Origin of the sequence: Streptomyces sp. BBFR2, assembly GCF_044497305.1 — a bacterium.
Classification (GTDB): Bacteria; Actinomycetota; Actinomycetes; order Streptomycetales; family Streptomycetaceae; genus Streptomyces.
Window position 1 is genome coordinate 5,882,117 of sequence record NZ_CP172415.1, and the last position, 57,671, is coordinate 5,939,787.

The 57,671-nt window shown below is 74.1% G+C and carries 47 protein-coding genes and 6 tRNA genes (2 of these 53 running past the window's edge); 32 read left to right on the forward strand and 21 right to left on the reverse strand.

Annotation, left to right across the window (positions count from 1 at the left end; translation table 11 throughout):
• The 5 genes from ACGH2B_RS23975 to eccD all read right to left on the reverse strand — a co-directional run.
• Positions 1-29, reverse strand: partial view of a hypothetical protein gene (locus ACGH2B_RS23975; protein ID WP_399093585.1) — the 5' portion only. Its footprint begins 514 nt before the window's first position; 29 of the gene's 543 nt are visible here — the first part of the coding sequence; it begins with the start codon at positions 27-29; its stop codon lies off the left edge, out of view.
• Between the two features lie 157 nt (positions 30-186).
• Positions 187-498: a WXG100 family type VII secretion target gene (locus tag ACGH2B_RS23980; RefSeq protein WP_399093588.1), complete on the reverse strand. Its 312-nt coding sequence runs from the start codon at positions 496-498 to the stop codon at positions 187-189.
• A 99-nt stretch (positions 499-597) separates the two neighbouring features.
• On the reverse strand, positions 598-921 hold the full coding sequence (locus ACGH2B_RS23985; RefSeq protein WP_399093591.1) for a WXG100 family type VII secretion target: 324 nt from the start codon (positions 919-921) through the stop codon (positions 598-600).
• Positions 922-1,026: 105 nt separating this feature from the next.
• Positions 1,027-2,547, reverse strand: a complete 1,521-nt coding sequence (eccB, locus tag ACGH2B_RS23990; RefSeq protein ID WP_399093594.1) for a type VII secretion protein EccB — start codon at positions 2,545-2,547, stop codon at positions 1,027-1,029.
• 150 nt (positions 2,548-2,697) lie between these two features.
• Entirely contained in the window at positions 2,698-4,092 is a 1,395-nt protein-coding gene (eccD, locus tag ACGH2B_RS23995) for a type VII secretion integral membrane protein EccD (protein WP_399093598.1), read from the reverse strand.
• 539 nt (positions 4,093-4,631) lie between these two features.
• Here eccD and eccCa point away from each other — a divergent pair.
• Both eccCa and ACGH2B_RS24005 read left to right on the forward strand, forming a co-directional pair.
• On the forward strand, positions 4,632-8,528 hold the full coding sequence (eccCa, locus tag ACGH2B_RS24000) for a type VII secretion protein EccCa (RefSeq protein WP_399093601.1): 3,897 nt from the start codon (positions 4,632-4,634) through the stop codon (positions 8,526-8,528).
• Between the two features lie 219 nt (positions 8,529-8,747).
• Positions 8,748-9,896 carry a glycosyltransferase gene (locus tag ACGH2B_RS24005; RefSeq protein WP_399093604.1) on the forward strand — a complete coding sequence of 383 codons (1,149 nt, stop codon included), beginning with the start codon at positions 8,748-8,750 and terminating at the stop codon, positions 9,894-9,896.
• 61 nt (positions 9,897-9,957) lie between these two features.
• Here ACGH2B_RS24005 and ACGH2B_RS24010 read toward each other — a convergent pair whose 3' ends face one another.
• Positions 9,958-11,163: a S8 family serine peptidase gene (locus ACGH2B_RS24010; protein WP_399093607.1), complete on the reverse strand. Its 1,206-nt coding sequence runs from the start codon at positions 11,161-11,163 to the stop codon at positions 9,958-9,960.
• Between the two features lie 549 nt (positions 11,164-11,712).
• Positions 11,713-12,477: a class I SAM-dependent methyltransferase gene (locus ACGH2B_RS24015; RefSeq protein ID WP_399093610.1), complete on the reverse strand. Its 765-nt coding sequence runs from the start codon at positions 12,475-12,477 to the stop codon at positions 11,713-11,715.
• A gap of 465 nt (positions 12,478-12,942) precedes the next feature.
• Between ACGH2B_RS24015 and ACGH2B_RS24020 the strand changes: the two genes are divergently transcribed.
• Positions 12,943-13,278 (forward strand): DUF4333 domain-containing protein, encoded by a 336-nt coding sequence (locus ACGH2B_RS24020; protein ID WP_399093613.1) that lies wholly within the window; start codon positions 12,943-12,945, stop codon positions 13,276-13,278.
• A 140-nt stretch (positions 13,279-13,418) separates the two neighbouring features.
• On the opposite strand, the gene ACGH2B_RS24025 is transcribed toward ACGH2B_RS24020, so the two are convergent.
• Positions 13,419-14,042, reverse strand: coding sequence for a hypothetical protein (locus tag ACGH2B_RS24025; protein ID WP_399093616.1), 624 nt, complete (start codon positions 14,040-14,042; stop codon positions 13,419-13,421).
• 161 nt (positions 14,043-14,203) lie between these two features.
• Entirely contained in the window at positions 14,204-14,656 is a 453-nt protein-coding gene (locus ACGH2B_RS24030; protein WP_399093619.1) for an AQJ64_40280 family protein, read from the reverse strand.
• A 99-nt stretch (positions 14,657-14,755) separates the two neighbouring features.
• Between ACGH2B_RS24030 and ACGH2B_RS24035 the strand changes: the two genes are divergently transcribed.
• From ACGH2B_RS24035 to ACGH2B_RS24060, 6 genes are all read left to right on the forward strand, one after another.
• Entirely contained in the window at positions 14,756-14,881 is a 126-nt protein-coding gene (locus ACGH2B_RS24035; RefSeq protein ID WP_399093622.1) for a hypothetical protein, read from the forward strand.
• A gap of 111 nt (positions 14,882-14,992) precedes the next feature.
• Positions 14,993-16,021 carry an N-acetyl-gamma-glutamyl-phosphate reductase gene (gene argC, locus ACGH2B_RS24040; RefSeq protein WP_399093625.1) on the forward strand — a complete coding sequence of 343 codons (1,029 nt, stop codon included), beginning with the start codon at positions 14,993-14,995 and terminating at the stop codon, positions 16,019-16,021.
• 76 nt (positions 16,022-16,097) lie between these two features.
• Positions 16,098-17,276, forward strand: coding sequence for a bifunctional glutamate N-acetyltransferase/amino-acid acetyltransferase ArgJ (gene argJ / locus ACGH2B_RS24045; RefSeq protein ID WP_399093628.1), 1,179 nt, complete (start codon positions 16,098-16,100; stop codon positions 17,274-17,276).
• A 58-nt stretch (positions 17,277-17,334) separates the two neighbouring features.
• Positions 17,335-18,261 carry an acetylglutamate kinase gene (gene argB, locus ACGH2B_RS24050; RefSeq protein ID WP_399093631.1) on the forward strand — a complete coding sequence of 309 codons (927 nt, stop codon included), beginning with the start codon at positions 17,335-17,337 and terminating at the stop codon, positions 18,259-18,261.
• Positions 18,258-19,475 (forward strand): acetylornithine transaminase, encoded by a 1,218-nt coding sequence (locus ACGH2B_RS24055; protein WP_399093634.1) that lies wholly within the window; start codon positions 18,258-18,260, stop codon positions 19,473-19,475. Before argB ends, ACGH2B_RS24055 begins: the two co-directional genes overlap by 4 nt.
• A gap of 7 nt (positions 19,476-19,482) precedes the next feature.
• Positions 19,483-20,028, forward strand: a complete 546-nt coding sequence (locus ACGH2B_RS24060; RefSeq protein WP_399093637.1) for an arginine repressor — start codon at positions 19,483-19,485, stop codon at positions 20,026-20,028.
• A gap of 102 nt (positions 20,029-20,130) precedes the next feature.
• Here the strand turns inward: ACGH2B_RS24060 and ACGH2B_RS24065 are convergent, their stop codons facing one another.
• Positions 20,131-20,457 carry a TraR/DksA family transcriptional regulator gene (locus ACGH2B_RS24065; RefSeq protein ID WP_399093640.1) on the reverse strand — a complete coding sequence of 109 codons (327 nt, stop codon included), beginning with the start codon at positions 20,455-20,457 and terminating at the stop codon, positions 20,131-20,133.
• A 434-nt stretch (positions 20,458-20,891) separates the two neighbouring features.
• Here ACGH2B_RS24065 and ACGH2B_RS24070 point away from each other — a divergent pair, with 434 nt between their 5' ends.
• From ACGH2B_RS24070 to secD, 3 genes are all read left to right on the forward strand, one after another.
• A complete protein-coding gene (locus ACGH2B_RS24070) occupies positions 20,892-21,854 on the forward strand; it encodes a HAMP domain-containing sensor histidine kinase (RefSeq protein ID WP_399097272.1) in 963 nt (320 codons plus the stop codon).
• Positions 21,851-22,519, forward strand: coding sequence for a response regulator (locus tag ACGH2B_RS24075; protein ID WP_399093643.1), 669 nt, complete (start codon positions 21,851-21,853; stop codon positions 22,517-22,519). The genes ACGH2B_RS24070 and ACGH2B_RS24075 overlap by 4 nt, the downstream gene beginning before the upstream one ends.
• Before the next feature lie 1,229 nt (positions 22,520-23,748).
• The gene (gene secD, locus ACGH2B_RS24080) at positions 23,749-26,259 is read left to right on the forward strand and encodes a protein translocase subunit SecD (RefSeq protein WP_399093646.1); all 2,511 of its coding nucleotides are present in this window, start codon (positions 23,749-23,751) and stop codon (positions 26,257-26,259) included.
• Positions 26,260-26,374: 115 nt separating this feature from the next.
• Here the strand turns inward: secD and ACGH2B_RS24085 are convergent.
• A tRNA-Pro gene (locus tag ACGH2B_RS24085) sits at positions 26,375-26,448 on the reverse strand.
• A 165-nt stretch (positions 26,449-26,613) separates the two neighbouring features.
• Between ACGH2B_RS24085 and ACGH2B_RS24090 the strand changes: the two genes are divergently transcribed.
• The 6 genes from ACGH2B_RS24090 to ACGH2B_RS24115 all read left to right on the forward strand — a co-directional run bounded on the left by ACGH2B_RS24090 (position 26,614) and on the right by ACGH2B_RS24115 (position 34,149).
• Complete coding sequence (locus tag ACGH2B_RS24090) at positions 26,614-27,006, forward strand: DUF488 domain-containing protein (RefSeq protein WP_399093649.1); 393 nt, start codon at positions 26,614-26,616, stop codon at positions 27,004-27,006.
• 339 nt (positions 27,007-27,345) lie between these two features.
• Positions 27,346-28,773: an argininosuccinate lyase gene (gene argH, locus ACGH2B_RS24095; protein ID WP_399093652.1), complete on the forward strand. Its 1,428-nt coding sequence runs from the start codon at positions 27,346-27,348 to the stop codon at positions 28,771-28,773.
• Positions 28,774-28,910: 137 nt separating this feature from the next.
• Positions 28,911-29,462, forward strand: coding sequence for a TetR/AcrR family transcriptional regulator (locus tag ACGH2B_RS24100; RefSeq protein ID WP_399093655.1), 552 nt, complete (start codon positions 28,911-28,913; stop codon positions 29,460-29,462).
• Positions 29,459-31,045, forward strand: a complete 1,587-nt coding sequence (locus ACGH2B_RS24105) for an MFS transporter (RefSeq protein ID WP_399093658.1) — start codon at positions 29,459-29,461, stop codon at positions 31,043-31,045. Before ACGH2B_RS24100 ends, ACGH2B_RS24105 begins: the two co-directional genes overlap by 4 nt.
• Positions 31,046-31,224: 179 nt before the next feature.
• Positions 31,225-31,797: a dihydrofolate reductase family protein gene (locus tag ACGH2B_RS24110; protein WP_399093661.1), complete on the forward strand. Its 573-nt coding sequence runs from the start codon at positions 31,225-31,227 to the stop codon at positions 31,795-31,797.
• Positions 31,798-32,187: 390 nt separating this feature from the next.
• Positions 32,188-34,149: a bifunctional metallophosphatase/5'-nucleotidase gene (locus ACGH2B_RS24115; RefSeq protein ID WP_399093663.1), complete on the forward strand. Its 1,962-nt coding sequence runs from the start codon at positions 32,188-32,190 to the stop codon at positions 34,147-34,149.
• Between the two features lie 64 nt (positions 34,150-34,213).
• Here ACGH2B_RS24115 and ACGH2B_RS24120 read toward each other — a convergent pair whose 3' ends face one another.
• On the reverse strand, positions 34,214-34,882 hold the full coding sequence (locus tag ACGH2B_RS24120) for a lysophospholipid acyltransferase family protein (protein WP_399093666.1): 669 nt from the start codon (positions 34,880-34,882) through the stop codon (positions 34,214-34,216).
• A 266-nt stretch (positions 34,883-35,148) separates the two neighbouring features.
• On the opposite strand from ACGH2B_RS24120, the gene ACGH2B_RS24125 reads away from it, so the two are divergent.
• Together ACGH2B_RS24125 and ACGH2B_RS24130 are read left to right on the forward strand one after the other, a co-directional pair.
• Positions 35,149-36,324: a glycerophosphodiester phosphodiesterase gene (locus ACGH2B_RS24125; protein ID WP_399093669.1), complete on the forward strand. Its 1,176-nt coding sequence runs from the start codon at positions 35,149-35,151 to the stop codon at positions 36,322-36,324.
• 341 nt (positions 36,325-36,665) lie between these two features.
• Positions 36,666-37,157 (forward strand): GNAT family N-acetyltransferase, encoded by a 492-nt coding sequence (locus ACGH2B_RS24130; RefSeq protein WP_399093672.1) that lies wholly within the window; start codon positions 36,666-36,668, stop codon positions 37,155-37,157.
• 58 nt (positions 37,158-37,215) lie between these two features.
• On the opposite strand, the gene ACGH2B_RS24135 is transcribed toward ACGH2B_RS24130, so the two are convergent.
• Positions 37,216-37,656, reverse strand: coding sequence for a hypothetical protein (locus ACGH2B_RS24135; protein ID WP_399093675.1), 441 nt, complete (start codon positions 37,654-37,656; stop codon positions 37,216-37,218).
• Positions 37,649-38,017 (reverse strand): hypothetical protein, encoded by a 369-nt coding sequence (locus tag ACGH2B_RS24140; RefSeq protein ID WP_399093678.1) that lies wholly within the window; start codon positions 38,015-38,017, stop codon positions 37,649-37,651. The genes ACGH2B_RS24135 and ACGH2B_RS24140 overlap by 8 nt, the downstream gene beginning before the upstream one ends.
• A gap of 769 nt (positions 38,018-38,786) precedes the next feature.
• Here ACGH2B_RS24140 and ACGH2B_RS24145 point away from each other — a divergent pair.
• The 8 genes from ACGH2B_RS24145 (at position 38,787) to ACGH2B_RS24180 (ending at position 50,881) form a co-directional block, all read left to right on the forward strand.
• A complete protein-coding gene (locus ACGH2B_RS24145) occupies positions 38,787-39,860 on the forward strand; it encodes a methionine ABC transporter ATP-binding protein (protein ID WP_399093681.1) in 1,074 nt (357 codons plus the stop codon).
• The gene (locus tag ACGH2B_RS24150) at positions 39,857-40,606 is read left to right on the forward strand and encodes a methionine ABC transporter permease (protein WP_399093684.1); all 750 of its coding nucleotides are present in this window, start codon (positions 39,857-39,859) and stop codon (positions 40,604-40,606) included. Before ACGH2B_RS24145 ends, ACGH2B_RS24150 begins: the two co-directional genes overlap by 4 nt.
• 75 nt (positions 40,607-40,681) lie before the next feature.
• Positions 40,682-41,536: a MetQ/NlpA family ABC transporter substrate-binding protein gene (locus ACGH2B_RS24155; protein WP_399093687.1), complete on the forward strand. Its 855-nt coding sequence runs from the start codon at positions 40,682-40,684 to the stop codon at positions 41,534-41,536.
• A 175-nt stretch (positions 41,537-41,711) separates the two neighbouring features.
• Positions 41,712-42,344 (forward strand): GNAT family N-acetyltransferase, encoded by a 633-nt coding sequence (locus tag ACGH2B_RS24160; RefSeq protein ID WP_399093690.1) that lies wholly within the window; start codon positions 41,712-41,714, stop codon positions 42,342-42,344.
• Between the two features lie 237 nt (positions 42,345-42,581).
• Positions 42,582-43,808, forward strand: a complete 1,227-nt coding sequence (gene cbiE / locus ACGH2B_RS24165; protein ID WP_399093693.1) for a precorrin-6y C5,15-methyltransferase (decarboxylating) subunit CbiE — start codon at positions 42,582-42,584, stop codon at positions 43,806-43,808.
• 249 nt (positions 43,809-44,057) lie between these two features.
• Positions 44,058-48,452: a nicotinate-nucleotide--dimethylbenzimidazole phosphoribosyltransferase gene (gene cobT / locus ACGH2B_RS24170; RefSeq protein ID WP_399093696.1), complete on the forward strand. Its 4,395-nt coding sequence runs from the start codon at positions 44,058-44,060 to the stop codon at positions 48,450-48,452.
• A 318-nt stretch (positions 48,453-48,770) separates the two neighbouring features.
• Positions 48,771-50,000, forward strand: coding sequence for a uroporphyrinogen-III C-methyltransferase (gene cobA, locus ACGH2B_RS24175; protein ID WP_399093699.1), 1,230 nt, complete (start codon positions 48,771-48,773; stop codon positions 49,998-50,000).
• A gap of 53 nt (positions 50,001-50,053) precedes the next feature.
• Positions 50,054-50,881, forward strand: a complete 828-nt coding sequence (locus ACGH2B_RS24180) for a TrmH family RNA methyltransferase (protein ID WP_399093702.1) — start codon at positions 50,054-50,056, stop codon at positions 50,879-50,881.
• Between the two features lie 604 nt (positions 50,882-51,485).
• Here ACGH2B_RS24180 and ACGH2B_RS24185 read toward each other — a convergent pair.
• Positions 51,486-52,856, reverse strand: coding sequence for a protein kinase (locus ACGH2B_RS24185; protein WP_399093705.1), 1,371 nt, complete (start codon positions 52,854-52,856; stop codon positions 51,486-51,488).
• 660 nt (positions 52,857-53,516) lie between these two features.
• On the opposite strand from ACGH2B_RS24185, the gene ACGH2B_RS24190 reads away from it, so the two are divergent.
• Positions 53,517-53,726, forward strand: coding sequence for a hypothetical protein (locus ACGH2B_RS24190; protein ID WP_399093708.1), 210 nt, complete (start codon positions 53,517-53,519; stop codon positions 53,724-53,726).
• Positions 53,727-53,996: 270 nt separating this feature from the next.
• Here ACGH2B_RS24190 and ACGH2B_RS24195 read toward each other — a convergent pair.
• The 5 genes from ACGH2B_RS24195 to ACGH2B_RS24215 form a co-directional block, all read right to left on the reverse strand.
• Positions 53,997-54,068 (reverse strand) — tRNA-Val (locus ACGH2B_RS24195).
• Positions 54,069-54,108: 40 nt separating this feature from the next.
• Positions 54,109-54,180 (reverse strand) — tRNA-Val (locus tag ACGH2B_RS24200).
• Positions 54,181-54,205: 25 nt separating this feature from the next.
• Positions 54,206-54,277: transfer RNA gene (locus tag ACGH2B_RS24205), tRNA-Val, on the reverse strand.
• Position 54,278: 1 nt separating this feature from the next.
• Positions 54,279-54,352 (reverse strand) — tRNA-Cys (locus ACGH2B_RS24210).
• Positions 54,353-54,387: 35 nt separating this feature from the next.
• Positions 54,388-54,460: transfer RNA gene (locus ACGH2B_RS24215), tRNA-Gly, on the reverse strand.
• Between the two features lie 177 nt (positions 54,461-54,637).
• On the opposite strand from ACGH2B_RS24215, the gene ACGH2B_RS24220 reads away from it, so the two are divergent.
• From ACGH2B_RS24220 to ACGH2B_RS24230, 3 genes are read left to right on the forward strand one after another with little or no spacing between them, the layout of a single operon-like run.
• Positions 54,638-55,708 (forward strand): chorismate-binding protein, encoded by a 1,071-nt coding sequence (locus ACGH2B_RS24220; protein WP_399093711.1) that lies wholly within the window; start codon positions 54,638-54,640, stop codon positions 55,706-55,708.
• Positions 55,705-56,529, forward strand: a complete 825-nt coding sequence (locus ACGH2B_RS24225; RefSeq protein ID WP_399093714.1) for an aminotransferase class IV — start codon at positions 55,705-55,707, stop codon at positions 56,527-56,529. Before ACGH2B_RS24220 ends, ACGH2B_RS24225 begins: the two co-directional genes overlap by 4 nt.
• A gap of 34 nt (positions 56,530-56,563) precedes the next feature.
• Positions 56,564-57,394, forward strand: a complete 831-nt coding sequence (locus ACGH2B_RS24230) for a GNAT family N-acetyltransferase (RefSeq protein ID WP_399093717.1) — start codon at positions 56,564-56,566, stop codon at positions 57,392-57,394.
• Positions 57,395-57,452: 58 nt separating this feature from the next.
• On the opposite strand, the gene ACGH2B_RS24235 is transcribed toward ACGH2B_RS24230, so the two are convergent.
• Positions 57,453-57,671, reverse strand: partial view of a DsbA family protein gene (locus tag ACGH2B_RS24235; protein WP_399093720.1) — the end only. Its footprint extends 303 nt past the window's final position; 219 of the gene's 522 nt are visible here — the last part of the coding sequence; its start codon lies off the right edge, out of view — the gene reads right to left on this strand; the stop codon is at positions 57,453-57,455.

Genomic DNA, 57,671 nt, shown 5'->3' on the forward strand with positions numbered 1-57,671 from the left:
AACGTCAGGGTTCCTTTGTCGTCCGCCATGTCTCGCTCCTGCTGGGTGAGGGCCGCGCACCCGGCGCGGGCCAACGGTGTCCGGTGCGGAAGTACGCGGTGATACGGGGGAGGGGCCCGCCGCGGGGCGGGCCCGGAGGCGGGCGGTGCGCGGTCAGCCGGCTCCGCGCACCGCCCGTACGGAGCGTCAACTGGCGGTGAGCGCGTTCCACTTGTTCTGCTCGGAACCGTCGACGTGCTGGTAGTTCGCCCGGACCTGGCCCAGCGTCCTGCCGCCCATGCCCAGCGTCGCGCGCATCTCGTCGACCTTCTGGATCCAGACGCGGTGCGCGGCGTCGTACGCCTCGATGGTCTGACCGCTCATCTCGCTGCGGACGGTGTTGACCTGGGCGTTCAGCTCTTCCAGGTAATTCTCGATCGTCTGCGTGTAGTTGATGAGTTCCTGGTGGCCCTGGTCCATGGCCGCGTGGTTGGTGCTGAAATCGGAGAAGCTGGGCATCTGGGACGTCCTCACGAATCGATGGGATGACAGGGGGGAGTGGCCGCCCGGGTGGCGGCCCGGTCACGGACCGCCGAGGCAGGTCCGCCCGCGCGTCGCTCAGCGGGGGTTGGTCTGCGACACCCAGTGCTTGGTCAGACCGAGGTTGTCCGACTCGTTGGTGGTGAAGTTGTTGCGGGTGCCGCCGAGCTGGTCCCCCATCGCCTGGAGGGAGTCCATGAGCCCCTTGAGCTGCGTCTGCCAGGTGGCCAGGGCGTCGCCGAAGCCGCCCGACGCGTTACCCGTCCAGGTACCGGCCAGCGCGATCTTGCTGTTCTCCACGCTGGAATGGATGTTCTGGCAGCTCACGTGCGTGTTGTCGATGGCCTTCGCCGCGACCTGGAGCGCGTGCTCAGTACTGGTGAACTGGTTTCCGGCGACCATGCGGAACTCCTCGGAGATCGGCGCCGGACGCGGACCCGGTGTCCGTGTCCCGGCGGGAACGTGCGGTGAACGGCGCCCGGGACGGGGCGGGCGAAGGACGGTACGTCATCCGGCCGCTCCCTTCCCGGAGTCTGGGGTGGCGCTCGCGGCGGCGCGGCACTCGGGATCCTCCGGTGCCTGCGGAGCCGACAGCGCGGGCTGCGCCGCCGCCACCGGATCGAGCACCGGACCCGTCGGCAGCAGCCGCAGCAGCGCGGACGGCAGCCGTACGGTCTCCGGCTCGGTGAACGACAGGGTCTTCAGCACCGCGTCGGAGGCCAGCGGGTACTTCGTCCCGTCCCCGGTCACGAGGTACGGCGCACCGGTGGTCCGGCCGCTGCCCGCACCACCGCGGCCCGGCAGCGGACGCGCCAGCACCGCCGTACCGGGCTGCGCGGTCACCAGACCCGGCTGCGGGCAGCCCGGCGCAGTGCTCTGCCGCGGGACGACCGGACGGCCACCGGCCAGCCGGCGGTCGGTCAGGGTGATCCGCTGCACCGGCGCGCCGCCGTGCGGGGTGACGGTCAGACAGGGCACGGCACCGCCCGGGGCGACGGCGCGGGGCGGCGCCGCGGGCAGCCCGGCCAGGAACTGCGCCGGCTCGCCCTTGGCCAGTGCCGGCCTGACCTGGTCCGGGGTGAGGGCGACGGCGGTGGGCGCGGCCCCGCCGTACGCCTTCTTCCGGGTGTCGGCGTCACCGGTCAGCAACTGCGAGCCGGTGAGCGTGAACGGCACCAGCCCGTCCTTGGTGAGCAGGTAGTACTGGTCGGCGGAGCTGGGCGTGCGCACCACGAAGAACTGGCCGACGGTCCGCTTCGTCCCGCCGATCTCCGGTCCCGCCGCGCCCCGCCCGGGGACGTCCGGCGCCGTCAGGTCCGGCCCGGCGGGGATGGCGGCGAGGAACGACTCGTCCACCGCGACCGGGTCGACGGTGCCGTAACCGAGCGCCTGCACGGCGCCGCCCTTGTCGTCCAGCCGCAGCCGCTGACCGTGCCAGAGCAGGAAGACCTTCTCCTTGGCGTCCTGGACGAGGACCGCCCGGGAGTCCGGCAGCGGCGGGCTGCCGGCGCTCACCCCGATCCCCACCGAGGTGGTCGCCAGCTCCCGCCCGTCGTCGCCGGTGCGGCTGGTGGCGCACACCTGCCAGGCGCCCCGGGAGAGCGCGGCACCCGACGGCAGCGAGTCGGGCGCGTCCGGGATGCCGATCGCCGTACCGCGCGGCACACCCGCGAGCGACTCCTGCGAAACCTCCTGGACCAGGCCCTTCGCACCGACGGCGAGCTTCGCCGAGGTGTAGTTGAGGACCGGGCGCAGCTCCCCGCCGCCGTAGAGGTACCGGGCGCCGGTCTCCTTCTCCACGATGATCGCGCCCGCCTGCTGCCAGGCCGTCGATCGCCCCGGGAAGAGCAGACCCGACACCGCGAACCCCACGCAGAGCAGCAGTCCGATGGCGAGGCCGATGACGGTCCCGCGCTTGGTACGGCCCATATGGGTGTCGATGGCGTCCGGGTCGGCGGAGAGCATGCTGGAGGTCAGGCGTCCCACCACGAAGGAGTACGCCTGGACCTGGTCCCGCCGTGACTGCATCTGCTCTCCTGCCACCGTGCTGCGCCCACTGCTGCCGGGCTGTGTTGTCGTGGTTCTCGGGACCGGACCGCGGGCCCGCGCCGGACGCGGACCCGCCGGGAAGGCGTACGGCGGTGCGCGGATCCGGTCGTCCGCCGCGCACCGCGGGGGTCAGCTCAGCCAGGCCCGCAGGGCGCCGAGCGCCCCCAGATCGATGAGGACGAGGGGGAACAGCGCGATCGCGCAGGCCGAGTGGAGCAGATCGGCGGCGCGCCCCCAGTACGGCACCAGCCGGCGGCCGGGCAGTGCCCAGGAGGCGATGGTCAGTCCGGCGCCGACCAGGAGCAGCACCAGCAGGACGAGCGCGCGGGTACCGGGGGAGCCGTGCCAGGCGAAGCCGAGGGCGGGCAGCAGCAGTCCGAGGCAGCCGGGGAGCACCACCGACAGCCGCTGGCGGGCCCCGGCCATCGCACGGGCGTGCAGCACCAGCAGCACGCTGAGCACCGCGCCGAGCGTCAGCGGCTCCCAGCCCCGCCCGGTGGAGAGCGCCACCAGGCACACCGCGCACAGCAGTCCGCAGGCCGCGTAGAGAGCGGTCATGTAGCGGTCGGCGACGCGGGTGCGCTCCAGGACGTCGGTGGAGGAGACCGGGTCGATGCCCTCCTGGAGTTCCTGGGCGTTGGTGGGCAGCGGCGGCAACCGCAGTCCGGCCAGCCGGAACGACAGCAGCGGTACGAAGGTGCCGAGGACGACGGTGACCGCGGCGACCGGACCGGCCGCCTCGGACGGCGCGAGCCCGGCGGTCAGCCCGAGGGCGCCGCCGACCGCGGTGAGGAGGAAGCCCAGCAGGACCGCGGTGAACAGCGGCGCCGCGGACGCCGCCGCGGCCAGCGCCAGGATCGCCGCGCCGCTGCCGGCCGCGGCGCCGGCCAGCAGCCGCGCCCCGAGCAGCGGGTCACCGGCCGGCCCGGCGGGCACGAACCAGCCCGCCACGAAGAGATAGGGGATGGCCAGCAGACCGAGGGTGGTCCCGGCGACCGCGTCCCCCACGGCCCGGGAGGCGCCGACCGCGCCGAGCAGCAGCAGGAGGCCGACCCCGGCGGTGGCCACGGAGTGCAGCAGCGGCAGACCGCTGGTGGCCAGCGGGACCAGCCCGGCCAGCAGTACGGCGGAGCCGAAGCCGAGGGCGAGACGGCGGGTGCCCTGCGGGCCCCACTGGTCGGCGCGCTCCCGCATCCCGGTGGCGACGCCGTCGACGAGGTCGTCGAAGTGCACGGGGGGCAACTGCTCGCGCCGTGGGCGCAGATGGAGCGTTTCGCCGTCCCGGAGGCCCAGGTCGGCGGGGGTCGACTCCTCGTCGAGGGCGGGGCGGCCGAGCCGCTGGAGGACCCAGCCGCCGTGCTCCACACCGGTTTCGTCGAGGTCGCCACCCGGGACGGAGCCGTGCTCCAGAAGTGACGGCATCACCTCGACCAGGGGCATGTCGGCCGGCAGACCGATCTCGAAGGAGCGCTCAGGCGCCTTGACGACGATCTTGCATATGTCGGCAACGATGGTGCTGCTCACGTCAGTTCTCGCCTTCCACCCCAACGTCGAGGGTCTTCAGCCAGGACGTCCCGCCGAGGTGGCGGCTCCCGCTCCGGTCGGACAGGTCAACGACCGACCGGTACAAAGCGGATAGACATCCGATGGCTGTGCCGACGCCTGTTCCTTGGGGGAGTGGGCCGTTGCACGGGCCGCGGAACGTCACGCTCCCGGCGCGACAGCATCGCTCTGCCTGCGTGGAGGGCGTCCTGGTGGAGAGGAAGTTAACACAAGTCTCTTTACAGATGACCGGTCCTGACGAAATCTTGAGCGATCTTCGTCGGGGCGGGCGGAAGGGCCCCGGAAGCGGCCATGGCATCATCTGGCCCACCAGCCCGACGCGCCGCCGATCGCCCGCTGTTGACGCCGCCGCCCCCTGCCCGGACACCCCCTCCGCCAGGGTCCGCCGGCTCCGGGGGCGGCCGGTTCCCGTACGTACCGAGAGGACCCGTGTGAGCCTCATCCTCTTCCGCCGTCCACCACGCAGGCCGGGCCCTGAGGTTCCCGGTGGCGAACTGGAATTGCAGGAGCCACCGGTCCTCCCCGAGCGGACCAGCAACCTCTCCGCGCTCTTCACCTACCTGCCGATGGCCGTCGCCTCCACCGGCATGGTGCTGATCTTCCTGCGGCCCGGCGGCGGCAGCGGCGTCTTCACCTACATGGTCGGCGGCATGATGCTGGTCAGTACGTTGGCCATGCTCATCGGCCAACTCGTGCGCAGCGCCGGGGAACGCAAACAGCGGCTGAGCGGTGACCGCCGGGACTACTTGCGCTACCTGTCGCAGAACCGGCGCCGGGTGCGCGAGGCGGTCGTCGGCCAGCGTGACGCCCACGCCTGGCGCAACCCCGACCCGGAGGCGCTGCGTTCACTGGTGCGAACGTCCCGGCTGTGGGAACGGCGCACCTCCCACGACGACTTCGCCGAGGTCCGTCTCGCCGTCGGCGACCAGCGGCTCGGCATGCGCGTCGCGCCCATGGAGACCAAGCCCGTCGAGGACCTGGAGCCGCTCGCCGCCCACGCGCTGCGCCGCTTCATCCGCGCCTACACCTCCGTCGCCGACCAGCCCATCGCGCTTTACCTCCGCGGCTATGCCCGTGTCCAGTTGCGCGGCGACGACGAGACGGCACGCGCCATGGTCCGGGCCCTCATCGGACAGCTCGCCGTCTTCCACGCCCCCGAGGAACTGCGCCTCGCCGCCTGCACCTCCAAGGACACCCTGGAGCACTGGGAGTGGCTGAAGTGGCTGCCTCACGCACTGCATCCGACCGAGCACGACGGGGCCGGACAGCGCCGGCTGGTCACCGACGACACCACCGAATTCGCCGAACTCCTCGGAGGTCTGCTCTCCGACCGCCCGCGGTTCGACCCGCAGGCCGCGCCCGGTAAGGAGGAGCCGTTCACCGTCGTCGTCCTCGACGGTGCCGGCATCCCGGGCGACGACCGGCTGGCCGGCGGCGGCTACCGCAACTGCGTCGTCATCGACCTGGGCGCCGGCCTCGCCTGGGGCGGCCCGCACACCCTCGGCCTGGAGGCCGAACCCGGCCATCTGCGCGCCGTCGGGCGGGACCGCAACGGCCGCGAGACCGTCTCCCGGCTCGGCCGCCCCGACGCCCTCGCCCTCGTCCGCGCCCGCGCCCTGGCCCGCATGATCGCGCCGTACCGGATGAGCGTGACCACCGAGGTCGCCGAGCCGCTGGAGTCCGACTTCCAGCTCACCACCCTGCTGGGCATCTCCGATCTGCACACCCATGAGCTGGAGCGGTTCCACGAGTTCCGCGGCCCGGGGGAGCGCGACCGGCTGCGCGTCCCGGTCGGTGTCGCCGCCGACGGCTCGCCCGTCGAGATCGACCTCAAGGAGTCCGCGCACAACGGCATGGGCCCGCACGGCATGCTCATCGGCGCCACCGGCTCCGGCAAGAGCGAGCTGCTGCGCACCCTCGTCACCTCGCTCGCCCTCACCCACTCCTCCGAGATCCTCAATCTCGTCCTGGTGGACTTCAAGGGCGGCGCCACCTTCCTCGGCCTGGAGAACCTGCCGCACACCTCCGCCGTCATCACCAACCTCGCCGACGAGGCGGCGCTGGTGACCCGTATGCACGACGCGGTCCACGGCGAACTGATCCGCCGCCAGGAACTGCTGCGCGCCGCCGGCAACTACACCAACAACCTGGAGTACGAGAAGGCCCGTCTCGCCGGGACCCCGCTGGCGCCGATGCCGTCGCTCGTCATCATCGTCGACGAGTTCAGCGAACTGCTCGCCGCCCACCCCTCGTTCATGGACCTCTTCGTCATGATCGGACGGCTCGGCCGCAGCCTCGGCGTCCATCTGCTCCTCGCCTCCCAGCGCCTCGACGAGGGCCGCGTCCACCAGCTCGAATCGCATCTGTCGTACCGCATCGGCCTGCGCACCTTCTCCGCCATGGAGAGCCGCGGCGTCCTCGGTGTCCCCGACGCCCACCAACTGCCGCCCGCCCCCGGCAACGGCTACCTCAAGAGCGACACCGCCACCCTCACCCGCTTCAAGGCCGCCTACGTCTCCGGGCCCTACGAGGCCCGGCGCCGCAGCGCCCCGAGCGCCCAGGGCGGCGGCTCGGCCGTCCCGTACCGCTCCGGCTACGTCGCGCCCACCCGGCCCGTCGTCCCCGCCGAGCCCGAACCGGACGGGGACCGCGAACAGCTCACCCTGCTGGAGACCGCCAACCGGCGCCTGCTGGACGCCGGCGGCCCGCCCGCCCACCGCATCTGGCTGCCCCCGCTGGACGTCCCGCCGACCCTCGACGAGATGCTGCCCGCCGGCCCCGAGGACCTCGCGCGCCGCTACGACCCCGCCAACACGGAGCCCGGACCGCTGCGGGTGCCCGTCGGTGTCATCGACCGCCCCTTCGACCAGCGGCGCGACCCGCTCCTCGCCGACCTCTCCACCACCGGCGGCCACCTCGGCGTGGCCGGCGGCCCACAGACCGGCAAGAGCACCCTGCTGCGCACCGTCATCACCGCGCTCGCCCTCACCCACACCCCGCGCGAGGTGCAGTTCCACTGCCTCGACTTCGGCGGCGGCAACTTCGGTGTGCTGTCCGGACTGCCGCACATGGGCACCATCAGCAGCCGCGTCCACACCGAACGCATCCAGCGCACCGTGGGCGAACTGGAGAACCTGCTGACCCGCCGTGAGGAGCAGTTCGCCGACGCCGACATCGACGGCATCGCCGACTACCGCAGGCGCCGCGCCGCCGGGGAGTTCGCCGACGACCCCTGGGGCGACGTCTTCCTCGTCGTCGACGGCTGGTCGACGCTGCGCAACGACTTCTTCGACCTGAGCCAGGACATCGCCCAACTCGGCTCTCGCGGCCTCAACTACGGCATCCACCTGCTGATCTCCTCGCCCCGCTGGGCCGACATCCAGCCCGCCCTGCGCGATCAGATCGGCAGCCGCTTCGAACTGCGGCTCGGCGACCCGGTCGACTCCGTCGTCAACATGCGCAAGGCCAAGGAGGTCCCCCGTATCCCCGGCCGCGGTCTGACCGAGGACACCTACCACTTCCTCACCGGACTGCCCCGCACCGACGGCGACGGCAACGCCGCCACCCTCACCGAGGGCACCCAGGAGACGGTCGCCGCGATCCGCGCCGCCTGGGGCGACCGCCCCGGCGCCCCCGCCGTGCGGATGCTGCCGAACACCGTCCACGCCACCGAACTGCCCGCGCCGGCCGGCCGCGACGTCCCGCTCGGCCTGGAGGAGAACGAACTCGCCGCCTTCCGCCAGGACTTCGACGCCGACCCGCACCTCCTCGTCATCGGCGACACCGAGAGCGGCAAGACCAACCTGCTGCGCCTCGTCGCCGACTCGATCGTCCGCACCCACACCGCGAGCGAGGCCAAGTTCGCCTTCGTCGACCTGCGGCGCGAGCTGTACGACGCGGTGCCCGAGGAGTACCGCCTCGACTACGCGGTCTCCCTCGACGCGGCACGCGAGATGGTCCGCAACTGCGCCGCCTCGATGCGGCCCCGCATCCCCGGCCCGGACATCACCCCCGACCGGCTGCGCAAACGCGACTGGTGGAAGGGCCCGCAGGTCTTCCTCATCGCCGACGACTACGACCTGATCGGCGGCGGCGGAATCGGCGCGCAGAGCCCGTTCGAGCCGCTGATCGACATCCTCACCCAGGGCTCGGAGATCGGCTTCCACCTGATCCTCGCCCGCGCCGCCGGCGGCGTCGCCCGCGCCATGAACGACCCGCTGCTGCGCCGCCTCGTCGAGGCGAACACCAACCGCCTGCTGCTCTCCTGCCCGCCCGCCGAAGGCGTCCTCTTCGGCGACGTCCGCCCCCGTACGTACCCGCCGGGCCGCGCGCAGTGGATCGCCCGCCGCCGCAACATCCAGGTCCAGACGGCGCTGCTGGCGGAGAAGGAGCACTAGGAGCGCCGCCCGCGGAACCCGCTCGGAAGCGGAAAGTGCCGGTCATCCCCGTACACGGCGGGGGGCCGGCACTTTTCCGTTCCCGAGCGGGCCGCCCCGCCGCCCCGTACGGCACCGCCACGCGGCCGACTGCGCCCGCACGCCGCATCCGCGCCCCGGGCGCGCCCGCCCGGGCGCACCATGACCGGACCGCCCCACGACGAGGAACCCGCAAACGCCATGACCTTACGGATAGCCCTCACCGCCGAACCGGTGCCGTCGCACGTCACCGCGCTCGACTACGTCATCGGACCGGCCCGGGAACAGGGCCACGAGATCACCCTCCACGCCCCGCCCATGTTCCGCCGCGAGGCCCGCCGCCGGGGCATCGCGTACCAGCGGGCGGGCACCGACTGGACCTGCGAGCCCGGTGTGCAGGAGACGGCGAGCGCGATCCGGCTGCGGCACGGGAACGCCGCCTTCAACCGTCACGTCTTCGGACAGCTCTGGCCCGAACGGGCCGGCGCCAAGGCCCGCGATCTGCTCGCCGCCTGGCGCCGGGACCGGCCCGACCTCGTGATCGCCGAATGCAGCGACCCGGGCGCCCACCTCGCGGCCCGGGTCCTGCGGCTGCCGCTGCTCGCGGCGGACAACGGCCTCGGCCCGCTGCTGCGAGACCTCTGGGACACCGATATCGCACCCGCCCTGCACCCCCTCCACAAGCAGTACGCACAGGACGCCCCGGCCCTGCCCCCGATGCTCACCCCCGCCCCGCTCCCGTGGTTCCACCGGACGCCCCCGGCCGCCGCGTACCCGGTCCGGCGCACCGTCGCCGACCACCGGACCGTGCTGCCCGAGTGGCTGGACCGCGCCCCCTCCACGCGCCCCCTCGTCTACGCGAGCCTGGGCACCCTGACCACCGCGATGCCGGGACTGCGCCCCACCATCGAGGGCGTCTACCGGGAGATCCTGGCCGCGCTCACCGCGCTCGGCTGCGACGCGGTCGTCTCCGCGGGCGCCCTCGCGTCCCGGCTGACCTGCGACGATCCGCGCATCACCGTGGTGGCGCACGTACCGCAGCCCGCGCTGCTGCACCGCGCCGACCTCTTCGTCACCCACGGTGGCCGGGCGTCCCTGCTCGACGCGGTCCAGGGCGCGACCCCCGTCCTGGGCCTGGGCGTCCTCGCCGACCAGCCCGCCAACGCCGCCGCGTTCGCCCGGCACCGGCTGGGCCGGGCACTGCCGCTCACCGCACCGCGCGAGGAGATCGCCACCGCCTTGACGGACCTCCTCGGCGACCCTCGGTACACCGACGCCATGGCCGACGCCCGCACCGCCCTGGCCCGGCTGCCCCCGCTCGACCTCACCCGGCTGCCGGAACTCCGCTGAACACACGACGGCGGGGCGCGCCGGGCATCGTCCGCCCGGTGCGCCCCGCCGTTCCGCGCCGCTACGGCGCGCGCCAGCCGCGCGCCCGGCCCCGGGGGATCACCACCGCGAGCAACGCCGCCACCGCCGCCACCGCGGCGACGCCGCCCGCCATCGCCCACACCGGCCCGGAGGCGACCTGGGGCGGCGGCTGATCGGCCTGGTAGGCGGCGGCGACCGTGCCCTTGCCGGGCGGGGCGGTGCCGTCGCCCGGCCGCAGCGCGGCCACCGCGCCCTCCGGGTCGACCATGCCGTAGCCGGTCGCCGGATCCGGGACCGCCCCGGCGCCGCGCACCGCCGTGGCCCGCAGCCGCTCCCGTACCGCGTCGGCCGACAACTGCGGATCGCGGGCCCGGACCAGCGCGGCGGTCCCGGCGACGAACGCCGCCGCCACCGGGTCGCCGCTCCCCGTGAAGTGCCCGCCGCCGGGACCCACGCTGAGCACCCGGTCGCCGGGGGCCGTCAGATCGACGCGGACGGTCGCCCCGCCCGGCTGAGCCGCCTGCCGGGGGTCGCCGCCGAGCGGTTCGCCCGCCACGTTGACGGCGGCCACGCTGATCACCCGCGGATAGGCGGCGGGGTAGGAGACCGCGCGGCTGTGGCTCTCCGTACCCGCGCCCGCCACCACGACGACATCCTTCTTCTGCGCGTACGCCAGCGCCGACTTCAGCGCCCCGCTGGAGCGCGCGGCACCCACGCCGACCAGGACCACCCGCGCGCCGTCGTCGATGGTCGCGCGGATGCCCGCGGCCACCGTGTCGGGGTCGGCGTCGTCGCTGTACCCCTCCGCCTCGACGGACGCCCCGACGATCCGGGCCTGCGGGGCGACGCCCTCGAAGCCGATGCCCGCGGCGGGGGCGGCGGCGACCACCCCGGCGAGGAAGGTGCCGTGCCCGGAGCAGTCCTTGCCGGTGCCGGACGCCCGCCCGGACAGCGCCGGGACGGAGGCGTCGAGTCCGCCGTCGACCACCCCGACCGTCACCCCGCGGCCCTCGCTGAGCGGATGCGCCTTCTCGGTACCGAGCAGCTTCTGCGGCCACGGCGTGGCCCTGGCCAGGGCGGAACTGTGCTTGACGCACTTCGTGGTGTCGAGCGACGTGGAGATCTGCGGCAGTACGGCGGAGTCGGCGAGCGGGGCCGCGACGGCCGGTACCGGCGCCGCCCCGGCGAGCAGGACGCAGCCCACCGCGGTGGCCCGCAGGGAGAATTTCCGCCGGCGGTCGGACACGAAAATGCCTCCTGGAGCAGGTCGGACAGCGGCCGCCCGCAGCGGCCGTCCTGTGCTTGACCGGGATCATACGCAGAACCCCCCGGCACACGAACGCGCAGCCGACGTGCGCCACTTTGTCCCCCCACCCGGAAACCGGACCGCCCCGCCGGAACACACCGGGACGGCAACGGGGAGGGCGACGGGGGGAGTTGGCGGGTGCGGGCGAGGGGGAGAGTGCGGGCGGGTCCGGGGCGCGGGCGGTCGGGCCCGAGGGGTCCGGGCCCGAGCGGCTGAGGCGGAGGTCTGAAGTGCAAGCCTGAGGCGCGGGCTTGAGCCGTTGCCCTGGGGTGCGGGGGCCCGGCGCCGGAGTCCTGGGCCTGAGGTGCGGGCCGAGGCACTGTCCCGAGGGGGCTGGGCTTGAGGCGCGGGCGGCCCGGTCCGAGGTGCGGGCCCAGGGTGCGGGTCCGAGGCGCGGGCCCAGCTCCCACCTCGGCCGACGGCCCGCCCTCCTCGGCCGGCAAGCCCCGGCCCGCACCCTCGTCCCCGTAGGAAAAGCCTCCTACCCGCTCACACCGCCGGCTTCCGGGCCTCGATCAGGAAGCGGGTGGTCCGGGCCTGGAACGGGCCCTCGGCGCGGATCTTCTCGTCCAGCTCGCGCAGCCGGTCGCGGTAGGCGGCCACGGTGAAACCGGGCACCATCCAGATCACCTTCCGCAGGAAGTACACCACCGCGCCGATGTCCTGGAACTCCGTCCGCAGCGACTCCGACCGCAGGTCGACGACGTCCAGACCGGCCGCCTCGGCCCCCCGCCGGGCGTCGTCCGGGTGGCGGCGGCGCCGCACCTCCGCCGGCTGCGGCCCCAGGAAGAACTCCACCAGCTCGAAGACGCTCGCCGGGCCGACCTGCTGCGACAGATACGTCCCGCCCGGCTCCAGCACCCGGGCGATCTCCTGCCACCACACCGTCACCGGATGCCGGCTGACGACGAGATCGAAGGCGGCGTCGGCGAACGGCAGCGGAGGCTCGTCCGCGTCCGCGACCACCACCACCCCGCGCGGCCGCAGCAGCCGCGTCGCCGTGGCGACGTTCGGCGGCCATGCCTCCGTCGCGGCCACCAGCGGCGGCAGCCGATCGACCCCGGCCAGCACCTCCCCGCCGCCGGTCTGTACGTCCAGCGCCGCCGACGCGCGCGCCATCCGCGCCCCCATCAGCCGCTGATACCCCCACGACGGGCGTTCCTCCGTCGCCCGCCCCGCGAGCCAGGAGAAGTCCCAGCCGTCCATCGGAGCCCGCTCGGCCTCCGCCACCAGATCCTCGAACGTTCGTGACACGCCCCGATGGTCCCACCCCCCTCACGAGCCACCGGGTCACCACGCGGCGGACGTCTCCGGCCGCTCCCGACCGGACGCCGTGCCCGTCCGTACGGGCCTTCTGGTCGCCGCCGTCTCCCGGCCGGGAGACGGCACGGGCGTGGTCCGACGAGCGGACCGGCCGCGCCGAGGGCCGCCGGCGGCGTGCGGACGCCCCGGGTGAACTCATCGCCGCCGGACAGGCCGGCCGACCGCGGCACCCCTCACGCCGTACGACAAAAACCGCGATGTCCCTTTCGCCGCCCGCGCGCCGGAACAGCTCTGTAACAGACCTCCGCCGCACCGAACGCGGGGCGCCGCTCCCGCCGTCTCGCCGGGTGTTCCGCATGCCCGCCGGGCGGGCGCGGGCCGCCGTGGCTGAGGTGGCGGCGCGCCGCGGGACGTACCGCGGGCCGGAGTGGTCGCGGGAACGTGAGGAGCACAGCGATGAAGCGCATCATGATCGCCCTGGGCGTGGTCGCCGTACTGGCGGTGGGCGCGGCGGTGACCGTGTGGAACATGACGGGGGACGGCTCGGTCGCCACCGCCGAGGGGTCGGTGGTGCCGCGGGCCGAGGTGGAGGAGCGCGCGGTGAGCGACTTCCCCTACCCCGGCGACGAACCCGACGCGGTGAAGTGCCCCGGAGGTCTGTCCGCCGAGAAGGGCGCGGTCGTACGGTGCACCGCTGTCTTCGGGGAGAAGAGCAAGACCATGGAGGTCTCCGCCGACGAGGTCGAGGGCGACCAGGTCACCCTCGGCTTCGGCCTGCTGAACCGGGGCTGAACGCCCGCCGGGCCACCGGCCGCGCCCGCCGCGCCCTTGGCCTCGGTCACCGCACCGACGGGCGCGGTCCCTCCCCTGTCTCTCCCCGTCTCCCCCGCGTCCCCCGTCTCCGCTCCGTCCCCTCCGTCAGGCCCTCCCCGTCAGGCGTGGAAGCCGATCGTGCCGTAGCCGGGGTGGTCGGCGGCGAGCCGCATCCAGCCGAGGCTCTGCTGCACCGCTTCGGCCACGTCGTCGCCGACCGGCTCCGGGCGGGGTATCCGCCCCTCGTCGACGGCCCGCTGGGCATCGGCGAGCTGCTCCAGTGCCTGGAGGATCCGCTCGTGCGTCCAGACACCGGCGCTCACGGTGTCGGTCCGGGGCAGGGGGGCGGGCATCGGGCCGAAGAAGTCCGTGAGGGCGACCGCGGTGACGCCGAGGCCCTTCAGACCCTGGTCGACGGCGGAGAGCCAGGCGCCGCGGTGCGGGGTGAAGTGGTCGTTCGGGAGGAAGGAGCCGGTCGAGGAGCACAGCCGCTGGTAGGCGTTGGCGTACGCGAAGGAGTGGGATCTCCGCTCGCTGAACGGGCCGCCGTTGACCACCGCCTGGAGCGCCTCGTCGGCGGTGGGCGCGCCGTTCTCGATCTCGTGGTCGAAGTACTCGTCGTCCGCCTTCATGTCGTAGCCGAAGTTGATGCGGATGTCGCCCAGGACATCGTCGTCGCGGGAGCCGATCATGGCGTGGACGGCGGCCACGTCGACCAGGTAGACGTGCAGGGAAGAACTCATGGCACGAACATAAGTGACCCCACTGACATCACCGGCCGACCGGGCGCCTCCGGGCCCGCGGAGGCGGTGCGGTGAGGGCCCGGCCCCTGCGCGCAGACGCTCCCCACGGCCCCTGGAACGGTCCCGGATGCCCCCGGGGAAGGCCCAACCAGGCTGCCGAATCAGGTGGTTGGCCCCGTGCCCCGCGCCTCGCGGAGGGCCGGCCGTACGGCTTCGCCCACGAGTGCGTGGGCCGTCCCGCCGGGCAGCGCGGGCAGCTCCGCCCAGTGGGTCACGAACTCGTCGTCGGGGAGGAAGGGGCCTTCCGTGCCGGGTTCGCCGGGGTGCGTGGCGCAATCGTGCGGCTCGGTGCCGTCGTCGGCCGTGGGGCCGTAGGTGTATCCGTCGGAGTCGAAGAAGCAGTCGTGGTGGACCACGCCGGCTCCGCAGGTGTGCACGGTGGCGAAGACCATCGGCCTGACCAGCCAGTACGGCTGCCCCACGCCCCGTTCCGACTCGGCGCGGGTCTTGGGAGGGTAATGGCCGGTGACGGCCACGGCCACGGGCCGGCCGCCCTGCCGCGGCAAGCGCTCGCGTGCGTCGATCCAGGTGACCGCGGCTTCGAACTGTGCCATCTCGTCGCTCCTTTGTACCGGTGCCGACCGGGCCGCTCTCCGGACCCCGCCCGTACCTTCTCTCCGGACTCCGTTCCGCACCATAAGGACCCCCGCGGGATGATCGGGGTTGCCAGGAAGCTCCCGGCGGAGGCGGAGGCGGAGGCGGAGGCGGAGGCGGAGGCGACGGCGAAGAGCGCGGCGGCGAAGGCCGCGCCGCCTCCGGCCCGGCCGGCGAGCCCGTGAGCGTCACCCGCTCCGGAACGATCGGTGGGTCACTCCCGCCGCCCGTCCACCGAATGGATTGCATAAAACTGCCGTCGACCGTATAGTCATGCCATCGAGGAGGAGGGTTCCATGGCGGTACGTGCAGCAGTGGCCGGAGCGAGCGGATACGCGGGGGGTGAGGTCCTGCGTCTGCTTCTGGGGCACCCGGAGGTCGAGATCGGCGCGGTGACCGGGCACTCCAACGCAGGTCAGCGCCTGGGCTCCCTCCAGCCGCACCTGCTCCCGCTGGCCGACCGTGAGGTGCGGCCGACCTCCGCCGAGGTGCTGGCCGGGCATGACGTCGTCTTCCTCGCGCTGCCGCACGGACAGTCCGCGGCCGTCGCCGAGGAGCTGGGCCCGGAGGTGCTGGTCATCGACTGCGGCGCCGACTTCCGGCTGCGGGACGCCGCCGACTGGGAGACGTTCTACGGCTCGCCGCACGCCGGTTCTTGGCCGTACGGGCTGCCCGAGCTGCCCGGCGCGCGGGCGGCGCTCCAGGGGACGAAGCGGATCGCGGTGCCGGGCTGCTACCCGACCGCCGTCTCGCTGGCGCTCTTCCCCGCCTACGCCGCGCGGCTCGCCGGGCCCGAGGCGGTGATCGTCGCCGCGTCCGGCACCTCCGGCGCCGGTAAGTCCGCCAAGCCGCATCTGCTGGGCTCGGAGGTCATGGGCTCGATGAGCCCGTACGGCGTCGGCGGTGGCCACCGGCACACCCCGGAGATCATCCAGAACCTCAGCACGGTGGCGGGCGAGCGGATCGGTGTCTCGTTCACACCGATGCTCGCGCCGATGCCCCGCGGCATCCTCGCCACCTGCACCGCCGAGGCGCTGCCGGGCGTGGACGCGGCGGCGGTCCGCGACGCGTACGCGAAGGCGTTCGCGGACGAGCCGTTCGTGACGCTGCTGCCCGAGGGGCAGTGGCCGGCGACCGCCGCGGTGTACGGCGCCAACACCGCGCAGCTCCAGGTCACCCTGGACCCGGCGGCCGGGCGGATCATCGCGATCTGCGCGATCGACAACCTCGCCAAGGGCACCGCAGGCGGCGCGGTGCAGAGCATGAACCTCGCCCTCGGCCTCCCGGAGACCACCGGGCTGCCGCGCGTCGGGGTGGCCCCGTGACCCGTACGGGCGGGCAGTACGGGGCGGGCGCCGGGGCCACGACGGACCCGGCCGGAGAGAAGACCGAGGAGAAGCAGTGAGCGTCACGGCAGCACAGGGATTCACGGCGGCGGGCATCGCCGCCGGGATCAAGGAGAACGGCAACCCGGACCTCGCCCTCGTGGTGAACCACGGGCCGCGCCTGGCCGCCGCGGGCGTCTTCACCTCCAACCGCGTCAAGGCCGCGCCGGTCCTCTGGTCCGAGCAGGTCCTCAAGGGCGGCGAGGTCTCCGCCGTTGTCCTCAACTCCGGTGGCGCCAACGCCTGCACCGGCCCGCAGGGTTTCCAGGACACCCACGCCACCGCCGAGAAGGTCGCCGCCGCCCTGAACGCCGCGGGCCACGACCGGGACGGCGGCCACGCCCCCGGTGCCGTCGCCGTCTGCTCCACCGGCCTGATCGGCGAACCGCTGCCGATGGACAAGCTGCTCAGCGGCGTCGACACGGCCGTCGCCCAGCTCACCGCGCACGGCGGCGAGAAGGCCGCCATCGCCATCAAGACCACCGACAGCGTCCACAAGACCGCCGTCGTCGCCGGTGACGGCTGGACCGTCGGCGGGATGGCCAAGGGCGCCGGGATGCTCGCGCCGGGCCTGGCCACCATGCTCGTCGTCCTCACCACCGACGCCGACGTGCCCGCCGCCCGACTGGACACCGCGCTGCGCGCCGCGACCCGCACCACCTTCGACCGCGTCGACTCCGACGGCTGCATGTCCACCAACGACACGGTGCTGCTGCTGGCCTCCGGCGCCTCCGGGGTCGTCCCGGAGACCGCCGCGTTCGCCGAGGCCGTCCGCGCCGTCTGCGACGATCTGGCCCGGCAGCTCATCGGCGACGCCGAGGGCGCCAGCAAGGACATCCGCATCGAGGTGGTGGGCGCCGCGAGCGAGGACGACGCCGTCGAGGTCGGCCGCTCCATCGCCCGGAACAACCTCCTCAAGTGCGCCATCCACGGCGAGGACCCCAACTGGGGCCGGGTGCTCTCCGCCATCGGCACCACCTCCGCCGCCTTCGAGCCCGACCGGCTGAACGTCGCCATCAACGGCGTCTGGGTCTGCCGGAACGGCGCCGTCGGCGAGGACCGTACCCTCGTCGACATGCGCTACCGCGAGGTGCGGATCACCGCCGACCTCGCCGCCGGCACCGAGTCCGCGGTCATCTGGGCCAACGACCTCACCGCCGACTACGTCCACGAGAACAGCGCGTACTCGTCGTGACGCACCGCCCGTTCGCCGCCCGCGTATCCGCACCGAGCCCAGCCAGCGAGGCCGTCGCATGAGTACCCGTAAACACACCGCGTTGCCGAAGGCCCGCACCCTCATCGAGGCGCTGCCCTGGCTGACCCGGCACCACGGCAAGACCGTCGTCATCAAGTTCGGCGGCAACGCCATGATCGACGACGACCTGAAGAACGCCTTCGCCCAGGACGTCGTCTTCCTGCGCCACGCCGGACTCCGCCCGGTCGTCGTGCACGGCGGCGGTCCGCAGATCAGCGCCCAACTCGACCTCCTCGGCCTGGAGTCGGAGTTCAAGGCGGGCCTGCGGGTCACCACCCCCGAGGCGATGAACGTCGTCCGGATGGTGCTCGCCGGGCAGGTCCAGCGCGAACTGGTCGGCCTCCTCAACCGCCACGGCCCGCTCGCCGTCGGTATGACCGGCGAGGACGCCCAGTTGATGACCGCCACCAAGCACTACGCGTCGATCGACGGCGAGCGCGTGGACATCGGCCGGGTCGGCGAGGTCACCGCCATCGACACCGGAGCCGTCCAGGCCCTCCTCGACGACGGCCGGATCCCCGTCATCTCCTCCGTCGCGGCCAGCGGCGACGACGGTGACCACGGCGTCTTCAACGTCAACGCCGACACCGCCGCCGCCGCCCTCGCCGCCGCGCTGGGCGCCGAGACGTTGATGGTCCTCACCGACGTCGAGGGGCTCTACGAGGACTGGCCCGACAGCGACGAGGTCATCTCCCGGCTCACCGCCACCGAACTGGAGGCGCTGCTGCCGGACCTGGCCAGCGGCATGGTCCCCAAGATGCGCGGCTGCCTGCACGCGGTCCGCAACGGCGTGCACACCGCCCGGGTCATCGACGGGCGGGTCCAGCACTCGATCCTGCTGGAGATCTTCACCGATGAGGGCATCGGCACGATGGTCGTGCCGGACGACGACACCGACAGCGGCACGGACGAGGGGGCGGTATGAGCGACACCACCGGCAACACGGAATTCCAGCAGCGCTGGCAGGGCGCCCTGATGGACAACTTCGGCACCCCGCGCCTGGCCCTGGTCCGCGGTGAGGGCACCACGGTCTGGGACGCCGACGGCGCCGCCTACCTCGACTTCCTCGGCGGCATCGCGGTCAACGCCCTCGGCCACGCCCACCCCGCGGTGGTCCGCGCCGTCACCGACCAGGTGCGGACGCTCGGCCACGTCTCCAACTTCTTCGTCTCCGGGCCGACCGTCGCGCTCGCCGAGCGGCTGCTCGCCCTCGCCGGGCGCCCCGGACGCGTCTACTTCTCCAACTCCGGCGCCGAGGCCAACGAGGCGGCCTTCAAGATCGGCCGCCGCACCGGCCGCACCCACATGGTCTCCACCACCGGCGGCTTCCACGGCCGCACCATGGGCGCCCTGGCCCTGACCGGCCAGCCCGCCAAGCAGGAGCCCTTCGCCCCGCTGCCCGGCGACGTCAGCTACGTCCCGTACGGCGACGTCGAGGCGCTGCGCGCGGCGGTCACCACCGACACCGCGTTCGTGATCCTGGAGCCGCTGCAGGGCGAGAACGGCGTCGTCGTCCCGCCGCCCGGCTACCTCCGGGCCGCCCGGGAGATCACCGCCGCCACCGGCACCCTCCTCGTCCTCGACGAGATCCAGACCGGCATCGGCCGCACCGGCCACTGGTTCGCCGCCCAGGAGGAAGGCGTCGAGGCGGACGTCGTCACGCTGGCGAAGGGGCTGGGCGGCGGGCTGCCGATCGGCGCGACGCTGGCGTTCGGCCCGGCCGCCGAGTTGCTGACGCCCGGCTCGCACGGCTCGACGTTCAGCGGCAACCCGGTCGTCTGCGCGGCGGCGCTCGCCGTCCTGGACACCATCGAGCGGGACGGACTGCTCGACCACGTCAAGCGGGCCGGGGAGCGGCTGCGCTCCGGGATCGAGGCGCTGGCGCACCCCGCCGTCGCCTCGGTCCGCGGTGCGGGCCTGCTCCTGGGTATCGTCTTGACCGAGCCCCTCGCGCCTCAGGCGCAACAGGCGGCTCAGGACGCGGGCCTGCTGGTGAACGCGGTCGCGCCGGACGTCATCCGGCTCGCCCCGCCGCTGATCGTCTCCGACGACGACGTGGACACGTTCCTCCGCAAGCTGCCCGGCGTCCTCGACACGGCCCGCGAAGCGGCCGACGGGGAACAACGATCCGGAGACTGACGAAGCGATGATCGACGCGCAGGACGACAACGAGACCCTCGGCGGAGGTCAGGCCGTACCGCAGACCCGTACCGCCCGCCACCGCCGGATCGTGGACATCCTCAACCGGCAGGCGGTCCGCTCGCAGAGCCAGCTCGCGAAGCTCCTCGCCGACGACGGACTCTCCGTCACCCAGGCGACGCTCTCCCGCGATCTGGACGAGCTGGGCGCGGTGAAGATCCGCAACACCGGCGGTGAGCTGATCTACGCGGTGCCCAGCGAGGGCGGCGACCGCACCCCGCGGGCGCCGCTGGGGGAGTCGGCCAAGGAGGAGCGGATGCGCCGCCTCTCCGGGGAGCTGCTGATCTCCGCCGAGGCGTCCGCCAACCTCGTCGTGCTGCGCACCCCGCCGGGCGCCGCGCAGTTCCTCGCCTCCGCCATCGACCAGGCCGAACTGCACGACATCCTCGGCACCATCGCCGGCGACGACACGCTGATGCTGATCAGCCGCGACCCGGCGGGCGGTCAGGCGCTCGCCGACCACCTGCTGCGACTGGCCCAGAAGGCGCACTGAACCACCGACCGGGCCCGGCGACCGCCGCGCCCGGTCCGTGCCGTACGCACCGATGGCCCGGACACCCCGCGGGATGTCCGGGCCATCGTCACGTCCGGCGGCTCAGCCCGCGTGCTCCTGACAGCCCACACAGCACCGGGCGTACGGCAGGATCTCCAGCCGCTCGGCGGGCACCGGCTCGGCGCACCGCACACAGACGCCGTACGTGCCCGCGTCCAGCCGCGCCTCGGCCTGCCCGATCTCCGCGAGGACCTGGCGGATCGCGGCGGTCTGCGAGGTCAGCAGCGCGTCGGTACCGGGCGGCGCCCCGCCCTCGATGGCCGTGAGCTGCGCCAGCCGGGCGTCGCGCTCGTGCGCCAGGCGCCGGCGGGCGTCGTCGGCACCGATCCGTTCGGCAGGGGTCTCGGCGCGGGCCGCATCAGGCGACATCGTGGACGGTTCCTTTCGCTGCGCCACGGGATCGGCGGCGGGCGTGCCCCGGCCCGGACACGGGACCGGGCCGGGACGCGGCCACCGCCGCTCCCGGTACGCCACCGGCTGCGTACCGGGGCGGGCGGGTGACGGGACGGCGGGCGGCGGTCACCGCCCGGCCGGGAGCGCCCGCACCGCGACGCCGGGGCGACGCACCGCCCGGCGAGCACGGCACCGCCGCCCCCGGTCCACCCTGACCGCCGCCGCCCGCCCCGTACATGGGTGACACCACCCATCTCCGGGTGCGCCGGGGCGGTATCCGCGCCTCCGGATGGGCCCCGCGCCCGATCGACGGTGCCGCCCGGGGACCGGCAGGCTGGGCGCCGACCCGGGCGCCCCCATGGGTCACGGCGGATGGGAGAGTGACCCGGATCAAGGAGGTGTGGCGCGCGGTGTCGCTGTTCTGGCGGATCTTCGGGCTCAACGCGGTGGTGCTGGGAGCGGCCACCGCGTTGCTGCTGTGGGCGCCGGTGACCGTTTCGGTGCCGGTGGGGCTGACCGAGGCGGTGGTGCTCGTCGGCGGTCTCGTCGTCATGCTCGTCGCCAACGCGGCGCTGCTCCGCATCGGTCTGGCCCCGCTCGACCGGCTCACCCAGCGGATGGTCACCGTCGACCTGCTGCGCCCCGGCCACCGGCTGCCCGTCAACGGCCGCGGCTCCGTCGCCGTCCTGCTGCGCACCTTCAACGAGATGCTGGACCGGCTGGAGTCCGAACGCGCCGCCAGCACCGCCCGCGCCCTCTCCGCCCAGGAGTCCGAGCGGCGCCGTATCGCCCGGGAGCTGCACGACGAGGTGGGCCAGAGCATGACCGCGGTGCTCCTGGAGCTGAAACGCGCCGCCGACCGCGCCCCGGAACACCTGCGCGGCGAGCTGCGCCATGCCCAGGAGACCACCCGGCTGTCCCTGGACGAGGTCCGCCGCATCGCCCGCCGGCTGCGCCCCGGCGTCCTCGACGACCTGGGCCTGACCAGCGCCCTCACCGCCCTCGCCACCGACTACGCCACCCACACCGGGCTCACCGTGCGCTGCCGCTGCGACAGCGGCGTACCGGAGCTGGGCGCCGCCGCCGAGCTGGTGGTCTACCGCGTCGCCCAGGAGGCGCTGACCAACACCGCCCGGCACGCCGACGCCCGCACCGTCGAACTGACCCTGCGTCAGAAGTCTGGGGCGGTGGTGCTGGAGGTCCGCGACGACGGCCGCGGCATGGGCCGGGCGCGCGAGGGCGCCGGTCTGCGCGGGATGCGCGAGCGCGCCCTGTTCATCGAGGCGGGCCTGGACATCGGACCCGCGCCCACCGGCGGCCTCGCCGTCCGGCTGACCGTCCCGCTGCCCGGCGAAGGAAAGGGAGCCGCATGACCGGCCGCACCGCGCCCGGCCCCGTCCGCATCCTGCTCGCCGACGACCACGCCCTCGTCCGGCGCGGCGTCCGGCTGATCCTGGACGGCGAGCCGGACCTGGAGGTCGTCGCCGAGGCGGGCGACGGCGCCGAAGCCCTCGCGCTGGCCCGCGAACACCGCCCCGACCTGGCCGTCCTGGACGTCGCGATGCCCCGGATGACCGGCCTCCAGGCGGCCCGGGAACTCTCCGCCGCACTCCCCGGCACCCGGCTGCTGATGCTGACGATGTACGACAACGAGCAGTACTTCTTCGAGGCGCTCAAGGCGGGCGCGTCCGGCTACGTCCTGAAATCCGTCGCCGACCGGGACCTCGTCGAGGCGTGCCGCGCCGCGATGCGCGGCGAGCCCTTCCTCTACCCCGGCGCGGTCACCGCCCTGATCCGCCACTACCTCGACCGCGTCCGCCAGGGCGACGGCGTACCGGAACGCATCCTCACCGCCCGCGAGGAGGAGGTCCTCAAACTCGTCGCCGAGGGCCACTCCTCCAAGGAGATCGCCGCCACCCTCGTCATCAGCGTCAAGACCGTCGACCGCCACCGCGCCAACATGCTCCACAAACTCGGCATGCGCGACCGCCTGGAACTGACCCGCTACGCGATCCGCACCGGCCTGATAGAGCCGTAACGGCAACGCCGACGGCGGAGCGGGTGGAACGGCTGGAACGGCCAGGACGGGTGGAACGGCTGGAGCGGGTGGATCGGCCGGAACAGCAGCCAGGACGGGTGGAACGGCCGGACTGGATGGAACGGCCGGAGCGAGTGGGACGGCTGGAACGGCCAGGACGGGTGGAACGGCCGGAGCGGGTGGAACGGCCGGAACGGCCAGGACGGGTGGAACGGTCAGGACGAGTGGAACGGCCGGAACGGTCAGGACGGCTGGAACGGCTGGAACGGACGGAACGAATGGCGGGGAAGGGGAGGGGCGGTATGGCGCGCTACGACGAGCGGCAACCGGGGGGCCCGCCCGCCCGCACCCCACGCCCGCCTGCCCTCCGCGCCTCGCGTGCCTGCGGATCCCGCGTCCCGCGTACTCCCGCCCTCCGCGCGCTGCCCGGCCCCGCCCTCCGCGTCCTCCTGCTGCTCACCGCTCTGCTGCTGGGCGTGCTCCCGCCACCGACGGGGGAGCGGGGGGCACCGCCGTCCTCCTACGCGGCGGAAGCCGCCCGCCCGACGGGTGCCGGGTACGCGCCGGGCGGCGGGCCCGCGCCGGATTCCGCGTTCGCCGGGGGAGCCGCTTCCGGGCCGGGCGCGGTGCACAGGGCCGGTGCCGCCTTGGGGCCGCGCACCCCCGCCGCCCCGTCCGTTCCCTTCGCCCCGGGCGCCGCCTCCGGGCCCGGCGCTGCCCCGGAGCCTCGCGCCGCTTCCGTTCCGGGGGGCGGTCCGGAGCGGGGAAACGCCGCCCCGGGCACCCATTCCGGGCCTCTTCCTCCCGCCCCGTCCGGCGCCCTCCCGCATCCGGGCGCCCCCTCCGAAGCGCACTCCCACGCCACCCCGCACGCCCCGGCGCCTTTGGCGGCCGCCGCCGTGTCCCCGCATTCCGGGGCCTCCTTCGTCCGGGGTCACCGGTCCGTTCCCGCGCTCCGGCAGCCGGTCCCCGTGCTGTGTGCGGGGCCGGGCGCCGGGCCCGAGCCGACGTCTCACCCGCCGGCGGGCACGCCGCCCGCCGGGGTCCTTCCCGTACCGCCGTACACGGGGCCGCGTCCGCCGCGGATCCGGGCCGCCGCCGACGGCGTGCCCGGGTTCGCCGCGCGGCCTCCGGCCCGCGCCCCGCCCTCCTCCGGCAGTTGACCGACGTCCTGTCGCATTCCACCGCGCCCGGCAACGCCCGGACGCGGTATGCCTGTTGGAGGCATCATGACCCGCGCCACCAGGGTGCGCGCGCTGCTCGCGTGCGCCGTGCTCGCCCTGTCCGTCCATCTCGCCGTGACGCAACCCGTCCGGCTCGGTCTCGATCTGCGGGGCGGTACGCAGCTCGTTCTGGAGACCCGTGACTCCCCGTCGGCCACGGCCGACCGGGACGCCACCGACCGCACACTGGAGGTGCTGCGCCGCCGGGTGGACGCCCTCGGCGTCGCCGAACCGACCCTCGCCCGCTCCGGTGACCACCGCATCGTCGTCGAACTCCCCGGCGTCCAGGATCCCGCCCACGCCGCCGGCGTCCTCGGCCGCACCGCCCAACTCACCGTCCACCCCGTCCTCGGCACCGCGGCCCCCACCGACCACCCGGCCCCCGGCAAGAACGGACCGGAACGGACCGGGCCCGACAAGGCCACCTCGGCCCCCGGCAACACCCCGGCCGGAACAGACAGCGACCCCGCCGGTCCCGGCACGCCCCCGAAGACTCCCGGCAAGGCCCCGGGCGAAGGCTCCGACAAGGACCCGGACAAGGACCCCGGCAAGGACCCCGGCAAGGGCTCCGCCCCCGTGGTCCTGCCCGACGAGTCCGGCACCCGGCTGCGGCTCGGCCCGCCCGCGCTGACCGGTGCCGGGGTGGAGAGCGCCACCGCGCGGTTCGACGCGGAGGGCGGGGCGGGCTGGCACATCGCCCTCGACCTGCGAGGACCGGGGGAGCGCGCCTGGCAGGCGCTCACCGCCGAGGCGGCCTGCGCACCTCCGGGTGATCCGGCCCGCCGCGCCGCCATCGTCCTCGACAACAAGATCATCTCGTCGCCGCAGGTCGATCCGTCCGTCGCCTGCGAGGCCGGTATCACCGGCGGCGCCACCCGGATCACCGGCGGCTTCGACCAGGAATCCGCCAAGGAACTCGCCCTCCTGCTCAACGGCGGCGCCCTCCCGGTCCCCGTCGAGACCGTCGAACAGCGCACCGTCGGCCCGACCCTCGGCGCCGCCGCCCTCGACTCCAGCGCCCGCGCGGCGCTCCTCGGCACGGCCCTGACCGCGGCCTTCCTCGCCGTCGTCTACCGCCTCCTCGGCGCCCTCGCCGCCACCGCGCTCGCCTGCTACGCGCTGCTCTCGTACGCCGCGCTGCTCGCCGTCGGCGCGACCCTCACCCTCCCCGGGCTCGCCGGTTTCGTCCTCGCCATCGGGATGGCCGTCGACGCCAATGTGCTGGTCTTCGAGCGGGCCCGCGAGGAGTACGCGGCGGGCGGCCGCACCCGGAGCGGCGCGCCCCGGCGCAGCCCCCGCGCCGCGCTCACCGCCGGCTTCCGGCACGCCTTCAGCGCCATCGCCGACTCCAACCTCACCACCCTGCTCGCCGCGGGCCTGCTCTTCGCCTTCGCCTCCGGCCCGGTCCGCGGCTTCGCCGTGACCCTGTGCATCGGCGTCGTCGCCTCCATGGTGAGCGCCCTGCTGATCACCCGCGTCCTGGCCGAACTCACCCTCTCGCGGCGGCCGGTGACCCGCCGCCCGCACCTGACCGGCCTGGCCCGCCCCGGCCGGGTCCGCACCTGGCTCGAACGGCGCGCCCCCGACCCGCTGCGCCACCGACGCCGCTGGCCGCTGCTGACCGCTCTCGCGCTCGCCCTGGCCACCGCCGGCATCGTCGTACGCGGTGTCGACCTCGGCGTGGAGTTCACCGGCGGCCGGATGATCGAGTACACGACCACCGCCCCCGTGGACGCCGAACGCGCCCGGGACGCCCTGAGCGACGCGGGCTTCCCGCGCGCGGTGGTCCACACCTCGGGCGCCGAGGAGCTGACCGTCCGCACCGAGCCGCTGTCCGCCACCGACGGGAAGCGGATCACCGACGTGGTCGCCGGTCTCGGCGGCGGCGCGGAGAAGGTACGGGACGAGCAGATCGGGCCGAGCCTCGGCTCCGAGCTGCGCCGCGGCGCGCTGATCGCCCTCGGCGTGGCGCTGGCCGGGCAACTGCTCTACCTCGCGGTCCGCTTCCGCTGGACCTTCGCGCTCGCCGCGGTCGCCGCCCTCGTCCACGACGTGGTGGTGCTGGTCGGCGCCTTCGCCTGGCTCGGCAGGCCGGTCGACGGCGTCTTCCTCGCCGCACTGCTGACCGTCGTCGGCTACTCCGTCAACGACTCCGTGGTGGTCTTCGACCGGGTCCGCGAACTGTGGGCCGCCGACCGCGCCGCGCCGCTGCGTACGGTCGCGGGCCGGGCCCTGCTCCAGACGGTGCCGCGGACGGTCAACACCGGCATCGGCGCGGTCTTCATCCTCGCCGCGCTCGCCGCCCTGGCCGGTGACTCCCTGACCGACTTCGCGGTGGCCCTGCTCATCGGCATCGGCGTCGGCACGTACTCGTCGATGTTCACGGCGCTGCCGCTGGCCATCGCCCTGGAGAAGGTGAGCGGCGCCCCGCCGCCGTACCCGGCCCGCCCGCGCGGCCCCCGCACCCGCCGCCCGGCGGGCGAGGGCCTGCGCCACGACACGGGCGCCCGGGTCTGACCCGGAGGCGGTGTCCCGGCCCACCCGGCCGGGACACCGCCCGTCCGGGTGCGTCCGCACACGAAAAAACCCGCCGGCCTGGAGATCTCTCTCCGGCCGACGGGCCTTCGCACCGTCGGGACGACAGGATTTGAACCTGCGACCCCTTGACCCCCAGTCAAGTGCGCTACCAAGCTGCGCCACGTCCCGGTGCATGAACCGACCGGAAGAGTCCCGGTCGGGGCGTGCAGAAGAAAAATACCCTGTCCGGTGCCCGGAGACCAAAAGCGGGGTCCCGGAGCGCTCCCCGACGGGGCCCGGGCAGGGGCGGGCGGCCGCACCGGCGGCGCGGCGCGCGGCGTGTTTCGATGAGGTATGGCCACACAATCTTCCGGACAGGCGTCCGCCGACGGCCTGCGTATCCGCCGGGTCTACGAGGAGCCGGAACCGTCCGACGGCGCACGGGTGCTGGTCGACCGGCTCTGGCCGCGGGGCCTCTCCAAGGACCACGCCGACCTGACCGAATGGTGCAAGGACGTCGCACCCTCGACGGACCTGCGCCGCTGGTACGGGCACGATCCCGAGCGGTTCGCGGAGTTCGCCGACCGCTACCGCGAGGAGCTGGCGCGGGACGCGGCGGCGGGCGAGGCGCTGGAGCACCTGCGCGAACTCGCCGGCGAGGGCCCCATGACGCTGCTGACCGCCACGAAGGACCTCCCGCACGGCCATGTGCAGATCCTGCTGGAGGAGCTGCGCGACGCCGGCTGACGGCTGGGTCGTTCCGGAGCCCGGCGCTCGGAGCCCGGCGCCCGGCGCCCGGAGCCCGGAGCCCGGAGCCCGCACCGCCGGGGCTCCGGCGCGCGCCCGTCACCCACCGTATTGACGAATCATGCAGCCCACTGCATACTTATGCTCATCAGCGTAGAGATCGCGCCGGGGAGCCGGGGCCGCGTGCCTCGTGCCCGCCCGCTCCGGTGGTCCGTCGCGGACGTGGCCGGACGCGACCTCGCCCGGTCCGGCTCGTTACCTACTCGACCTTCGTACGACGGCCGCCTGCCCGCCCCGCGCGGACGGGCGGTGGTACCTCACCACCTCCGAGGAGCAGCAGTGAGCAGCAACAGCGGTGACGTCCGGCTCTGGGGCGGACGGTTCGCCGACGGTCCCGCCGAGGCGCTGGCCCAGCTTTCCGCTTCCGTCCACTTCGACTGGCGGCTGGCCCCCTACGACATCGCCGGCTCGCGTGCCCACGCCCGCGTGCTGCACAAGGCGGGACTGCTCACCGCCGACGAGCTGGAGCGCATGATCGCCGGGCTCGACCGGCTGGAGGCGGACGTCGCCGACGGCTCGTTCACCGGCACCGTCGCCGACGAGGACGTGCACACCGCCCTGGAGCGCGGGCTGCTGGAGCGGCTCGGCGCCGACCTCGGCGGCAAGCTGCGCGCCGGACGCTCCCGGAACGACCAGGTCGCCACGCTCTTCCGGATGTACCTGCGCGACCACGCCCGGATCATCGGCGGGCTGATCGCCGACCTCCAGGGCGCACTGATCGGCCTCGCCGAGGCGCACCCGGACGTCGCCATGCCGGGCCGCACCCACCTCCAGCACGCCCAGCCGGTGCTCTTCGCCCACCACGTCCTGGCCCACGTCCAGTCGCTCTCCCGGGACGCCGAGCGGCTGCGGCAGTGGGACACGCGGACCGCCGTCTCGCCGTACGGTTCGGGCGCGCTGGCGGGCTCCTCGCTCGGGCTCGACCCGGAGGCGGTCGCTGCCGACCTCGGCTTCGAGCGCGGCAGCGCCGGGAACTCCATCGACGGCACCGCCTCGCGGGACTTCGTCGCGGAGTTCGCGTTCATCACCGCGATGATCGGCGTGAACCTCTCCCGGATCGCCGAGGAGATCATCGTGTGGAACACGAAGGAGTTCTCCTTCGTCACCCTCCACGACGCCTTCTCCACCGGCTCGTCGATCATGCCGCAGAAGAAGAACCCGGACATCGCGGAGCTGGCGCGCGGCAAGTCCGGCCGTCTCATCGGCAACCTCACGGGTCTGCTGGCGACGCTCAAGGCGCTGCCGCTGGCGTACAACCGCGACCTCCAGGAGGACAAGGAGCCGGTCTTCGACTCCTGCGACCAGCTGGAGGTGCTGCTCCCGGCGTTCACCGGCATGATGGCGACGCTCACCGTCAACCGCGAGCGGATGGAGGAGCTGGCCCCGGCCGGGTTCTCGCTCGCCACCGACATCGCGGAGTGGCTGGTCAAGCAGGGTGTGCCGTTCCGGGTGGCGCACGAGGTCGCCGGTGAGTGCGTGAAGGTCGCCGAGGCCGAGGGCAAGGAGCTGGACGAGCTGACGGACGAGCAGTTCGCGAAGATCTCGCCCGAGCTGACGCCCGAGGTCCGCACCGTCCTCAACGTCCCCGGCGCGCTCGCCTCGCGCAGCGGCCGCGGCGGCACCGCGCCGTCCGCCGTCGCCGTCCAGCTCGCCGAGGTCAAGGCCGACCTCGCGCTCCAGCAGGAGTGGGCCGCGGCCAAGCGCTGACCCGCACCCGTACGCACCGACGGCGGCCCTTCCCGCGGGGGAGGGCCGCCGTCGGCGTACCGGCGCCCCGGTGAGCCGTACGGGACCCCCACCGCTTGAATGAGACGCGCATGTCTCATTCGGCTAGGGTGTGTCTCATGGCTGTGGACCGCTCCCATGTACTCACGGCCGCCGCGGCGCTGCTCGCCCGGCGGCCGACGTCCTCCATGGACGAGATCGCCCGCGCCGCCGGCATCGGCCGCGCCACCTTGCACCGGCACTTCGCCGGGCGCGACGCCCTCATCCGCGCACTGGAACAGCAGGGCATCGAACAACTCGCCCGCGCCCTGGACGCCGCCCGGCTCGACGAGGACGCCGCCCCGGAAGCGCTCCGGCGGCTCGTCGCCGAGACCGAACCGGTCGCCGGTGTCCTCGCCTTCCTCTTCACCGAGAACCAGCTCTTCGAGGACGGGGAGATCAACGAGGGCTGGGCCCGCCTCGACGCCCGGATCCACGCGCTGTTCCGCCGTGGCCAGGAGGAGGGCGACTTCCGTATCGACCTCAGCCCGGCGTGGCTGACCGAGGCGCTCTACGGCCTGATCGGCGCCGGTGCCTGGGCCGTCCACGACGGACGGGTGGCCCGTAACGACCTCACCCATTCGATCGCCGAGCTGCTGCTCGGCGGCGCACGACGGAGCATGGAGCAATGACCGAGAGCACAGTGGCGGGCCCCGGCTCCGCCCACGAGGACCACCCCCGCCCGGGACGCTGGCTGGCGCTCGCCGTCCTCGTGCTCGCGGTGCTGCTGGTCGGCGTCGACGCCACGGTGCTCGGCCTGGCCACCCCGTACCTCAGCGAGGACCTCCAGCCGTCCGGCACCCAACTGCTGTGGATCGGCGACATCTACTCGTTCGTCATCGCCGGTCTGCTGGTCTCGATGGGCAGCCTCGGCGACCGCATCGGACGGAAGAAACTGCTGCTCATCGGCTCCGTGGTGTTCGGCGCGATGTCGGCGTTGTGCGCGTACGCGACCAGCCCGGAGATGATGATCGGGGCGCGGGCGCTGCTCGGTGTGGCCGGGGCGACGCTGATGCCGTCCACCCTCGCGCTGATCCGCAACCTCTTCCACGACCCCCGTGAGCGCAGCCTCGCGGTCGGCATCTGGGGCGCGATGGCCTCGGCGGGCACCGCCGTCGGCCCGGTCCTCGGCGGCTTCCTGCTGGGCCACTTCTGGTGGGGTTCGGTCTTCCTGATCAACCTGCCGGTGATGGCGCTCCTCGTGATCGTCGGCGCCCGGGTCATCCCCGAGTCGCGCAACCCCGAGCCGGGGCCCTGGGACCTGCCTAGCGTCGGGCTCTCCCTCGTCGGCATCGTCGCCGTGGTCTACGCGATCAAGGAGGCGGCGGCGCACGGCTTCCGCTGGGACATCGCGGTGGCCGCGGTCGTCGGCGTCGCCGCGCTGGTGGTGTTCGTCCGCCGCCAGTACAGCCTCGACTCGCCGCTGCTGAACATGAAGCTCTTCCACCACCGGGGCTTCTCCGGCGCGGTCCTCGCCGACCTGCTGACCATCCTCGGCCTGTCCGGACTGGTCTTCTTCCTGTCGCAGTTCCTCCAGATGGTGCAGTTGCGGCCGCCGCTCAACGCCGGACTGGTCGAACTGCCCGCGGCGGTCGGCGCGGTCGGCGCGGGTCTGGCCGCGGGGTACGTCGCCCGGCGGCTCTCCGTCCGCGTCGTGGTGGCCGGCGGGCTCGCCGTCGTCGGCCTGGCGCTGGCCGGCTGCGTCACCCTGCACGCCGACACCAGCACCCTCGCGCTGACCACGATCCTCTTCGTCGTCGGCATCGGCGCCGGCTTCGCCTTCACCGTCACCGCCGACGTCATCCTCTCCAGCGTCCCCAAGGAGGAGGCGGGCGCCGCCTCCGCGGTCTCCGAGACGGCGTACGAACTGGGCGCGGCCCTCGGCATCGCCCTGCTCGGCTCCATCGTCACCGGCATCTACCGCGGCTTCCCCGCCCCGGCGGGTGTGGCGGACGACGCGTCCGCCGCGGCCCATGAGTCGCTGGGCGGCGCGGTCGAGGCGGCGCGGACCCTGCCGGCGGATCAGTCCGCCGCGCTGCTGCGCTCCGCGCAGGACGCCTTCGTCGAGGGCCTGGACGTCGCGGCGGGCGTCGGCGCCGTGCTGCTGCTGAGCGCCTCGGTCGTCGCGTGGTTCCTGCTGCGCGGCCAGAAGCTCGGCGACAGCCCGGAGAAGCCGTCCGCGGAGGATCAGCGGGGGACGGGGGCGGCGGCCTAGGACGACTCTCCTGGCGGCGCACGGTGCGCGGGGCTCGCCGGCCGGGCACGGACCGATGAACACCTCCATGATCACCACTCACGGGCCGTGGTTGAATCGCCGCACGTGAAGGCGGGGGGCCGAGGCGTCTCCCGATCCGACCCGCCGGCAACCGGACATGAGACACCGAGGAACCCTGGATGCGCACCTTGATCAGCACGGCCTTCATCTCGCTCGACGGCGTCGTGGAGGCCCCGGGCGGCGAGCCCGGCTACCGGAACGCCGGCTGGACCGTCAACGACATCGAGTTCCTCCCCGAGGCGTTCGACATCAAGGGCCGCGAGCAGAAGGAAGCCGCGGCGATGCTGCTGGGCCGGGTCAGCTACCAGGCGTTCAGCCCGGTGTGGCCGGACATGGCGGACTTCGCCGACTACAAGGTGATGCCGAAGTACGTCGTCTCCACCACCCTCACCGAGGACGACCTGGTGACGAACTGGGGCGAGACGACGATCCTGCGCTCACTCGACGATGTCGCCGCCCTGAAGCAGACCGAGGGCGGCCCGGTCATCGTCCACGGCAGCGCCTCCTTGAACCGGAGCCTCTCGGACGCCGGCCTGATCGACCGGTACCACCTGCTCGTCTTCCCGCTGCTGCTCGGCGCGGGCAAGCGCCTGTTCAGCGCCACGGACAAGGACGCCCAGAAGCTGAAGCTGGTCGAACACGAGGCGTACGCCAACGGCGTCCAGAAGAACGTGTTCGACGTCGTCCGCTGACCCGGCTCCCGCACCGCCCGGTCCCCCGCCGCACCGCTCGGAAAAAGGCCGCGCTCCCGCTCCCGTAAGCCCGCCGGGGGCCGAACCCCGTACGTCCTGAGCTCACGCCCGTACGTTCCGCTGCCCCGCGCCCCGCCCCCGTACTTGCCCGGCCGTCCGGTTTGGGTGCGGACGGGGGACGTGGCGGGGGGCGGCGGGGCGTGTCGGGGGCAGGGTGCGGGCGGGCCGCCACCATGATCGCCACGGCGCGCCGGGCGTACCGGTGGCCGGCAAGCCGATGTCCGCCGCCCGTTCACGTCCGCGTCGCGTCGCGGAGATCGGCGCGCCCGCCCCGCCCGCTTGACTCTCCGTCCGTTCCCATCCGCCCGGGACTCCCAGGAGAGTGACGCAGTGCGCGAGATCGGACGACGTTCCTTCCTCACCGCGGCCGGAGCGCTGGCCACCACCGGCGCCATCGCCACCCCCACCTACGCCACCGGCCACGCCCGCGACGCGGCCACCGCCACCGAGTACGTCGACGTCCAGCTCCTCAACATCACCGACCTGCACGGCTACCTCCAGGCCGCGCCCGGCGGAAACTCCGTCATCACCGGCGCGGGCGGCCGCAGATACACCGTCGGCGGCGTCCCCTACCTGGCCGCCCACCTCAACGCGCTGCGCGCCGGGCACACCAACTCCGTCTTCTTCGCCCCCGGGGACCTCTTCTCCGGCTGGGAGTTCGACACCGCCTCCCTCGCCGACGAGCCCACCATCGAGGCGCTCAACGCCATGGGCCTGGACTTCGCGTCCGCCGGGAACCACGAGTTCGACAAGTCGGCGCGGTACCTCACCACCCACATGACCGGCGGCCAGTCCTACCCCGTCGTGGGCCGCGACGACGCCTTCAAGGACTCCACCGGCCGCCGCTTCAAGGGCGCCGACTTCCCCTACTACAGCGCCAACGTCACCCACGCCGGAACCGGGAAGACCGTCCTGCCGCCGTACAACATCGTGCACGTCGACGCGGGCGGCGGCCGCACCCTGCCGATCGGCTTCATCCACCTCACCGCCATCGGCACCGAGTCGTTCCCCGGCTCCTACCAGCCCGGACTGCGCACCCTCGACGAGCTGGAGACCGCCAACCGCTGCGCCGCCGAACTCAAGGCCAAAGGCGTTGGCGCCCTCGTCCTGAGCATGCACGACGGCGCCGTCGCCGGCTCCGACTTCAACAGCGGCACCAACCCCTCGGGGCCCGCCTACGAACTCGCCCTGCGCGTCTCGCCGGACATCGACGCCATCGTCACCGGCCACTGGCACTGCGCCTTCTCGATGATGCTGCCCGACCCGTCGGGCCGCCCCCGCCCGTTCGTCGAGGCGGGCTGCTACGGCCAGTTGATCAACGAGATCACGCTCCGCCTCGACCGCACCACCGGCGAGGTCGTCCGCGAACTGACCACCACGACCAACCACCCCAACACCCGCGACATCACCCCCGACCCCGTCCTCCGCGAGATCGCCGACTACTGGGCCGGATACGGCACCCGCCGCGCCGCCACCCCGCTCGCCACCCAGACCGCCTCCTTCACCCGCACCCGCAAGAGCACCGGCGAGTCCACCATGGGCAACCTCGTCGCCGACTGGGCACTGTGGGCCGGACAGCAGCCCCTGGACCCGATGGCCGACCCGGGCGGTCCCGCCAACACCCCCGCCGACCTCGCCCTCATCGCCGTCGCGCCCCGCCAGGGCCAGGCGATCATCGCCGCGGACCTGGCGCACGACGGCGCCGACGGCACCGTCACCTTCGGCGCCGCCTGGAACGCCGTCGGCTTCGGCGACCCGATCATGACCGTCACCGTCACCGGGCGTCAGCTCCACGACGCCCTGGAGGAGCAGTGGGCCCCGGCCTCCGGCGGCACCCTCGGCTTCGCCCCGCTCGCCGTCTCCGGCAACGTCCGCTACACCTTCGACGCCACCGGACCGGTCGGCAAACGCGTCGACCCGGCCGAGGTCTTCATCGACGGCCGGCCCCTCGACGAGAAGCGCGCCTACCGCCTCGCCGCGCCCTCGTACACCCTCATCAACCAGGACGGCTTCAGCGCCTTCCTCGGCTTCACCGAACCGGTGCGCCACACCCGCGACTTCGAGAGCTTCGTGGCCTTCGTCCGGCAGCGCAAGCGGCTCACCCCCGCCGCCACCGACCGGGTCCGGGTGAAGAACGCCACCGCCCCCGGCGCCCGCACCGGCACCGTCACCGAGAGCCCCCGGCTGCTCCTGGCCGACGGCACCGAGGTACCGCGCCCCGAGGCGGCCCTGCGCACCGCCCGCACCGGTGGCCCGGAGGGACAGCGCGGCGGCTTCCGCGTCCCCTGCTGACCCGCGCACACGGCGACGGGCCGCACCCCCACCGGGGATGCGGCCCGTCGTGCGGTCCCACAGGTCAGGCGGCGCGCGCCTTCGTCGCGTACACGTCCACGTACTCCTGGCCGGACAGCTCCATCACGTCGCTCATCACCTCGTCGGTGACGGCCCGCAGGACGTAGCGGTCGCGGTCCATGCCGTCGTAGCGGGAGAAGTCCAGCGGCTCACCGAAGCGGACCGTCACCTTGGCGATGCGCGGCACGCCCTTGCCGCCGGGCTGCACCTTGTCCGTGCCGATCATCGCGAACGGGACGACGGGCGCGCCGGTCATCAGCGTCAGCCGGGCGATGCCGGTACGGCCGCGGTAGAGACGGCCGTCGGGGGAGCGGGTGCCCTCCGGGTAGATGCCGAACGCGTGGCCCTGCTCCAGGACCCGGCGGCCGGTCATCAGCGCGGCGACACCGCCGCGCCCGCCGTCACGGTCCACCGGGATCATCCCGGAGCTGCGGAAGAACCACGCCATCGCCCGGCCCTTGAGCCCCTTGCCGGTGACGTACGCGTCCTTGCCGATGAAGTACACCGGCCGCTTGACGACCAGGCTCAAGAACAGCGAGTCGATGAACGTGACGTGATTGCCGGCCAGGATCACCGGGCCGGTCTCCGGGATGCGCTCCACGCCCTCGACCGTGGGGCGGTACAGGACACGCATGACGAATCCGAGAATCGCCTTCAGCAGAATGCGGGACAACGGGCCCTCCGGGCGTGACGGGTCGGCGGTGACGGGTGGACGACGGAGCTGCGGCTACAGGACGATACTCGCGAGTCACCTACGGTCGCACACCGGGTTCATCCGGTCGCCATGCGCAGTTGGCCCCCGTCTGCGCCATGTTCTCCCGGAATCCCCCGCCCGTCTCCCCGGACGCCCCCGGTCGTGCATACGATCGACCGGCCGCCCGGCGATCACCCCACGGCGCCGGGGCGGCCGATCACACGAACCGAGAGCAAGGAGCGGGGATGCACCAGGGGCAGCAGCCGGGACGGCGCAGGATTCTGGGGGCCGCCGCGGCCCTCGGCGCGAGCGCGGCGGTGCTCGGCGCCGCCGGACCGGCCGGGGCGGCGGACCGTGCCGGAGCGGAGGGCGCGACCGCGGCGGCCGGCCGCCGCGGCCACGGCGGTGAACTGCCCGTCCCGCTGATCGTCGGCCACCGCGGCGCCAGCGGCTACCGTCCGGAGCACACCCTCGGCTCCTACCAACTCGCCCTGGACATGGGCGCCGACGTCATCGAGCAGGACCTCGTCCCCACCAAGGACGGCCACCTCGTCTGCCGCCACGAGAACGACATCACGGCGACCACCGACGTCTCCGCGCACCCCGAGTTCGCCGACCGCAAGACCACCAAGACCGTCGACGGGGTGAAGCTCACCGGCTGGTTCACCGAGGACTTCACCCTCGCCGAGCTGAAGACCCTCCGCGCCAAGGAGCGCATCCCCAAGACCCGCCAGCACAACACGCTCTACGACGGCGTGTGGGAGGTGCCCACCTTCGACGAGGTGCTGCGCTGGGCCGACCGTGAGGGCCGCCGCCGGGGCCGCCGCGTCTGGCTCCACATCGAGACCAAGCACCCCACCTACTTCCGCAAGCTGGGCCTCGGTCTGGAGGAGCGGCTCGCCAAGGCGCTGCGCGCGTACGGACGCCACCGCCGCACCTCGGCGAACTTCCTCCAGTCGTTCGAGCCGGACAGCATCCAGCGGCTGGGCAAGCTGGTGGACTGCCCCAAGGTCGTCCTGCTGGACGCGCCCGACACCCGGCCGTGGGACTTCGTCGAGTCCGGTGACCCGCGCACCGTCGCCGACCTGATCAAGCCCGAGGGGCTGCGCTGGATAGCGGGCTTCGCCCAGGGCATCGGCCCGGCGCTGGATCAGATCATCCCCCGGGACGCGGACGGGAAGTCCGGCCCGCCCACCCCGCTCGTCAAGGACGCGCACGCCGCCGGTCTGGTCCTGCACCCCTACACCGGCCGCAACGAGAACACCTTCCTGCCGGCCGACTTCCGCCGCGGCACCGACCCGAACGCCTACGGCGACGCCCGGGGTTACTTCCGGGCCTGCCTGGCGGCCGGTCTCGACGGGATGTTCTCCGACAACCCGGACACCGCGCTGCTGGTGGCCGAGGAGTTCCGCCGGGCCTGATCCGGCCGCCGCCCGCTCCGCTCCCCGGGGCGGGCGGCGTCGGGAATGTCACAGCGGTGGGCGGTTCCGTTCCGGAGGCGGCGCCGGGCCCGCAGAATGCCAGGGCCTGCCGCCCCACCCGTCCGCCCCGCCTCCGGGCGGCGGCGTAAGTGTGAGGTGACAGGCGCTCGCGGCGCGATTGCCGCCGGCACTTTCCGGGGAGCCCTGGAGAGCACCGGCGGCGGCCACGCCGGAGCGGTGGCGTCTGCCGGGCGCCGCCGGTCAGGGCCATCGTTCCGGGCGCCGCCGCCACCCTCATGGCGTCCGGAACACCGCGAACCGAGAAGGGGAGGCAGACGCGCATGGGCACGAGCGTGACCATCTCTGCGGCGACCGACCAGGACGCCGAGCAGATCCTCAAACTCCAGTACCTCTGCTACCAGCCCGAAGCGGCGCTGTACGACGACTACGGCATCGAACCGCTCACCCAGACCCTGGCCGGGCTCCGGGAGGAACTCGCCACCGGCTGTGTGGTCGTCGCCCGCCTCGGGGACGAGGTGGTCGGCTCGGCCCGCGGCACCGTCGACGCCGACGGCACCGCCCGTATCGGCAAGCTCATCGTCCATCCGCGGCTGCAACGGCACGGTCTCGGCGGCCGGTTGCTCGCCGCCGTCGAGGCGCGCCTGAGCGCGGAACGCGCCGCCACCCGCTACCGCCTCCTCGCCGGCCACCGCGGCGACGGCGGTCTGCGCCTCTACCGCAGCCACGGCTACGCCCCCGTCGCCACCGAGGAGACCGGCCGCCGGTTGGGCCGCGTCACGCTGGAGAAGCAGGCGTACGTCACCGGAGCCTGAGCCGCGCGCCGCGGGGCCGCACCCCTCAAAGGCCCCGCGGCACGGCCGTACCCGCAGGTCAGGCCGTACGCGACCGCCGCAGCCAGAGCAGGCCGGTCACCGGCAGGATGACCGGGATGAAGAGATAGCCCATGCCGTAGTCCGACCAGACCGTGGCGTCGGGGAAGGCGGCCGGATCGGCCAGCGTCCAGGTGCCGACGCCGAGGACGCCCAGCAGCTCCAGCGCGCAGCAGACCAGCGCCGCCCGGCGGGCGCCCTCACCGCCGCGCACCAGCGAGAAGGTGATGAAGCCGTAGACCACCGCGGAGACGGCCGAGAGCGAGTAGGCCAGTGGCGCCACGTGGAACTGCGCGATGAGCTGGTACAGCGAACGGGACGCGGCGGCCACGGTGAAGATGCCGTAGAGCGCGACCAGCAGCCGTCCGGGGCCGGTGCCCAGCGAGCGGCGGCCGCTCCCCGCGGCGGTTTCCTGCGTGACGGTCCTCGTGGACTCAGCCATGGCTGCCTCCCCAGATGTCGAAAAGCCGGACCTCCAGCACGGCCAGCACCACGGCGCCCGCCGCGACGGTGGCCGAGCCCCAGCGGGTGCGCTCCGACAGCGACATGAAGCCGGTGCCCGGTACGCACGCCGCCGCGCCGATCAGATAGGCGAGGAAGAGCGCGGTGCCCTTGGCGGGGGAGTGCCCGCCCGCCAACTGCACGATGCCGACGACGAGTTGCACGATCCCGAGGAGGGAGACGACGGCCATGCCGATGAAGTGCCAGTCCTTCGTCGGCTCGTCGCGGTACGCGGCGAAACCGCACCAGGCGGCCAGGGCGAGAGCGGTCACACCGACCGCGATCGTCAGGGCGTCGATCACCGGGACCTCCGCGCGGCACGGCGGCGCACCGTGGGGTTGTGGGGCATGAGGCGATGCTAATCGGCCCGTACCGGACGATCGCCCCCGGGCCCGGCGCGGCGACGGGGGAGCGGTGAGGGTGAGCGGGTGTGGCGGCGTGCGGCCCGGTGGCGGGTGTGGCGGCGGCGGGCCGGACGCGGCCCGCCGCCGCACCGCCCGCCACCGCCGCTTCCGGGCCCGCGCGAGAGGGGCCGGCCCCTCTCGCGTCGTACGTCCGGTGCCGCCCGCCGTGGCGTTGGCCACACGCGTCCGATCCGTACCGCGCGGACGAATCGCCCACGTGGGCCCGTGCGCGCGCGTTCGCGCAGGCCGTGCGGGCGGGGAGTGGTGGAGGCGGTGCGCGTACCCGAGCGGGGGCTGTCCACGCTCCGACATTCACTGTCCGCTATTCGGACACAGTGGCTCGACTAAGACGCTTGTCTGGTTTACTTGCCGCCATGACCACGACGAGCAGCCGCACCCCTGCGACCGAGGCGATGACGACGCCCGGTGCTCGTTGCATGTGTCGAATGTGTGACCGCTGAGGGCCCCCGCCTGAGCCTCGCGCCCCGAAGCGAGACCTGCTGCCATGAGCCGAAAGTGTCCGTCCCCACGGAACCGGCCACCCCGCGTCACCGGAGCCCGAAGCCCGCTCTTCGGCGTCTTTCAGGTCCCCGGTTTCCCATGCCGCGAAAGAATGCCCCGTGTCCGGCGGAGAGCCGCCGGGCACTCGACAGTGACGGAATTCCCTGTGATCACCACAACGGGCCTGACCAAGGTCTACCGCTCAGGAGACCGCGAAGTCACCGCGCTGGACGGCGTCGACCTGCACGTCCGCGAGGGTGAGGTCTACGGCGTCCTCGGCCAGAGCGGCGCCGGCAAGTCCACCCTGATCCGCTGCCTCAACCTCCTGGAGCGGCCCACCTCCGGCACGGTCACCGTCGCCGGGACCGACCTGACCGCACTCGCCGGCCGCAAGGAACGCGCGGGCGCCGCCCTGCGCGCCGCCCGCAGCCACATCGGCATGGTCTTCCAGCACTTCAACCTGCTGTCCTCGCGCACCGTCCAGGACAACGTCGAACTGCCGCTGGAAATCCTCAAGGTCGACCGCCGCGAACGCTCCCGCAAGGCGCTCGAACTCCTCGACCTGGTGGGCCTCGCCGACAAGGCCAAGGCGTACCCGGCCCAGCTCTCCGGCGGCCAGAAGCAGCGCGTCGGCATCGCCCGCGCCCTGGCCGGCGACCCCAAGGTCCTCCTCTCCGACGAGGCGACCAGCGCCCTGGACCCGGAGACCACCCGCTCCATCCTCCAACTGCTGCGCGACCTCAACCGGCAACTCGGCCTGACCATCGTCCTCATCACCCACGAGATGGACGTCGTCAAGACGATCTGCGACTCCGCCGCGCTGATGAAGGGCGGCCGCGTCATCGAGTCCGGCACCGTCTCCGGGCTCCTCGCCACCCCCGGCTCCGAACTGGCCCGTGAACTCTTCCCGGTGGGCGGCGAACCTTCCGGGGAAGGCCGCACCGTCGTCGACGTCACCTTCCACGGCTCCGCCGCCACCCGCCCGGTCATCTCCGAGCTGTCGCGCACCTACAACGTCGACATCTCGATCCTCGGCGCCGCGATGGACACCGTCGGCGGCAAGCAGATCGGCCGGATGCGGATCGAACTGCCCGGCCCCTTCGAGGAGAACGTCGTCCCCATCGGCTTCCTCCGCGAACAAGGACTCCAGGTCGACGTGGCCGATGCCGCGGACGCCGCCGACGCCCCCGCCGGAGCCACCGCGCCCGCCACCACGCTCCGGAAGGACGCCGCCAAGTGAGCTGGAACGACATGCAGCCGCTGCTGTACAACGCGTGCCTCGACACCTTCTTCATGGTGTGGTGGGCGACCGTCTGGGCGGTCGTCGGCGGACTGCCGCTCGGCGTCCTGCTGGTCCTCACCGAACGCGGTGGCCAGCTCGGCAACGCCGCCGTCAACAAGGTCATCAGCATCGTGGTGAACATCGGGCGGTCGCTGCCCTTCATCATCCTGATGATCGCCCTGATCCCGTTCACCCGCTTCGTGATCGGCACCTCCATCGGCCCCAGCGCCGCGGTCGTCCCGCTCGCCATCGGCGCCATCCCGTTCTTCGCCCGTCTGGTGGAGACCGCGGTACGCGAGGTGGACGGCGGGCTGGTCGAGGCCGTCCAGTCGATGGGCGGTGGCACCTGGACCATCGTCTTCAAGGTCCTGCTGCCGCAGGCGATGCCCTCGCTCGTGGCCGGTCTGACCAACACCGTCATCACCGTCATCAGCTACTCCGCGATGGCCGGCGCCCTCGGCGCGGGCGGTCTGGGCAGCGTGGCCATCACCTACGGCCAGCAGCGCTTCGACACCCGCTTCATGATCGTCACGGTGGTCCTGATCATCGTGATCGTCACCGCCGTCCAGCTCATCGGCGACCTCGCGGTACGCGCCCTCTCCCGCCGCTCCTCGCGCGCCGACGCCCCCCGCGGGGTGCTGCGCCTGCCCCGCCCGCGCAAGGCGAGCGAGCGCGTCGACCGGGACAACGCCCACCTTCTGTGATTCCCCGGTCCGGACCCTTTGCCGGACGGCCGAAGTCCCGCGCGTCGTGCGGGACCCATGAGAAAGGCACTCTTCGTGCGTAACGTCATCAAGCTCACCGGGGCGGTCGCGGCCGCCGCCGCCCTCACCCTCGGGCTCGGCGCGTGCAGCGCCCCCTCCGACCCGGAGACCACCAAGAAGGGCGACGTGAACGCGCCGCTCACCGTCGGCGCCACCTCCGTCCCGCAGGGCCAGATCCTCGACTTCGTCAAGAAGAACCTGGCCGCGAAGGAGGGACTGAAGCTCAACGTCCGCACCTTCGAGGACTACACGCTCGTCAACCCCGCCACCGAGAACGGGGAGCTGGACGCCAACTACTTCCAGCACAAGGAGTACCTCGACGAGTACAACAAGAAGGAGGGCGGCCACATCGTCCCGGTGGTCAACGTCCACCTGGAGCCGATGGGCCTGTACTCCAAGAAGCACACCAAGCTCTCCGAGCTGGGCTCCGGCAGCGTCATCGGCCTCCCCAACGACCCCAGCAACCAGGGCCGCGCCCTCAAGCTGCTCGCGTCCAAGGACCTGATCACCCTCAAGGACGACAACGCCGACAACCCCGGCCTCAACGACGTCAAGGACGCCAAGGGCCTGAAGTTCCAGGAGGCCAAGGCCGAGACGCTGCCCTCCTCCCTCCCGGACTACGACGCCGCGGCGATCAACGGCAACTACGCCATCCCCGCCAAGCTCAAGCCGTCCAAGGACGCGCTCGCCATCGAGCCGGTCCAGGGCAACCCGTACGCCAACTTCCTCGCCGTCAAGAAGGGCAACGAGGACGACCCGCGCGTGAAGAAGCTCGCCAAGCTCCTCAACTCCGACGCGGTGAAGAAGTACATCGAGAAGACCTACACCGACGGCTCCGCGCTGCCCTCCTTCGGCAAGCCCAAGAGCTGACCGCGTCCGGCACCGCCGGCGGCCCGTGCCCAGCCCCGCGCTGCGCACGGGCCGCCGTGCTTGGCGCATCCGCGCCGGAATGCTGCATGCTGGTGCACTCACGAAGGTCGACAAGTGATCGAAAACGACCCGTAACTCCCCGGAGCCCTACGGTCGACAGCGTTGGAGCAGCGGCATGAACCCCACCTTTCCGGATATCTCCATCAGCACGGACCGGTTGGTGCTGCGCCCCTTGGACGAGGACGACATCCCCGCCCTCGCCGAGATGATGAACGACGAACTCGTCACCGCCTGGACCGGAATACCGCAGCCCTACACCGAGGACCGCGCCCGCCACTGGGTCACCCGCTACGCACCCGGTGAACGCACCTCCGGCCGCGGCATCGACCTCGCCGTCACCGAATTCCTCACCCAGCGCCTGGTCGGCATCGTCCAGCTCGGCAACACGAGCTGGCGGATCCGCTCCACCGAGATCTCCTACGTCATCGCCCCTTGGGCCCGCGGTGAGGGCTACGCCTGCGAGGCGGCCCTCGCGGTCGCCCGGTGGCTCTTCGGCGACCAGCGGTTCGAGCGGCTGGAGCTGCGCACCGCGGCCGGCAACACCGCCTCCCAGCAGGTCGCCCAGAAGATCGGCTGTATCAGCGAGGGTGTGCTGCGCAACGCCTTCATCGCCCGCACCCGCACCGAGGACGGCGGCTGGACGGACATCCGCACCGACCTCATCCTCTGGAGCCTGCTCCCCGAGGACCTCGACGTGCCCGCCCGGAAGGTCGACGCCAACGGCTTCGCCTACCCGGAATGGAACTGACCGGGCGCCACGCCCCCGCTCCCGGCCCACCGCCGGATCCGGCCGCGTCCGGCCGCGTCCGGCCGTGCCCGGTGCGCTCGGGCCACGGCGCGGGATGCGGCCGGGTGGCGGGCGCCCGCCGTCCCGGGGCCGCGGCCCGGCCCCGCCGGGGGTAGTCTCGCGGTGCCACTCCCGCGCCCACCTGCGACGCGACGGCTCCGCATCCCGCCCCCACCCGCGACAGGAGACTGACGAAGCATGGCCGACCGGGTCACGGTCATCGGATGGGACGGCTCGCCGCTCACCGCCGCCGCCCGCTCCGCGCTGGGCGCCGCGACCCTGGTGGCCGGCGCGGCGCACCATCTCGCCCTCCCCGAGGTACCGCCCGCCGCCGAACGCGTCCGCCTCGGCAGCGTCGCGCTCGCCGCCCGCCGCATCGCCCGGCACCGCGGCACCGCCGTCGTCCTCGCCGACGGCGACCCCGGCTTCTTCGGCGTCGTCCGCACCCTGCGCGCCCCGCAGTACGGCCTGGAGGTCGAGGTCGTCCCGGCGGTCTCCGCCGTCGCCGCCGCCTTCGCCCGCGCCGGGATGCCCTGGGACGACGCCCAGATCGTCGTCGCCCACGGCCGCGACCTGCGCCGCGCCGTCAACGTCTGCCGCGCCCACCCCAAGGTCGCGGTCCTCACTGCCCCCGGGGCCGGCCCCGCCGAACTCGCCCTGCTGCTGGGCGGCGTGCACCGTACGTTCGTCATCTGCGAGGCGCTGGGCACCGACCGCGAACGGGTCACCGTCCTCACCTCCGACCGGGCCGCCGACCACGACTGGCGCGACCCCAACGTCGTCATCGTCATCGGCTCCACCGGGCGCGCCGACGACGCCGGGGACCGCCCCGGCGGCTGGATCGCCGGCCAGGACGTGGGCCACCCGGTCGGCCCGCGCGGCTGGGGGCTGCCGTCCGGCGCGTACGGCGGGGTGTCCGGCGAGGGCGAGGCGGTGCAGCTTCGCACCGCCCAACTCGCCCGGCTCGGGCCCCGGCTGGGCGATCTGGTGTGGGACATCGGCTCCGGCAGCGGTGCCGCGGCGGTGGAGGCGGCGCGGTTCGGTGCCGCCGTCATCGCCGTCGACGCCGACCCGGACGCCTGCGGCCGCACCACCGCGGTCGCCCGCCGCTACGGCGTCCAGCTCCAGGTCGTCCACGGCCGCGCCCCGCAGGTGCTGGAGGACCTGCCGGAGCCGGACGTGATCCGTGTCGGCGGCGGGGGAGTGCCGGTCGTCGCCGCCTGCGCGGCCCGCCGCCCGGAGCGGATCGTCACCCACGCCTCGACCCGCGACGAGGCCGAGGCGCTCGGCCGCGCCCTCGCCGACGGTGGCTACGACGTCGAGTGCGCACTGCTCCAATCGGTCGATCTGGACACCTCGGCCTGGGTGGAGCGCGAGCGCTCCGTCGTCTTCCTCCTCGGTGGATATCGCGTTCCTCACCCGTGACCTGGCCCGTCACCGGCGCGGGGTAGGCTGGCGGATCGTTGCGCCGCCGTTCCGCGTTCCGCTTCGTACGTCAATATCCGGTAAATGCCACGGTTTTGGCTGGATATCCGGATAACCGGCTACGACGCTCGGAGAGCGGAGGTGCCGTGAGGCGTGCCCGCTCGTATCCGCCACCGGGCGGAGGGCGTGCCCCGGCCGCGCGCCGCACGAGCGGTGGAAGGAGCACTTACCGATGGGCGAGGGGTACGCATGACCGACACCGGCCAGGTCCTGGGCGAGGGACAGCCGGAGCACGCGGGCGAGCAGGCCGGGCAGCCGGCGCCCGCCTCCCCTGCCGGCCCCGGTGCTCCCGAACAGTCCGGCGCGGCGCAGTCCGACGCGTACGGCTACCCCGGCGGGCCCGGTGTGGTGGTCGACGACGACGATCTGCTGCTGATGCCGGCCGCCCAGGGCGCCTGGACCGAGCAGGCGGACCGTCAGCCCCGTCCCGCCGCCCCGCACCCGCAGCCCGCGCGGCGCCCGCTGCACATGGGCCCGCCGGTGCCGGACGCCACCGGCGGCGTCGTCCGTTCCCTCGCCGACCGCGGCCCGGCGGCCCCGCCGCAGCCGATGCCGGTCCGGCAGTCCGGGCCGCCCACCGTCGGCCCCGAATACCTCGACGTCCCCACCGCGGGTGCCCCGCAGTCCGAGACCGCTCCGCAGCAGGACTCCCAGGCGTACGCCGCGGGGCCCGGCCAGGCACCCTTCGCGGAGCCCGGCCCGCAGCCCGAGGACCCGGCGCACCCCGTCGCGTACGACGCCCCCGGCGCCGCACCGCTGCCCGGCCCGCAGCTCGGCGAGATCCCGCCGCAGGTCACGCCGTGGGACGAGGCGTCGGCCCAGGCGGTCGCGGTGCCGGTCGCGCCGGTGGACGGCGCGCAGCCCGGCGCCCACCCGGTGGCCGGTCCGCAGCAGCCCGGCGCCGCGCAGGCCCCGCAGCCCGCGACCGCGCCGTTGTCCGCCGAAGCCGTGGAGCCCGGTGTCCCGGACGCACCGGCCCCGGGGGCCGTACCGGCCCAGGCGGAGCCGTCCGCGCAGGACGGGCCCGCCGCCGAGGGCGGCCCGGCACCGCAGCAGGGCCCCGAGGACGCCGCCCCGGCCACCGTCCCGCAGGATGCCCCGCAGGAGCAGCCGGTTCAGGAGCAGGCGGCCCAGCCGGAGGGCGAGGCCCCGGTCGTTCCGCAGAACGCCGACGGCGTCGTGCAGCCTGCCGCCGCGCAGCCGGAGCAGCCGGTTCCTGGTGCGGAGCCGCAGCCCGCCGAGGCGAGCGCCGACGTGCCCGCGGCGGAGGCCGCGGAGGCCGGTGCGCCGGGTGCCGAGGTCGCCCAGGACGGTGCCGGCGCTTCCGTACCGGCGACCGAGGCCGCGGACGGGACCGCTCCGGTCGCCGTCGGGCCGGAGTCCGCCGCGCCGGAGGGTGCGGACGGGGCCGCTCCGGCGGTCGCCGACGTGTCTGAGGGAACGTCCGGTGACGCGTCCGGTGAGCCTTCTGGTGAGGTGGGCGCCGCCGTGCCCGTGGAGACCGTGCCCGAGGGGGCCGTGGCGGAGGACGCCGGGGCCCAGCCGGACCAGGCGGCCCCGGAGCAGCAGGGCGCGGGGGAGGCCGAGGCCGCCCCGTCCGTGCCGCAGTCCGGGGAGGGGCAGGCGCCTGTCCCCGGGGAAGCCGAGGCCGTGGAGGGCGAGGCGCCCGTGGAGGCCGTGCCCGCCGCCGGTGCGGAGGTCACCGAGGGCGCGGCGGCCGGGGCGGAGGGCGCTGAGGCCGCTTCCGAAGCTGTCGCTTCCGAAGCCGGTGATCAGGCCGAGGCCGGTGGCCAGGGGCAGGCCGTCGAGGCCGCCGTATCCGAGACCGCTGCTGTCGAGACCGTTGTTGCCGAGGCGGCTGTTGCCGAGACGGCTGTTCCCGCGGCCGGTGCGGAGGACGCTGCTCAGGAGCAGGTCGCCGAGGTGGCCGAGACCGGTGGCCACGCCGAGGCGTCCGCTGCCGAGGGGGAGCCCGAGGCCGTCGCCGTCGAGGGGGAGCCCGGGGCTGTCGCCGCCGGGGCTCAGGTCACCGGGGCCGGGGCCCCGGCTGACGCGTCCGCGCAGTCCGCCGCCGGTCTTCCCGTGGCCCACGCGGTGGTGGACCCGGCCGCGTCCGACGCGGTCGTCCCGGAGCCGTCCGACGGCGCCGGGCCGCAGCCCGGCGCCGACGCCTCTCAGAACGCCGCGCAGGAGCAACTCGCCCAGGAGCACCCCGAGGACGCCGCCCCGCAGCCGGATACGCCGGCCGGACCGGAAGCCGTCGCCGAGGCGCAGCCCGAGACCGGTGCCGCGACCGACGCCGAGGCCGCCACCGACGCCGGGCCCGCGACAGAGCCCGCCGAGGCCACGGCCGCCGCCGAGCCCGGGCCCGCACCCGAGGCCCTCGTCACCGGACCCGCCGCCCCCCCCGCCCAGCCGCAGATGGCCCCGGTGGAGCCCGTCCCGGGCCCGTACGCGTCCGGGCCGGCCGTGCCCGGCGGGCCCGTGCCCGCGCCGCTGCCCGCCACCGCGACGCCGGCCGCCGGTACCCCCATCGCGGGCTGGCCGCAGACCGTACCCCCGGCCGCCCCCGAAGCCGTACCGCACCCGCAGGACGGGACCGGCGCGCCCCAGGGCACCCCGCCCCACGGCGCCCCGGAGGCCGTGGCCCACCCGGAGGCGGACCCCGCGCGGACGCCCGCCGGCCCGGAGCGGCCCGCCGCCGAAGCGACCGCCGCGTCCGGCGGGGCGCAGGCCGACGGCGTGGAGAACGGCGAGGCGAACGGCCCGGAGCACCCGGCGCCCGTCTCCCCCCAGGGCGCCGAGGCCGCCGCCGAAGCCCCCGGGCCGGAGGCCACCGCCCCCGCGCAGCCCCCGGCGCCCGGTTACGACGAGTCCGAGCGGGCCGCCGTCCACCGCGTCATGCGCGAGCGCCGCGACATCCGCAACGGCTTCCGCCCGGACCCGATCCCCAACGACGTACTGCTGCGCGTCCTGGAGGCGGCGCACACCGCGCCCAGCGTCGGGCACTCCCAGCCGTGGGACTTCGTCGTCATCCGCTCGGCCGAGACCCGCGAGCGGATGCATCAGCTCGCCACCGACCAGCGGAAGGCGTACGCCGAGTCGCTGCCGAAGGGCCGGGCGAAGCAGTTCCGTGAGCTGAAGATCGAGGCCATCCTCGACACGCCGGTCAACATCGTCGTCACCGCCGACCCGACCCGCGGCGGCCGCCACACCCTCGGCCGCCACACCCAGCCGCAGATGGCGCCGTACTCCTCCGCCCTCGCCGTCGAGAACCTCTGGCTCGCCGCCCGCGCCGAGGGCCTCGGCGTCGGCTGGGTCAGCTTCTTCGACGAACGGCAGATGGTCACCGAGCTGGGCCTGCCCGAGCACCTGGAGGTCGTCGCGTACCTCTGCGTCGGCTACGTCGACGAGTTCCCCGAGGAGCCGGAGCTGATGCAGGCGGGCTGGGCCGAGCGCCGCCCGCTGTCCTGGGTCGTCCACGAGGAGACGTACGGCCGCCGCGCCCTGCCCGGTGAGGACCCGCACGACCTGCTCAGGGAGACACTGCACGGCATCCGTCCGCTCGACGCCAAGGCGCTCGGTGAGGCGTGGGAGCGGCAGAAGCGGATGACCAAGCCCGCCGGGGCACTGGGCATGCTGGAGATCATCTCCGCGCAGTTGTGCGGGCTCTCCCGCAAGTGCCCGCCGCCGATCCCCGAGCCCGCCGCCGTCGCGATCTTCGCGGGCGACCACGGTGTGCACGCCCAGGGCGTGACCCCCTGGCCCCAGGAGGTCACCGGCCAGATGGTCGCCAACTTCCTGGGCGGCGGCGCGGTCTGCAACGCCTTCGCCACCCAGGTCGGCGCCGAGGTGTGCGTCGTGGACGTCGGCGTCGCCACCGAACTGCCCGCCGCCCCCGGGCTGCTGCCCCGTAAGGTCCGCGCCGGTACCGACGACTTCACCGCCGGGCCCGCGATGTCCCAGGAGGACGTGCTCAAGGCGGTCGAAGCCGGGATCGAGACCGCCAGGGACCTCGTCGCGGCCGGCAACAAGGCGCTGCTCACCGGCGAGATGGGCATCGCCAACACCACCGCGTCGGCCGCCCTGATCAGCGTCTACACCGGCACCGACCCCGCGGAGATCACCGGCCGGGGCACCGGCATCAACGACGAGACGCACGCCCGCAAGGTCGATGTCGTCCGCCGTGCGCTGGAACTGCACCGCCCCGACCCGGCCGACCCGATCGGCGTCCTCGCCGCGGTCGGCGGTCTGGAGCACGCCGCCCTCGTCGGACTCATCCTCGGCGGCGCGTCCCTGCGGACGCCGGTGATCCTGGACGGTGTCAGCGCGGGCGCCGCCGCCCTCGTCGCGCACGCCATCGCCCCCGAGGCGCTGGCCGCCTGCATCGCCGGGCACCGCAGCGCCGAACCGGGCCATGTCGCCGCCCTGACCAAGCTCGGGCTGCGTCCGCTGGTCGATCTCGATCTGCGGCTCGGCGAGGGCACCGGCGCCCTGCTCGCCCTGCCGCTGGTGCAGAGCGCCGCCCGCGCCATGCACGAGGTCGCCACCTTCGACACCGCGGGCGTGACCGAGAAGGACTGACCCGGCCCCCGCGCTCACGGGTCCGGCGCCCCGCCCACCGGCGGGACGCCGGGCCCGCCCTTCGGGTACCGGTCCGCTTCCCCGGCGCACCGGCAGCCGGGGCGGACCGCGGCACGGCCGGACACCCCGCCCCACCCCTGCCCCCGCCCCTCCCGGGCCCCCGGAGCAGGCCACCTCGCCCCCTATAGGCTGGGAGCCGGGCCGTCACCCGTCACCGGGGCCGGTCCCGGCGGCGCCCCGGGACGCCTCCCCGCCGTTCCACCGCCGCAGCGGCCCGTCCCCGCCGCAGCCGCCCCATCCGCACAAGGAGCCGTACCCATGGCCGAGCACGCCGCCGAACACGCCGCCTACCCCGTCGGCCTGCGCCTGTCGGGCCGCCGCGTCGTCGTCCTCGGCGCCGGCCAGGTCGCCCAGCGCCGGCTGCCCGCCCTCCTCGCCGCCGGCGCCGACGTCCTGCTCGTCTCGCCGTCGGCCACCCCCTCCGTCGAGGCGATGGCCGACACCGGCGAACTGCGCTGGGAGCGCCGCCGCTACCGCCCCGGCGACCTCGACGGCGCCTGGTACGCCCTGATCTCCACCGACGACCCCGAGGCCAACGCCGCCGCCTCCCGCGAGGCCGAGGAACGCCGCGTCTGGGCCGTACGCTCCGACGACGCCGAGGCCGCCACCGCCTGGACCCCGGCCACCGGCCACAGCGAAGGCGTCACCGTCGCCGTCCTCACCGGCCGCGACCCGCGCCGCTCCGCCGCCGTCCGCGACGCCGTCGTCGAGGGCCTGCGCGACGGCTCCCTCGCCGCCCCGCACCACCGGGCCCGCACCAAGGGCGTCGCCCTCGTCGGCGGCGGACCCGGCGACCCGGACCTGATCACCGTGCGCGGCCGCCGGCTGCTCGCCGAGGCGGACGTCGTCATCGCCGACCGCCTCGGCCCCCGCGACCTCCTCGCCGAACTCCCGCCGCACGTCGAGATCATCGACGCGGCGAAGATCCCCTACGGCCGGTTCATGGCGCAGGAGGCCATCAACCAGGCCCTCATCGACCACGCCAGGGCGGGCAAGGCCGTGGTCCGGCTCAAGGGCGGCGACCCCTTCGTCTTCGGCCGCGGTATGGAGGAGGCCCAGGCGCTCGCCGAGGCGGGCATCCCCTGCACCGTCGTCCCCGGCATCTCCAGCACCATCTCGGTGCCCGGCGCCGCCGGTATCCCCGTCACCCACCGCGGCGTCGCCCATGAGTTCACCGTCGTCAGCGGCCATGTCGCCCCCGACGACCCGCGCTCCCTCGTCGACTGGCCCGCCCTCGCCCGGCTGCGCGGCACCCTCGTCGTCCTGATGGGCGTCGCCAACAGCGCCGCCATCGCCGCCACCCTCATGGCTCACGGCCGCTCCGGCGACACCCCCGCCGCCGTCGTCCAGGAGGGCACCACCGCCGCCCAGCGCCGCGTCGACGCCACCCTCGCCACCCTCGGCGAGCGGGTCACGGCCGAGGGCGTGCGGCCCCCGGCGGTCCTCGTCATCGGGGACGTCGTCGCCGTCGGCGGTACCGCCGAGTAGCCCTTCCCGTCCCCGGCATTGGCTCCCCGACACCGACAAGGCACTATCTCCCCGTGGCAGAAATCATCACCGTCGACGACCCCGACGACCCCCGGCTGTACGACTACACCGGCCTGACCGACGTCGCACTGCGCCGCCGCCGGGAGCCCGCCGAGGGCCTGTTCATCGCCGAGGGCGAGAAGGTCATCCGCCGCGCCCGGCACGCCGGTTACCAGATGCGCTCGATGCTGCTCTCCGCCAAGTGGGTCGACGTCATGCGCGACGTCATCGACGAGGTCCCGGCGCCGGTCTACGCGGTCACCCCCGAACTGGCCGAGCGGGTCACCGGCTACCACGTCCACCGCGGTGCCCTCGCCTCCATGCGGCGCGAACCGCTCCCGGACGCCGCTACGCTGCTCACCACGGCCGGCCGCGACGGCGCGGCGCCCGTGCGGCGCATCGCCCTCTTCGAGGACATCGTCGACCACGCCAACCTCGGCGCCGCCTTCCGCAACGCCGCGGCCCTCGGCGTCGACGCCGTCTTCCTCACGCCCCGCTGCGCCGACCCCTTCTACCGGCGGTCGGTGAAGGTGTCGATGGGCGCGGTCTTCCACGTCCCCTGGACCCGGCTGACCTCCTGGCCGGCGGAGATCGACCTCTTCCGCCGGGAAGGGTTCGTGACGGCCGCCCTCTGCCTCGCCGAGAAGTCGATCACCGTCGACGAACTGGCCGCCCGCCGCTACGAGAAGCTGGCGCTCATGCTCGGCACCGAAGGCGACGGCCTGTCGGTCGAGGCGCTGCGCGCGGCCGACGAATGGGTCCGGATCCCGATGGCGGCAGGCGTGGACTCCCTCAACGTCGCCGCGGCGTCGGCGGTGGCCTTCTACGCGACGCGCCCCTGACCACACGGCGGAATCCGGCCGACGGGACAACGGGGCGGCGGAGCCGCCGGGAAAGGCAGGAGAAAGCCCGCCCCTCGGAGCGCCCTCCCACCCTGCCCCGTACCCGTATGCCCCGCGGGAACCGCCCGGCACCGCGGGCCATATCGCGCCCTCATCGTGCGGAGCGACGAAGGACCCCGACGAGTACGGGCTTTTCCGTCCCCCGGCGATGAAATGTGCACTCACCCCCGGCCACGGAAATACGGTGAGCGCCGCCGCCCGGAGCGTGTACGGGGAAAGCACCCCGGAAGAATCCCGGACGGAATCCGGTGCGCACGAGAGGAATCCGCATCCGGTGCGCACGAGGGAAATTCCGCCGGACGCCGGGTGGAGAATTCCGCGGCGCCCGGCGGAATTCCCGCTCCGGCAGCGGAAATGCGGGGGAGGACAGCGGGGCGCCGACCGGCCGGCGCGGATCGGGTCGGCGCCCGCAGAGCCGCCCGGCCCGGCGGGGGGACGCGTACAGCCGCCTTCCGCCCGCCCCGGAAACACGTCAGGCCCACCCCCGGAGCCCGGCCCCGGACGTACGGCCGCGTTACCCGCCCGCGTTCCGCCGCGACGCGGCTCAGCCCGCCGCGCCTCCGGCGGAACCATCGCCTCCGTCGGACGGCCCCGGCACCGCCCCCGCGACGCCCGGCCCGGCCGGTACGGACCGCCCGCCCAGCCCGCGGGTCGGCCCCTGGCAGCCCTGCGCCGCCGCGATACCCAGCGCGACCAGCAGCGTCACCGTCACGAACACCAGGATCCGCTGCCGCATCAACCGCCGGTCGGGCCCCGGCCGACGGCCGCCCGCGGTCGGCCGCGACGGCGTCCGGCGGCCCCCGCCGGGCCGCGCCGCGGGCACCTTCCCCGCGGGCCGTCCGCCGCTCTGCCGAGGCCCCGGGGACGAGACGGGCCCGGCGCCCCGCGCCCCCGCCTCCCGCTGCGGTGGCCGGGACGTCCCCCCGGCCGCCGGACGCGGCGCGGGCGTCCCGGCCGTGCCCCGCTCGGTGCGTTGACGCGCGTAGGCATCGGCGCGCCGCCCGGTGGGCCGCTCGCCGGGACGCCGGGCTTCCCGGGCGGGCCCGGCCGCCGCGCCGCCGAGGGCACCGTCCTGCGCGACGCCCGACAGCCCGTGCGCCTCGCGGGCGGCGATCTCCTTCAGCCGCAACGACAGCGACAACGTACTGGGCCGGTCCGCCGGATCCTTCGCCAGACAGGCCGCCAGCAGCGGCGCCAACGCGTCCGGCACCCCGGCGAGCTGCGCCTCCTCGTGCACCACGCGGTAGAGCATCACCTCAGAACTGCCCTGCCCGAAGGGGGAGTCGGCGGTACAGGCGTACGCGAGGGTGGCGCCCAGCGCGAAGATGTCCGTCGCCGGGGCCACCGCGGCGCCCCGCACCTGCTCGGGCGCGAGAAATCCGGGCGAGCCCACGGCCGTCCCGACATGCGTCAGCGTGCTGGCACCGGTCGCCCAGGCGATCCCGAAGTCGATGATCCGCGGCCCCTTGGGGGACAGCAGGATGTTGGACGGTTTCAGGTCACGGTGGACCACGCCCGCGTCATGGACGGCGAGCAGCCCCTCGGACAGTGCCGCCCCGATCGACGCGACCTGCGCGGGATCGAGCGGCCCCTCCTCGTTCACCTTGTCGTGCAGCGACGGGCCCGGTACGTACTGGGTGGCGAACCACGGGCGGTCCGCGTCCAGATCGGCGGCGACCAGCCGCGCCGTGCAGCCGCCCCGGATCCGCCGGGCGGCCGACACCTCCCGCGCGAACCGCGAACGGAACTCCTGGTCCTCCGCGAGATCCGGGCGGATCACCTTCAGCGCCACCCGCTGCCCGCGCTTGTCCGAGCCGAGGTAGACGACGCCCATCCCGCCCGCACCGAGCCGCCGGTGCAGCCGGAACGTCCCGACGACACGCGGGTCCTCGCGCCGGAGCCGCATCATCGCCATGTCCGTCCCCTACCTGCGGTGGGCAAGACCCACTCCGTGCCAACCGTCTGACGTGGCACAGCTTACGGATTGACGGCCCGGCGCGCTGAGAGGCCGCGCACGAGCCCCCGGAGGGCACCACCGTCACCGGCGACACCCCCGCACCACAGGGCGATTTCCGGCCGACCACCCGCCCTTGCCCGCTCCTCGCCCCAACCCCCGCCTCCAGCAGGGACATTGACCCGCCGGACCACCTCCGCACGCCGGCCCCGCCGTACGCCCGGGAAGGATGCCACCGCGCCCAAGTCGCGGCGGACCGGGCGGAATCCGGGCCGCCCCGGACGCCGGCGGGCGGCCCCCACCATCCCGGGAGTGAGAGAAGTCACCCGTTGGGGTTTCTGTCCGCGCGCGACCGGGATGCGCCTGCCGCCCCGGGACCGGACAACTCGCCCTCCCCGCCGCACCGGAGCACCGCCCGCCTCAGTGGCACCTTGAGCCCGTTCTGCAACCAGCGGAGTACGTCCCCCGCCCGCCCTCCTCCTCCCGTAGGCCGCTCACCGGTACGACGGGCTGACGCCCGGAACCCGCCCACCTGCCTACTGTGGAGCCCGAGCGGCGGGCGCCGTAGCTCGTCCCCCGAGATTCCACGCCCGCCGCCACCACCACACGACAGGAGCCGGGATGACGGACCCCCAGGGGCGCACGGCATCGTGGGCACGGTGGCGCGAACGCGTCGCTCCGCCCGCCGCCCGCCGCGCTTCGGGCACCCGCCATCCGCTGCTCGCGGTCGCCATGGCGCTGCCGCTCGCGCTCCTGCTCGGTGTGGTCTTCGGCGGCTGGGAAGCCGTCATGACACAGGCGTCGTCCGTGGCCGTGACGCTGGGGCGCTGAACGGCGCCCCGGTCCCGGGAGAGCGGCCCGGGACGGGGGAAGCGCGGCCCAGCCCCGTGGGGACGGGGGTGGCGCGGACGGCACGAGTGGCCGGGCATCTGGGGAGATGCCCGGCCACCGGGTTTCTCCGGCCCAGGTGAGATCTCCGCGGATCCGCCCCCGTACGCCAACTCCCCGCTCCTGTACGGCGGATGAGCGGCACCGGCAAAGTTCCGGCAACGCCGAAGGGCCGGAGCGACTGACGCCGCTCCGGCCCTTCGTTCTTCTCTGTGGACGATACTGGGATTGAACCAGTGACCTCTTCCGTGTCAGGGAAGCGCTCTCCCGCTGAGCTAATCGTCCTCGGGACCATGGCGAACCGAAATCCTCCATGGGTACTGCGTGCGCGATACTGGGATTGAACCAGTGACCTCTTCCGTGTCAGGGAAGCGCTCTCCCGCTGAGCTAATCGCGCGGGGCCCGTCGATCTTACCGGGCAGTGGACGATACTGGGATTGAACCAGTGACCTCTTCCGTGTCAGGGAAGCGCTCTCCCGCTGAGCTAATCGTCCTTGGAGGTGGAGACGGGATTTGAACCCGTGTAGACGGCTTTGCAGGCCGTTGCCTCGCCTCTCGGCCACTCCACCTGGAGCGTAGGGGTTCGGGAAGATCCCCCACTTCGAGCGGACGACGAGACTCGAACTCGCGACATCCACCTTGGCAAGGTGGTGCTCTACCAACTGAGCTACGTCCGCAGGTGACTCTCCCGGACCGGGTCCGGGAAGCTACCGGGCCTCCGGGGCGCTTGCGCTTCCCGGCGACGTGTTGAACTCTAGCGGATTCCCGGGCCAGCACAAAAACGCGTTTGCGCAGGTGCCACGCGTCCGGCTCGCCCACGGCGCCGGACGGGGCCGCGACCTAGACTCGCTGACGTGCACGACCTCCCTCCCGTGGCCCGCTTCGGCGGCCGCATCGCCACCGATCTCCGCGACGTCACCACCGACCCCGCAGCCCTGGATTCCACAGGCTGGTGGGCGGTGGTGGCCGGGTTCGAGGGGGAGGTGATCTGCGCCCGCTTCGCCGACGTCCGGCCCGCCACCCCGGCCGACGCCCCCGACCCCCGCGCCTGGCACGGACCCGCCCCCGGGGCCTGGCGCACCTCCCTGGACCGCGCCGCCTACATGGACGGGGTGCGCCGCATACGCGCGTACATAGGGACGGGGGACGTCTATCAGGTGAACCTCTGCCGGGTGCTGAGCGCGCCGCTGCCCGATCCGGACCGCAGCGACATCGACGCGCTCACCGCCGTACTGGCCCTCGGCAACCCCGCGCCGTACGCGGGCACGATCCGGCTCCCGGCGCACGGCGTCGAGGTCGCCACCGCCTCGCCCGAGCTGTACCTGCGCCGCGACGGGCACACCGTCGACTCCGGCCCCATCAAGGGGACCGGGCGCACCGCCGCCGATCTGACGGACAAGGACCGCGCGGAGAACGTGATGATCGTCGACCTGGTCCGCAACGACCTCGGCCGGGCCTGCGCCACCGGCAGCGTCACCGTCCCCGCGCTCTGTGCCGTCGAGGAACACCCCGGCCTCGTCCACCTCGTCTCCACCGTCCGCGGCGAGATCGCGGAGCACCGCCTCAAGAGCGCCTGGGCCGACCTCCTCACCGCCACCTTCCCGCCCGGCTCGGTCACCGGCGCCCCCAAGGAGAGCGCGCTGCGGATCATCGGCGAGCTGGAGACGGCGCCCCGCGGCCCGTACTGCGGCGGCGTCGGCTGGGTCGACGCCGACCGCGGCACCGGGGAGCTGGCCGTCGGCATCCGCACCTTCTGGATCGACCGCGCCGGGAGGGACGGGCCCGAGCTGCGGTTCGGCGCGGGCGCCGGGATCATCTGGGACTCCGACCCCGAGCGGGAGTGGGCGGAGACCGAGCTGAAGGCGCGCCGGCTGCTCGCGGTAGCGTCGGGCGAGCACGGTGTGAACGGAAGGACAGGGCGATGAAGATCTGGCTGGACGGCGAACTGCGGGAGGCCGGCGGCGCCCGGGTGTCCGTCTTCGATCACGGTCTGACGGTCGGCGACGGTGTCTTCGAGACCGTCAAGGCCGAGGGCGGCCGGGCCTTCGCCCTCACCCGCCACCTGGAGCGGCTGGCGTACTCCGCCCGCGGCCTGGGACTGCCCGAACCGGACCTCGACGAGGTGCGCCGCGGCTGCGCCGCCGTCCTCGACGCCCACCCGGTGCCGCTCGGCCGTCTGCGGATCACCTACACCGGCGGCGAATCCCCCCTCGGCTCCGACCGCGGCGACGCCCCCGCCACCCTGGTCATCGCCCTCGGCGAGGCGACCCGCCGCCCCGACACCACCGCCGCCGTCACCGTCCCCTGGGTACGGAACGAACGCGGTGCGCTCACCGGGCTGAAGACCACCTCGTACGGCGAGAACGTCGTCGCGCTCGCCCGCGCCCGGGAACGCGGCGCCTCCGAGGCGCTGTTCGCCAACACCGTCGGCGCGCTCTGCGAGGGCACCGGCTCCAACGTCTTCGTCGTCCTCGACGGCGAACTGCACACCCCGACACTGGCCTCCGGCTGCCTGGCGGGCATCACCCGCGCCCTCACCATCGCCTGGGCGGGCGCCAAGGAGACCGATCTGCCGCTGGACGTCCTGGAGAGCGCCGAGGAGATCTTCCTGACGTCCACGCTCCGCGACGTCCAGGCGGTGACGCGGATCGACGGCCGGCGACTCGGCGACGCGCCGGGCCCGGTGACACGCGCCGCGATGCGCGCCTTCGACGCGGGCGCCGCCGCCGACTTCGACCCGCGGTGAGATGACGGGCCGCGGCGGCGGGTAGAAGGCCCTCGTGACCACCACGCTGCGTCCCGCGGGACCGGAGGACCGAAGCGGCGCGGGCCACCGCGCCCGCCGCTACGACATCTGCGACAACAGCCGCCGGGTGGGCGGCGTCCGCCTCACCACCGACCCGCTCACCGGGCCCGCCACCGGCCTCATCGAGGCGCTGGAGGTGGACGCCGCCGACCGCCGCCGCGGCCGGGCCACCGTCGCCGCGCTCGCCGCCGAGGAGGTGCTGCGCGGCTGGGGCTGCCGCCGTATCGCGCTGACCGTCCCCGCCGGCGCGGAGGGCGCCCTGCGCCTCGCGGCGGCCCTGGGGTACACCGAACGCGCCCGGCACCTCGCCAAGGTGATCGTCGGGGCACCGCCGCTGCCGCCCGGCGCCGAGGACCGTCCGCTGGCGGCCGCCGCCTACCCCGACTGGCGCGCCGCCGCCGTCGCGGACCGCGCCCGCCTGCTCGCCGCACCGGGCCTGACCTCGGAAGAAGCCGCACAGGCGGCGGAGGCCGAGCACCGCGCGCTGCTTGTGGAGGGCGCCGCCACCCCGCACCACGCGCTGCGGACCCTCACGGTCGGCGGCACCGGCGTCGGCCACGTCTGGACCGACCTGCGGCCGCCGGACCTGCCGGGCGGCCGCGTCCTCGACCTCCTCGTGGCCCCGGAGCACCGCGGCCACGGCCACGGCCGGGCCCTGCTGGGCGTCGCGGAGCGGGAGTGCCTGGCCGCCGGGGTGCCCCTCGTCGCCCTGACCGTCCGCACGGACGACACCGCCGCACGCGGCCTCGCCACGGCCTGCGGGTACCGCCCCACCGGATTCCTGCTGGCCAAACCGCTGCTCTGAGCCGCGGCCCGGCCTTCGGGGCCCTCGCCCGCCGCGTCCCGCGAGGGCCGGGAAACCCCTAGGTGAGCAGCCGGTCCGCGATCTCCTCGATCCGGGCGCGCAGCCCTTCCTGGCTCGCGCTGCCGTCCAGCAGCTCCCCGCCGATGACGTACGTGGGGGTGCCCCGCACGCCGATCGCCTTGCCCTCGGCGTGGTCGGCGTCGACGATCAGCAGATGGCGGCCGTCGATCAGCGCGGTGTCCAGCTCGTCGGAGTCCAGTCCCAGGGTGTCCGCGAC

Bases quoted from the DNA above. Each gene is read 5' to 3' on its own strand.
- argB (WP_399093631.1), top strand. From the start codon at position 17,335: ATGAGTACCCGTAAACACACCGCGTTGCCGAAGGCCCGCACCCTCATC.
- cbiE (WP_399093693.1), top strand. From the start codon at position 42,582: ATGGCCGACCGGGTCACGGTCATCGGATGGGACGGCTCGCCGCTCACC.
- ACGH2B_RS24110 (WP_399093661.1), top strand. From the start codon at position 31,225: ATGCGCACCTTGATCAGCACGGCCTTCATCTCGCTCGACGGCGTCGTG.
- ACGH2B_RS24025 (WP_399093616.1), bottom strand. From the start codon at position 14,042: ATGAGTTCTTCCCTGCACGTCTACCTGGTCGACGTGGCCGCCGTCCAC.
- ACGH2B_RS24225 (WP_399093714.1), top strand. From the start codon at position 55,705: ATGAAGATCTGGCTGGACGGCGAACTGCGGGAGGCCGGCGGCGCCCGG.
- eccB (WP_399093594.1), bottom strand. From the start codon at position 2,547: ATGCAGTCACGGCGGGACCAGGTCCAGGCGTACTCCTTCGTGGTGGGA.
- cobT (WP_399093696.1), top strand. From the start codon at position 44,058: ATGACCGACACCGGCCAGGTCCTGGGCGAGGGACAGCCGGAGCACGCG.
- ACGH2B_RS24090 (WP_399093649.1), top strand. From the start codon at position 26,614: ATGGCCACACAATCTTCCGGACAGGCGTCCGCCGACGGCCTGCGTATC.
- ACGH2B_RS24075 (WP_399093643.1), top strand. From the start codon at position 21,851: ATGACCGGCCGCACCGCGCCCGGCCCCGTCCGCATCCTGCTCGCCGAC.
- argC (WP_399093625.1), top strand. From the start codon at position 14,993: ATGGCGGTACGTGCAGCAGTGGCCGGAGCGAGCGGATACGCGGGGGGT.
- ACGH2B_RS24185 (WP_399093705.1), bottom strand. From the start codon at position 52,856: ATGGCGATGATGCGGCTCCGGCGCGAGGACCCGCGTGTCGTCGGGACG.
- ACGH2B_RS24130 (WP_399093672.1), top strand. From the start codon at position 36,666: ATGGGCACGAGCGTGACCATCTCTGCGGCGACCGACCAGGACGCCGAG.
- ACGH2B_RS23985 (WP_399093591.1), bottom strand. From the start codon at position 921: ATGGTCGCCGGAAACCAGTTCACCAGTACTGAGCACGCGCTCCAGGTC.
- ACGH2B_RS24190 (WP_399093708.1), top strand. From the start codon at position 53,517: ATGACGGACCCCCAGGGGCGCACGGCATCGTGGGCACGGTGGCGCGAA.
- ACGH2B_RS24135 (WP_399093675.1), bottom strand. From the start codon at position 37,656: ATGGCTGAGTCCACGAGGACCGTCACGCAGGAAACCGCCGCGGGGAGC.
- ACGH2B_RS24055 (WP_399093634.1), top strand. From the start codon at position 18,258: ATGAGCGACACCACCGGCAACACGGAATTCCAGCAGCGCTGGCAGGGC.
- ACGH2B_RS24065 (WP_399093640.1), bottom strand. From the start codon at position 20,457: ATGTCGCCTGATGCGGCCCGCGCCGAGACCCCTGCCGAACGGATCGGT.
- ACGH2B_RS24100 (WP_399093655.1), top strand. From the start codon at position 28,911: ATGGCTGTGGACCGCTCCCATGTACTCACGGCCGCCGCGGCGCTGCTC.
- ACGH2B_RS24035 (WP_399093622.1), top strand. From the start codon at position 14,756: ATGATCGGGGTTGCCAGGAAGCTCCCGGCGGAGGCGGAGGCGGAGGCG.
- ACGH2B_RS24020 (WP_399093613.1), top strand. From the start codon at position 12,943: ATGAAGCGCATCATGATCGCCCTGGGCGTGGTCGCCGTACTGGCGGTG.
- ACGH2B_RS24005 (WP_399093604.1), top strand. From the start codon at position 8,748: ATGACCTTACGGATAGCCCTCACCGCCGAACCGGTGCCGTCGCACGTC.
- cobA (WP_399093699.1), top strand. From the start codon at position 48,771: ATGGCCGAGCACGCCGCCGAACACGCCGCCTACCCCGTCGGCCTGCGC.
- ACGH2B_RS24030 (WP_399093619.1), bottom strand. From the start codon at position 14,656: ATGGCACAGTTCGAAGCCGCGGTCACCTGGATCGACGCACGCGAGCGC.
- secD (WP_399093646.1), top strand. From the start codon at position 23,749: ATGACCCGCGCCACCAGGGTGCGCGCGCTGCTCGCGTGCGCCGTGCTC.
- ACGH2B_RS24160 (WP_399093690.1), top strand. From the start codon at position 41,712: ATGAACCCCACCTTTCCGGATATCTCCATCAGCACGGACCGGTTGGTG.
- ACGH2B_RS24105 (WP_399093658.1), top strand. From the start codon at position 29,459: ATGACCGAGAGCACAGTGGCGGGCCCCGGCTCCGCCCACGAGGACCAC.
- ACGH2B_RS24125 (WP_399093669.1), top strand. From the start codon at position 35,149: ATGCACCAGGGGCAGCAGCCGGGACGGCGCAGGATTCTGGGGGCCGCC.
- ACGH2B_RS23980 (WP_399093588.1), bottom strand. From the start codon at position 498: ATGCCCAGCTTCTCCGATTTCAGCACCAACCACGCGGCCATGGACCAG.
- ACGH2B_RS24060 (WP_399093637.1), top strand. From the start codon at position 19,483: ATGATCGACGCGCAGGACGACAACGAGACCCTCGGCGGAGGTCAGGCC.